Annotated in this window: 59 protein-coding genes and 2 tRNA genes (2 of these 61 cut by a window edge); 31 read left to right on the top strand and 30 right to left on the bottom strand. The window is 67.3% G+C overall.

The features are described from left to right. Nucleotides 1–7 carry the end of a metal-dependent hydrolase gene (locus tag SPHME3_RS0116285; RefSeq protein ID WP_017978295.1) on the top strand. 851 nt of this gene lie to the left of the window's left edge, so the window shows 7 of its 858 coding nt (coding positions 852–858); the start codon falls outside the window, past its left edge; it ends in the stop codon at nt 5–7. Nucleotides 8–13: 6 nt separating this feature from the next. Here SPHME3_RS0116285 and SPHME3_RS0116280 read toward each other — a convergent pair whose 3' ends face one another. From SPHME3_RS0116280 to SPHME3_RS0116245, 8 genes are all read right to left on the bottom strand, one after another. Next, nucleotides 14–697 (bottom strand): ATP12 family chaperone protein, encoded by a 684-nt coding sequence (locus SPHME3_RS0116280; RefSeq protein WP_020486444.1) that lies wholly within the window; start codon nt 695–697, stop codon nt 14–16. Further along, nucleotides 694–912, bottom strand: coding sequence for a hypothetical protein (locus tag SPHME3_RS0116275; protein WP_020486445.1), 219 nt, complete (start codon nt 910–912; stop codon nt 694–696). Before SPHME3_RS0116275 ends, SPHME3_RS0116280 begins: the two co-directional genes overlap by 4 nt. Further along, on the bottom strand, nt 909–1,562 hold the full coding sequence (locus SPHME3_RS0116270; protein WP_017978298.1) for an HAD-IA family hydrolase: 654 nt from the start codon (nt 1,560–1,562) through the stop codon (nt 909–911). The genes SPHME3_RS0116275 and SPHME3_RS0116270 overlap by 4 nt, the downstream gene beginning before the upstream one ends. A gap of 131 nt (nt 1,563–1,693) precedes the next feature. Then, complete coding sequence (locus SPHME3_RS0116265; protein ID WP_017978299.1) at nt 1,694–2,290, bottom strand: FMN-binding negative transcriptional regulator; 597 nt, start codon at nt 2,288–2,290, stop codon at nt 1,694–1,696. Then, on the bottom strand, nt 2,290–3,504 hold the full coding sequence (locus tag SPHME3_RS0116260; protein ID WP_017978300.1) for an RluA family pseudouridine synthase: 1,215 nt from the start codon (nt 3,502–3,504) through the stop codon (nt 2,290–2,292). Before SPHME3_RS0116260 ends, SPHME3_RS0116265 begins: the two co-directional genes overlap by 1 nt. After that, nucleotides 3,501–3,890 (bottom strand): fluoride efflux transporter CrcB, encoded by a 390-nt coding sequence (gene crcB / locus SPHME3_RS0116255; RefSeq protein WP_024310500.1) that lies wholly within the window; start codon nt 3,888–3,890, stop codon nt 3,501–3,503. The genes SPHME3_RS0116260 and crcB overlap by 4 nt, the downstream gene beginning before the upstream one ends. A 212-nt stretch (nt 3,891–4,102) precedes the next feature. Next, nucleotides 4,103–5,167: an extracellular catalytic domain type 1 short-chain-length polyhydroxyalkanoate depolymerase gene (locus SPHME3_RS0116250; RefSeq protein ID WP_017978302.1), complete on the bottom strand. Its 1,065-nt coding sequence runs from the start codon at nt 5,165–5,167 to the stop codon at nt 4,103–4,105. A 114-nt stretch (nt 5,168–5,281) separates the two neighbouring features. After that, a complete protein-coding gene (locus SPHME3_RS0116245; RefSeq protein ID WP_231291996.1) occupies nt 5,282–6,001 on the bottom strand; it encodes a hypothetical protein in 720 nt (239 codons plus the stop codon). A 117-nt stretch (nt 6,002–6,118) separates the two neighbouring features. On the opposite strand from SPHME3_RS0116245, the gene SPHME3_RS0116240 reads away from it, so the two are divergent. Beyond that, on the top strand, nt 6,119–6,340 hold the full coding sequence (locus tag SPHME3_RS0116240) for a hypothetical protein (RefSeq protein ID WP_017978304.1): 222 nt from the start codon (nt 6,119–6,121) through the stop codon (nt 6,338–6,340). Nucleotides 6,341–6,395: 55 nt separating this feature from the next. Here SPHME3_RS0116240 and SPHME3_RS0116235 read toward each other — a convergent pair whose 3' ends face one another. From SPHME3_RS0116235 to SPHME3_RS0116195, 9 genes are all read right to left on the bottom strand, one after another. Then, nucleotides 6,396–6,986, bottom strand: a complete 591-nt coding sequence (locus SPHME3_RS0116235) for a glycine zipper 2TM domain-containing protein (RefSeq protein ID WP_017978305.1) — start codon at nt 6,984–6,986, stop codon at nt 6,396–6,398. 116 nt (nt 6,987–7,102) lie between these two features. Next, nucleotides 7,103–7,528 carry an OsmC family protein gene (locus SPHME3_RS0116230; protein ID WP_017978306.1) on the bottom strand — a complete coding sequence of 142 codons (426 nt, stop codon included), beginning with the start codon at nt 7,526–7,528 and terminating at the stop codon, nt 7,103–7,105. Nucleotides 7,529–7,618: 90 nt separating this feature from the next. Continuing rightward, on the bottom strand, nt 7,619–7,927 hold the full coding sequence (locus SPHME3_RS0116225) for a glycine zipper 2TM domain-containing protein (protein ID WP_018251088.1): 309 nt from the start codon (nt 7,925–7,927) through the stop codon (nt 7,619–7,621). 96 nt (nt 7,928–8,023) lie between these two features. Continuing rightward, entirely contained in the window at nt 8,024–8,164 is a 141-nt protein-coding gene (locus SPHME3_RS21415; RefSeq protein WP_018251087.1) for a hypothetical protein, read from the bottom strand. 162 nt (nt 8,165–8,326) lie between these two features. Further along, nucleotides 8,327–8,653 carry a hypothetical protein gene (locus SPHME3_RS0116215; RefSeq protein ID WP_017978309.1) on the bottom strand — a complete coding sequence of 109 codons (327 nt, stop codon included), beginning with the start codon at nt 8,651–8,653 and terminating at the stop codon, nt 8,327–8,329. A gap of 63 nt (nt 8,654–8,716) precedes the next feature. Further along, complete coding sequence (locus SPHME3_RS0116210) at nt 8,717–9,319, bottom strand: TIGR02466 family protein (protein WP_018251086.1); 603 nt, start codon at nt 9,317–9,319, stop codon at nt 8,717–8,719. Further along, nucleotides 9,316–9,885, bottom strand: a complete 570-nt coding sequence (gene pth, locus SPHME3_RS0116205) for an aminoacyl-tRNA hydrolase (protein ID WP_017978311.1) — start codon at nt 9,883–9,885, stop codon at nt 9,316–9,318. Before pth ends, SPHME3_RS0116210 begins: the two co-directional genes overlap by 4 nt. 205 nt (nt 9,886–10,090) lie before the next feature. Further along, nucleotides 10,091–10,753 carry a 50S ribosomal protein L25/general stress protein Ctc gene (locus SPHME3_RS0116200; RefSeq protein ID WP_017978312.1) on the bottom strand — a complete coding sequence of 221 codons (663 nt, stop codon included), beginning with the start codon at nt 10,751–10,753 and terminating at the stop codon, nt 10,091–10,093. Nucleotides 10,754–11,035: 282 nt separating this feature from the next. After that, nucleotides 11,036–11,947: a TraB/GumN family protein gene (locus SPHME3_RS0116195; RefSeq protein WP_018251085.1), complete on the bottom strand. Its 912-nt coding sequence runs from the start codon at nt 11,945–11,947 to the stop codon at nt 11,036–11,038. A 96-nt stretch (nt 11,948–12,043) separates the two neighbouring features. Between SPHME3_RS0116195 and SPHME3_RS0116190 the strand changes: the two genes are divergently transcribed. The 13 genes from SPHME3_RS0116190 (at nt 12,044) to SPHME3_RS0116125 (ending at nt 25,787) form a co-directional block, all read left to right on the top strand. Then, on the top strand, nt 12,044–12,913 hold the full coding sequence (locus tag SPHME3_RS0116190; RefSeq protein WP_017978314.1) for a glycine--tRNA ligase subunit alpha: 870 nt from the start codon (nt 12,044–12,046) through the stop codon (nt 12,911–12,913). After that, entirely contained in the window at nt 12,901–13,164 is a 264-nt protein-coding gene (locus SPHME3_RS0116185) for a hypothetical protein (RefSeq protein ID WP_017978315.1), read from the top strand. Before SPHME3_RS0116190 ends, SPHME3_RS0116185 begins: the two co-directional genes overlap by 13 nt. Next, nucleotides 13,161–15,416, top strand: coding sequence for a glycine--tRNA ligase subunit beta (gene glyS, locus SPHME3_RS0116180; RefSeq protein WP_017978316.1), 2,256 nt, complete (start codon nt 13,161–13,163; stop codon nt 15,414–15,416). Before SPHME3_RS0116185 ends, glyS begins: the two co-directional genes overlap by 4 nt. Nucleotides 15,417–15,520: 104 nt before the next feature. Further along, complete coding sequence (ppdK, locus tag SPHME3_RS0116175) at nt 15,521–18,178, top strand: pyruvate, phosphate dikinase (RefSeq protein ID WP_017978317.1); 2,658 nt, start codon at nt 15,521–15,523, stop codon at nt 18,176–18,178. A 187-nt stretch (nt 18,179–18,365) separates the two neighbouring features. Continuing rightward, nucleotides 18,366–19,073, top strand: coding sequence for a CoA transferase subunit A (locus SPHME3_RS0116170; protein WP_018251084.1), 708 nt, complete (start codon nt 18,366–18,368; stop codon nt 19,071–19,073). Then, a complete protein-coding gene (locus SPHME3_RS0116165; protein ID WP_017978319.1) occupies nt 19,070–20,014 on the top strand; it encodes an HAD family acid phosphatase in 945 nt (314 codons plus the stop codon). The genes SPHME3_RS0116170 and SPHME3_RS0116165 overlap by 4 nt, the downstream gene beginning before the upstream one ends. Then, the gene (locus SPHME3_RS0116160) at nt 20,011–20,328 is read left to right on the top strand and encodes a DUF5076 domain-containing protein (protein ID WP_020486446.1); all 318 of its coding nucleotides are present in this window, start codon (nt 20,011–20,013) and stop codon (nt 20,326–20,328) included. Before SPHME3_RS0116165 ends, SPHME3_RS0116160 begins: the two co-directional genes overlap by 4 nt. Continuing rightward, nucleotides 20,328–20,969, top strand: coding sequence for a 3-oxoacid CoA-transferase subunit B (locus tag SPHME3_RS0116155; RefSeq protein WP_017978321.1), 642 nt, complete (start codon nt 20,328–20,330; stop codon nt 20,967–20,969). Before SPHME3_RS0116160 ends, SPHME3_RS0116155 begins: the two co-directional genes overlap by 1 nt. Before the next feature lie 38 nt (nt 20,970–21,007). Further along, the gene (locus tag SPHME3_RS0116150) at nt 21,008–21,895 is read left to right on the top strand and encodes an alpha/beta hydrolase (protein ID WP_017978322.1); all 888 of its coding nucleotides are present in this window, start codon (nt 21,008–21,010) and stop codon (nt 21,893–21,895) included. After that, nucleotides 21,892–22,575 (top strand): glutathione S-transferase family protein, encoded by a 684-nt coding sequence (locus SPHME3_RS0116145; protein ID WP_017978323.1) that lies wholly within the window; start codon nt 21,892–21,894, stop codon nt 22,573–22,575. Before SPHME3_RS0116150 ends, SPHME3_RS0116145 begins: the two co-directional genes overlap by 4 nt. A 72-nt stretch (nt 22,576–22,647) precedes the next feature. Then, entirely contained in the window at nt 22,648–24,084 is a 1,437-nt protein-coding gene (gene leuC, locus SPHME3_RS0116140; protein ID WP_017978324.1) for a 3-isopropylmalate dehydratase large subunit, read from the top strand. 112 nt (nt 24,085–24,196) lie between these two features. Next, nucleotides 24,197–24,826 (top strand): 3-isopropylmalate dehydratase small subunit, encoded by a 630-nt coding sequence (gene leuD / locus SPHME3_RS0116130; RefSeq protein WP_017978326.1) that lies wholly within the window; start codon nt 24,197–24,199, stop codon nt 24,824–24,826. Then, a complete protein-coding gene (locus SPHME3_RS0116125; protein WP_024310501.1) occupies nt 24,789–25,787 on the top strand; it encodes an NADPH:quinone oxidoreductase family protein in 999 nt (332 codons plus the stop codon). Before leuD ends, SPHME3_RS0116125 begins: the two co-directional genes overlap by 38 nt. A 22-nt stretch (nt 25,788–25,809) precedes the next feature. Here SPHME3_RS0116125 and SPHME3_RS21410 read toward each other — a convergent pair whose 3' ends face one another. Further along, on the bottom strand, nt 25,810–25,953 hold the full coding sequence (locus SPHME3_RS21410; protein ID WP_017978328.1) for a hypothetical protein: 144 nt from the start codon (nt 25,951–25,953) through the stop codon (nt 25,810–25,812). A gap of 213 nt (nt 25,954–26,166) precedes the next feature. On the opposite strand from SPHME3_RS21410, the gene SPHME3_RS0116115 reads away from it, so the two are divergent. The 8 genes from SPHME3_RS0116115 to nadA all read left to right on the top strand — a co-directional run bounded on the left by SPHME3_RS0116115 (nt 26,167) and on the right by nadA (nt 32,231). Beyond that, on the top strand, nt 26,167–26,490 hold the full coding sequence (locus SPHME3_RS0116115) for a DUF1476 domain-containing protein (protein ID WP_024310502.1): 324 nt from the start codon (nt 26,167–26,169) through the stop codon (nt 26,488–26,490). Nucleotides 26,491–26,498: 8 nt separating this feature from the next. Continuing rightward, nucleotides 26,499–26,729: a BolA family protein gene (locus tag SPHME3_RS0116110; protein WP_020486447.1), complete on the top strand. Its 231-nt coding sequence runs from the start codon at nt 26,499–26,501 to the stop codon at nt 26,727–26,729. 11 nt (nt 26,730–26,740) lie between these two features. Continuing rightward, nucleotides 26,741–27,067 (top strand): Grx4 family monothiol glutaredoxin, encoded by a 327-nt coding sequence (gene grxD / locus SPHME3_RS0116105; RefSeq protein WP_017978331.1) that lies wholly within the window; start codon nt 26,741–26,743, stop codon nt 27,065–27,067. A 438-nt stretch (nt 27,068–27,505) separates the two neighbouring features. Continuing rightward, nucleotides 27,506–27,874: a BlaI/MecI/CopY family transcriptional regulator gene (locus SPHME3_RS0116100; RefSeq protein ID WP_017978332.1), complete on the top strand. Its 369-nt coding sequence runs from the start codon at nt 27,506–27,508 to the stop codon at nt 27,872–27,874. Continuing rightward, nucleotides 27,871–29,499, top strand: coding sequence for a M56 family metallopeptidase (locus tag SPHME3_RS0116095; RefSeq protein ID WP_017978333.1), 1,629 nt, complete (start codon nt 27,871–27,873; stop codon nt 29,497–29,499). Before SPHME3_RS0116100 ends, SPHME3_RS0116095 begins: the two co-directional genes overlap by 4 nt. A gap of 99 nt (nt 29,500–29,598) precedes the next feature. Then, nucleotides 29,599–30,456 carry an MBL fold metallo-hydrolase gene (locus tag SPHME3_RS0116090; RefSeq protein ID WP_017978334.1) on the top strand — a complete coding sequence of 286 codons (858 nt, stop codon included), beginning with the start codon at nt 29,599–29,601 and terminating at the stop codon, nt 30,454–30,456. Further along, on the top strand, nt 30,438–31,172 hold the full coding sequence (locus SPHME3_RS0116085; RefSeq protein WP_018251083.1) for a DUF4230 domain-containing protein: 735 nt from the start codon (nt 30,438–30,440) through the stop codon (nt 31,170–31,172). The genes SPHME3_RS0116090 and SPHME3_RS0116085 overlap by 19 nt, the downstream gene beginning before the upstream one ends. Before the next feature lie 45 nt (nt 31,173–31,217). Continuing rightward, nucleotides 31,218–32,231, top strand: a complete 1,014-nt coding sequence (nadA, locus tag SPHME3_RS0116080) for a quinolinate synthase NadA (RefSeq protein ID WP_017978336.1) — start codon at nt 31,218–31,220, stop codon at nt 32,229–32,231. A 4-nt stretch (nt 32,232–32,235) separates the two neighbouring features. Here the strand turns inward: nadA and SPHME3_RS21405 are convergent, their stop codons facing one another. Further along, nucleotides 32,236–32,385 (bottom strand): hypothetical protein, encoded by a 150-nt coding sequence (locus SPHME3_RS21405; RefSeq protein WP_017978337.1) that lies wholly within the window; start codon nt 32,383–32,385, stop codon nt 32,236–32,238. Nucleotides 32,386–32,458: 73 nt separating this feature from the next. On the opposite strand from SPHME3_RS21405, the gene nadC reads away from it, so the two are divergent. The 3 genes from nadC to SPHME3_RS0116060 all read left to right on the top strand — a co-directional run bounded on the left by nadC (nt 32,459) and on the right by SPHME3_RS0116060 (nt 34,529). After that, entirely contained in the window at nt 32,459–33,304 is an 846-nt protein-coding gene (nadC, locus tag SPHME3_RS0116070) for a carboxylating nicotinate-nucleotide diphosphorylase (protein ID WP_017978338.1), read from the top strand. A 68-nt stretch (nt 33,305–33,372) separates the two neighbouring features. Next, a complete protein-coding gene (locus tag SPHME3_RS0116065; RefSeq protein WP_017978339.1) occupies nt 33,373–33,819 on the top strand; it encodes a hypothetical protein in 447 nt (148 codons plus the stop codon). After that, nucleotides 33,816–34,529, top strand: coding sequence for a ribonuclease T2 family protein (locus SPHME3_RS0116060; RefSeq protein WP_018251082.1), 714 nt, complete (start codon nt 33,816–33,818; stop codon nt 34,527–34,529). Before SPHME3_RS0116065 ends, SPHME3_RS0116060 begins: the two co-directional genes overlap by 4 nt. 39 nt (nt 34,530–34,568) lie before the next feature. Here SPHME3_RS0116060 and SPHME3_RS0116055 read toward each other — a convergent pair whose 3' ends face one another. From SPHME3_RS0116055 to rpsA, 5 genes are all read right to left on the bottom strand, one after another. Further along, nucleotides 34,569–34,973, bottom strand: coding sequence for a DUF4112 domain-containing protein (locus tag SPHME3_RS0116055; protein WP_017978341.1), 405 nt, complete (start codon nt 34,971–34,973; stop codon nt 34,569–34,571). 38 nt (nt 34,974–35,011) lie between these two features. Further along, complete coding sequence (locus tag SPHME3_RS0116050) at nt 35,012–36,457, bottom strand: ABC transporter substrate-binding protein (RefSeq protein ID WP_024310503.1); 1,446 nt, start codon at nt 36,455–36,457, stop codon at nt 35,012–35,014. Then, nucleotides 36,457–36,540, bottom strand: a tRNA-Leu gene (locus SPHME3_RS0116045). The genes SPHME3_RS0116050 and SPHME3_RS0116045 overlap by 1 nt, the downstream gene beginning before the upstream one ends. 109 nt (nt 36,541–36,649) lie before the next feature. Further along, complete coding sequence (locus tag SPHME3_RS0116040) at nt 36,650–36,928, bottom strand: integration host factor subunit beta (protein WP_024310504.1); 279 nt, start codon at nt 36,926–36,928, stop codon at nt 36,650–36,652. A gap of 145 nt (nt 36,929–37,073) precedes the next feature. Continuing rightward, nucleotides 37,074–38,792, bottom strand: a complete 1,719-nt coding sequence (gene rpsA / locus SPHME3_RS0116035) for a 30S ribosomal protein S1 (protein WP_020486448.1) — start codon at nt 38,790–38,792, stop codon at nt 37,074–37,076. A gap of 1,222 nt (nt 38,793–40,014) precedes the next feature. On the opposite strand from rpsA, the gene SPHME3_RS0116025 reads away from it, so the two are divergent. Beyond that, nucleotides 40,015–42,561 carry a TonB-dependent receptor gene (locus SPHME3_RS0116025; RefSeq protein ID WP_017978345.1) on the top strand — a complete coding sequence of 849 codons (2,547 nt, stop codon included), beginning with the start codon at nt 40,015–40,017 and terminating at the stop codon, nt 42,559–42,561. A gap of 27 nt (nt 42,562–42,588) precedes the next feature. On the opposite strand, the gene cmk is transcribed toward SPHME3_RS0116025, so the two are convergent. Both cmk and aroA read right to left on the bottom strand, forming a co-directional pair. Further along, nucleotides 42,589–43,218: a (d)CMP kinase gene (gene cmk, locus SPHME3_RS0116020; protein WP_017978346.1), complete on the bottom strand. Its 630-nt coding sequence runs from the start codon at nt 43,216–43,218 to the stop codon at nt 42,589–42,591. After that, nucleotides 43,215–44,570: a 3-phosphoshikimate 1-carboxyvinyltransferase gene (gene aroA / locus SPHME3_RS0116015; protein WP_018251081.1), complete on the bottom strand. Its 1,356-nt coding sequence runs from the start codon at nt 44,568–44,570 to the stop codon at nt 43,215–43,217. The genes cmk and aroA overlap by 4 nt, the downstream gene beginning before the upstream one ends. A 111-nt stretch (nt 44,571–44,681) precedes the next feature. On the opposite strand from aroA, the gene SPHME3_RS0116010 reads away from it, so the two are divergent. Further along, the gene (locus SPHME3_RS0116010) at nt 44,682–45,002 is read left to right on the top strand and encodes a TIGR02300 family protein (RefSeq protein WP_017978348.1); all 321 of its coding nucleotides are present in this window, start codon (nt 44,682–44,684) and stop codon (nt 45,000–45,002) included. 225 nt (nt 45,003–45,227) lie between these two features. Beyond that, nucleotides 45,228–45,303, top strand: a tRNA-Ala gene (locus SPHME3_RS0116005). A gap of 109 nt (nt 45,304–45,412) precedes the next feature. Here the strand turns inward: SPHME3_RS0116005 and SPHME3_RS21720 are convergent. Further along, nucleotides 45,413–46,039, bottom strand: a complete 627-nt coding sequence (locus SPHME3_RS21720; protein WP_017978349.1) for a methyl-accepting chemotaxis protein — start codon at nt 46,037–46,039, stop codon at nt 45,413–45,415. Between the two features lie 213 nt (nt 46,040–46,252). Between SPHME3_RS21720 and SPHME3_RS0115995 the strand changes: the two genes are divergently transcribed. Then, nucleotides 46,253–46,615, top strand: coding sequence for a heavy metal-binding domain-containing protein (locus SPHME3_RS0115995; RefSeq protein ID WP_231291997.1), 363 nt, complete (start codon nt 46,253–46,255; stop codon nt 46,613–46,615). A gap of 241 nt (nt 46,616–46,856) precedes the next feature. Here SPHME3_RS0115995 and SPHME3_RS0115990 read toward each other — a convergent pair whose 3' ends face one another. The 3 genes from SPHME3_RS0115990 to SPHME3_RS0115980 all read right to left on the bottom strand — a co-directional run bounded on the left by SPHME3_RS0115990 (nt 46,857) and on the right by SPHME3_RS0115980 (nt 51,640). Continuing rightward, a complete protein-coding gene (locus tag SPHME3_RS0115990) occupies nt 46,857–48,182 on the bottom strand; it encodes a PQQ-dependent sugar dehydrogenase (protein WP_017978351.1) in 1,326 nt (441 codons plus the stop codon). A 259-nt stretch (nt 48,183–48,441) separates the two neighbouring features. After that, the gene (katG, locus tag SPHME3_RS0115985) at nt 48,442–50,670 is read right to left on the bottom strand and encodes a catalase/peroxidase HPI (protein ID WP_017978352.1); all 2,229 of its coding nucleotides are present in this window, start codon (nt 50,668–50,670) and stop codon (nt 48,442–48,444) included. Nucleotides 50,671–50,938: 268 nt separating this feature from the next. Then, the gene (locus tag SPHME3_RS0115980) at nt 50,939–51,640 is read right to left on the bottom strand and encodes an aspartyl/asparaginyl beta-hydroxylase domain-containing protein (RefSeq protein WP_017978353.1); all 702 of its coding nucleotides are present in this window, start codon (nt 51,638–51,640) and stop codon (nt 50,939–50,941) included. A 182-nt stretch (nt 51,641–51,822) separates the two neighbouring features. Here SPHME3_RS0115980 and SPHME3_RS0115975 point away from each other — a divergent pair, with 182 nt between their 5' ends. Further along, nucleotides 51,823–53,853, top strand: partial view of a M16 family metallopeptidase gene (locus SPHME3_RS0115975; RefSeq protein ID WP_020486450.1) — the 5' portion only. Its footprint extends 843 nt past the window's final position; only the first 2,031 of its 2,874 coding nucleotides appear in the window; it begins with the start codon at nt 51,823–51,825; its stop codon lies beyond the right edge, outside the window.

Raw genomic sequence — 53,853 nt, 5'->3', positions numbered from 1 at the left:
CGCCTGACGCCGGTCAGTCGAGCGCGGCCAGAAACGCGACGGCGGCGTCATACTCGCGCCGCTTGTTCGCCCGCGCCTGTTCGGCCAGCAGATCGCTGCCCCACAATTCCGCCTGCCAATCCTCGTCGACATGGGCGGCGGCCCATAGCGTATCGGGATCGCCCGCCCGCTCGATCAGCGCGAGCGCCAGCACCAGCGACCCGGTGATCGTCACCACCGGCGACAGGCCCACGAGGTGGAAGGCGTCGAGCGTCGCCACCGCCTCGCCGAGGCGCGTGAGCGTCGCTGGCGGCTGGGCGCGGTGGATGATCCCCGCGGTCGGCTCGAAATGCACGTCGTAGCGGGTGCGAGCCCAGTCGAGCCACGGGTCCCACGCCGCCTGCTGCCGGGCGATCAGATCGTCGGGCGATTCGGCCCGATAATAAAGCAGGTCGGTCGCGCCATAGGCGGCCAGCCCCGCCGCGAAGGGCGCGGGGTCGGCCGCGATCCGGTCGATCGCCGCATTGGCAAGGCCGGTCAGCGGCATCGCGCGCGGATCTACTACCTCTGGCACCGCGCGCCATTCGCCCGCGACCGCCTCTGCCAGCGCGTCGGTCGGCAGCGCCAGCGGCACGCGGCCCGGCGTGCGCACCGGCCGCCCGTCGAGCGTCACCATCCGATCGGCGTCGACCGCCACCTCTGTCCAGAAACGCTTCATGGCCGGGGCGGCGTCCGCCAGCGGTGGGCGAGGGCGGCGGGCACCGTGGCGATGACGACGAGTGCCGACAGCGTGATCGCGACACCCAGCACCTTGGTGACCATATCGGGCGCGCGCACCGCCAGCATCAGGCCGAACACCGCGCCAAGGCTGCCGGCGATGCGGCTGCCGACCATCGCCAGCCAGCGGCGCCGGGCAAGGGCATCGCCGCTCACGCCAGCAGCCCGGGCAGCGCGGCCACGCGCTCCGCCACCACGTCCGCGCCCGCATCGGCGAGATCGCGGACGTCATGATAGCCCCAGGCGACGCCCACCGCCCGCGCGCCCGCGGCCTTAGCCATCGCCATGTCGAAACTCGTGTCGCCGATCATCGCGGTCTCCTGCGCTGTCGCGCCCGCTTCGTCCATCGCGGCGATCAGCATCGCGGGGTCGGGCTTGGAGGGGTGCCGGTCCGCGGTTTGCAGCGTGACGAAATGGTCGGTCAGGCCATGATGCGCCAGAATATGCGCAAGGCCCCGGTCCGACTTGCCCGTCGCCACGCCCAACAGCCAGCCATCATCCGCAAGGCCCTGCAAGACCGCGGCAATCCCGTCGAACAACGGCTCCTCCGCCATCGCGCCGGTCGTCCGCAGGTGGAAGAAGGCGGCCTTGTAATCCGCCGCCATCTGCCGGTGCAGCGCGTCCTCCGCTTGCGGTAGCAAGGTCGCGATCGCCTCGACCAGGCTCAGGCCCACGATCCGACGGATCGCGCTGCGCGGCGGCGCGGGCAGAGCGGCGATCCGGAACGCATCCTCCATCGCCTGGCAGATATTAGCCTGGCTATCGACGAGCGTGCCGTCGCAGTCGAACACGGCGAGTTTGGTCATCCCCCGACGCCTACCGGGCGAGGGCGGGCGCGCAAAGCGCAAATCGCTCGGCCCCCAATGCACCCATCGTCACCCCGGCCTTGAGCCGGGTCCCGCTTCGTCCCAAACCGCTCAGCCACCGAATCCCGACTTTAGTCCTTCGCGGCCGCCCACCGCATCAGCGCGGCGATGTCGTCCTTACCCTGCCGGTCAAAGCCCGCGATCACCCCCGCCCGGTCGGCGGCAGTCTTGTTCTGGCTGAGCTTGGTCGTGCCGCGCACCGCGCTGACGGTAATGGTGAACCCGCGAATCCCCGACAGTTGCTTCGCAAAGGCATCGGGCGCCACCTTGCCGCGATCCCAGGGATTGTCGCGCGGCTCGTGCAGCGCCGCCAGACGGTCCAGCTGTTCGGTCAGGCCCGCGGCATCCACCTCATGCGCCACGCCGTCGATCTCGATCGTCTGGTAATTCCACGTCGGCACCTGGTCGCCCGGCGCCGCATACCAGTTCGCGCTGACATAGCCGTGCGGCCCCGCCACGCTCGCCACCACCGCCGCACCCTCCAGATGGCGGACGATGCGATTCGCGCGTGAGACGTGAAAGCGCAAACCGTCGTCGTGCAGCGTCACCGGCGCATGCACCACCATCGGGCCATCGGCGGTCGCGGCAAAGATATGCGCGAAGCCGATCCGCTCGGCCTCCGCCAGCAATGCCGCCGCCTCCGGCCGGAAGAGCGGATTGGGGTGCATCAGCCCCGGCGGCCGCCCGGACCACCGCTTTTCGGGCCACCCGTCTTCGGCTTACCCGCCTTCGGACCGCTGCCTTTGCCGCCATCCTTGCCGGTCGGGGCCGCGCCACGCCGCCGCCGCTCACCGCGGTTTTCCTTGCGCACCGTCTTCGCATGCGCCTTCGCGCGCTGCTTCAGCACGTCCTTCGGCGGTGGGCCCTTTTTCGGCTCCTCCAGCGGCAGCGCATCGCCCTGCGCCTCTTCGAATCCCAGGCTCTTCAGGCTTTCGGCAAAGTGCGTCGGCAGGCTCGCCGTCTCGTCGATGCTGCCGCCATCGGGATGGTCGACGCGGATGCGCCGGGCGTGCAGGTGCATCTTGCGGCTGATCCCGCCGGTCAGGAACGCCGCCGCGCCGCCGTATTTGCCGTCGCCGACGATCGGGTGGCCGATCGCCGCCATGTGGACGCGCAGCTGGTGCGTGCGGCCCGTAAAGGGTTGCAGCTCCACCCAGGCGCAGCGGTTGCCCGCCCGTTCGATCACGCGATAGCGGCTGCGCGCAGCTTGGCCGTTCTCCTCGTCGACGTGCATCTTCTCGCCGCCGGTGCCCGGCTGCTTGGCGATCGGCAGGTCGACCATGCCGTCCTCGATCGACGGCACGCCGACGACCAGCGCCCAATAGACCTTTCGCGCGGTGCGCCCCGAAAACGCCTTGGCGAAGAAGGCGGCGGCACGGCTGGTGCGTGCGATCAGCAGCGCGCCCGACGTGTCCTTGTCGAGCCGGTGAACCAGCTTCGGCCGTCCCTCGGCATCATATTGCAACGCATCCAGCAGCCCGTCGACATGCTCGGCGGTCTTGGTGCCGCCCTGCGTCGCGAGGCCCGGCGGCTTGTTGAGGACCAGCGCCTGCAGATCCTTGTGGATCACCATCTCGCGCGCGAAGGCGATCTGGTCTTCGCTCAGCGGCGGCCGTTCGCGCTTCGGCTTGGCGACGACGGCGCCTGTCTCGTCCTTTACCTCGGGTTCGGGCGGCGGCACGCGCAGCGTCTGGCCCGCCTTGATCCGATCGCCCGGCGTCGCGCGCGCGCCATCGACGCGCAACTGGCCGGTCCGCGCCCATTTGGCGACGGTAGTGAAGCTCGTGTCGGGCAGATGCCGCTTGAACCAGCGATCCAGCCGGATGCCGTCGTCGTCATAGCCGACGTTGAACTGGCGAATGCCGCCCTCGTCGCCGCTCATGCCACCGCACTCCCGAACAGGCCGCGGGCCAGCATCAGCCCGGCAAACAGCGCGCCGATCGCGCCCGCGACCGACACGAAGACGTACAGTGCCGCCGTGGCCACCGCGCCACGCTCCACCAGCGTCACGACGTCGAGACTGAACGACGAAAAGGTCGTGAACCCGCCCAGCACGCCGATCCCTAAGAACAGGCGCCAGTTCTCGCTGCCCCCGATCCGCGCGAGCACACCCGCCAGCAAGCCCATCAGCAGCCCGCCGATCAGGTTCACGGCCAGCGTACCATAAGGAAAATTCGGGCCGAGCGCGGTGAGGGCGATCCGGCCGGTCAGATACCGCGCCGCCGAACCCAGCGCACCGCCGGCCATGACGAGAAGAAGAGGAGGCATGATCGCTGCCCTAGAGCAAGTTCGCGCAAAGAGGAAATGCGGGGGTGAGGGGGTGGCTTACGCGGCCCCCTCCACCCCGTCACCCCGGACTCGTTCCGGGGTCCACTCCGCGGCGAGGGGGACGGTTAGAGGCTCCAGCCATCCCCCCGCGGCCCGGTGGACCCCGGAACTAGTCCGGGGTGACGAAGGGATGACGGCGCTAGGCCTCAGTCCTACCGCAGCAACCCTGCCGCCCGCAGCGCATCGTTCACGATCCCCGCCACGCCGCCATCCCGCACGCCGCCAGCATCGGCCGCGCGCGCCTGCGCCGCGCCGACCGCCCGCGCGATGCCCCAGAATGCGGCGATCCGCCGGGTCGACGACAGGCCGACATCCAGCATGAACGGCCCCGCCTGACCGGCGGTTTCGGCACCCTGCGTCGCGATCGGCGTACCATGGCCCATGGCGAGGATGCGATGATCCTCGATCACCGCGCGGCCATGCCGGTCGCGCCACACGCGATGCGGATTGCCGCCGACCAGCGCCTCCTCGGCAGGCGTCTCGCCGATCCCGAACAGCCCGCGCCATTGGCTCAGCAGCGCTTCGGCATTGGCGGGGTGGACGGTGGCGTCGGTGCCGCCATGCCAGACCGACAGCGTCGGCCACGGCCCGTCGTGGCGGCTGGCACCCCGCACGGCGGCGGTCAGCGCCGCGGCATCGGGCAGGTCGCGTCCGCGCATTCGCTCCAGCGCCTGGCTGACGCCCTGGGCGGTGCCATAGGGCAGGCCGCCGATGACCGCGCCGCCGGCGAAGACCTCGGGGTAATTGGCCAGCATCGCCGCCGCCATCGCGCCGCCCGCCGACAGGCCGGTAACGAACACGCGCGACGGATCGATGCCATGCGCCACGGCCATCGCCGCGATCATCGCGCGGATCGACGCTACCTCGCCATGGCTGCCGGCCATGTCCTCGGGCGCGAACCAATTGAAGCACAGATTGGGGTTGTTGGCGCGCCGCTGCTCGGGGAACAGCAGCACGAACCCGGCTTCGTCGGCAATCTGCGACCAGCCGGCGCCACTGTCATAGCCCGCCGCGGTCTGCGTACAGCCGTGCAGCACGACCACCAGCGCGGGCCGGGGTTGTAGCTGTGCCGGCACATAGACGCGCGCCCGCAGATTGCCCGGATTGGGACCGAAATCGGTCAGGTCGCTCAGCCGGTCCTCGCCATGGGCGGTCGTTATGGCATCGGCCATGCGCTGGCCGACGAGGCGACCGATCGTGTCCGACAAGCGGGGCATGTTGGGGTCTCCGACCGGGCGGGATCATCGGCGAACCCGTCTTGCTGCATCGCACAATATGGGCGTGGGCGAGCCGAAGGCAAGCGCCGATCAGTCCCGCGATCGCGACGTGCACTACCGGACCAGCAGGTCCACCCGGCTGCCGCCGCCCGGCCCCGGCGTCACGTGCACCACATAGGCCGCATCGCCGCGAGTGCCGCCCAGCACATGCTCGTCACCCTCAGCCTGATGCTCCGCGCTATAGCCCGCCCGCGTCACCCGCGCATTGTACCAGTCGAGAATGCGCGCAGCCGGCGCACTGCTCGCGAAGCTGACGACGCGCAATCCGCACGCGTCATTGCCCGCCGCCTCCTGCACGCGCGCATCGGGGTAGAGCGGCACCGCGGTGGGCAGGCGCGCCGCCCAGGTCGCCGAATAGGAGACGCGCTGCGCACAGTCCGCATCCGCCGGCCGCTGCCGTGCCGCCAGCTCGGCCAGCGTCAGCGCCCCCGCCGCCGCCTTGCAAGACGGGCAGTCGCCCCTGGCGGGCGGCGTCGGCTTCAGATCGGCGGCGGTGACGCCATCCGGCCGGCCGGCGGTGGGGTCGGCGGGGATCGACAGCGGGTCCGGCCGGCTCGGGGGGCGCACGGCGTCGGTATTGGCGGTCCGGGTCAGCGCGGGATCGACCATGATCTGGTCGCGCAGCGCCGCAGTCAGCGCCGGGTCGCGCTCGTTCCCGGCCGCGCCCGCGGTCAGTTCCTTGTCCAGGCTGTCGAGGTCCTGCTGCGTCGCCGCCGGCTTGGCACATCCGGCAAGCAACAGCGCAGCAGCGGCAAGAAGGCGATTCGCATGCATCGCGGGCGACCATGGCGCATCGGCCGTTAAGTCGCCATCCGCGGGCTTGGTTAACACGCGCTTCGCCGATCGCCCCCGCATCTTGCCGCGCGATGGGGCAGGGGCCATGTTCGTGTCATGCTGAACATCTTTTCCGTTGCGATCGGCCTCGTCACCCTGGTGCTGGGTCTGGTCGCGTTCGTGCCGCTGCTCGGCTGGATGAACTGGCTGGTCATTCCGATCGGCATCGTCGGCGCCGCAGTGGGCGCGCTCTCGTCTTCGACCAGCGGGCGCAACCTCAATCTCGTGCTGATCGTCATCTTCGCGATCCGCCTCAGCCTCGGCGGCGGCATCTTCTAAACGACAACGGGCCCGGTCTTTCGACCGGGCCCGCATCGTCAGCGTCGCTGGACGATCAGCGGCAGGTTACCTGACCGCGATCGATCGACTGGCCTAGCAGCGCACCGCCGCCCGCACCGATCAGCGTGCCGAGCAGGCGCGATCCGCCGCCCGCGATCACATTGCCCAGCGCACCGCCGGCCAGGCCGCCGACCACCAAGCCGGTCGTTCCGTCGTTGCGACGGCAATAATAGCGCCCGTTGCCGCCGCGATAGATGCGGTCGTTCCGGGTCAGCCGGCGCGGCTGGTAATAGCGGCCGTCGCGGTAATAGTTTTCCGCATAATAGGCGCGCTGGCCGGGCGGCAGGCGGTTATAGTCGTAGTTGCGATAGCGGCGCCAATCGTCGCGGCGATCCTGGCGGATATCGCGCAGGTCCTCGCGGCGATCGCGGCGGGCGTCGCGCACCTGCTCGGCATATTCGCGGCGCGCGTCGCGCACGTCACGACGCGAATCGGCATCGCGCAGGTCGTTGCGATAGTCGCGGCGCGCATCGCGCACCTCGTTGCGATATTCGCGATCCGCTTCGCGGCGCGTGTCCTGCGCCTGCGCGGGGATCGCGCTCAGCGTGGTCGCCGCCAGCGCGGCGGTCAGAAGGGCAATACGCATCGTCTTGGCTCCTTTCGGATGATGTGGGCAAAGAACCGCCAGCGCGCGCAAGGAGTTGCGTGAACCGAAAACTACCGTCGGTTCATCCCCGCGACAGGCGCCGGCGGCGCAGTCGATCAGCCGAACGTGGTATCCAGCGTGATGTCGCAGTTGAGCACCTTGGACACCGGACAGCCCGCCTTCGCCTCATTGGCGATCCGCTCGAACTCGTCGCGCTCCATGCCGTCGACATGGCCCGTCAGCGTCAGGTCGGACCGCGTGATGGTGAACCCGTCGCCATCCTTTTCCAGTGTCACCTTCGCCTTGGTCTCCAGATTGCCCTGCGTCTTGCCGGCGCCGGCCAGTGCGAAGGCGAGCGCCATCGTGAAGCAGCCTGCGTGGGCCGCCGCGATCAGCTCTTCGGGATTGGTGCCGGGGCCGTCCTCGAACCGCGTGTTGAAGCCATATTGGGCGTCGGTCAGCAGGCCCGACTGGGTCGAGATATGGCCCTTGCCGTCCTTGCCCAGGCCCTCGTACCGGGCCGATGCGCTGCGGGTCGTCATATACGTCTCCTCGTGTTTCACGAGGCCATACGCAGAACGGGCGCCGCAGGTTGCCCCACAGCGCCCGTTCCGGTCTAATTTATCCGCAGCTTAGCGGCAGCGACGGTTGCCACCGCTGCGCTCGATCTCGCGACCCAGCAGGCCGCCGGCGACGGCGCCGCCCAGCGTGCCCAGCGTCCGGTCGCCGCGGGTGTCGATCGTGCGGCCCAGCAGCGCGCCACCGACCGCGCCGACGACGGCACCCGTCGTGCCATCGGGCTTGCGGCAGCGCAGGCGACCGCGGTTGTCGCGCCATTCGCGATACTTGTAGCGCTGTGCGCCCGCCTGCGAGACCGGAACGACCATCGTCGCCGGTACGACCATCGCGGCACACCCCATCGCCAGCATCAACTTACGCATCTGAATCTCCCGTCATCGTTTGACTGTGGTTTCGATAACGTCGGGCTATAATGACGGTTGCATGAACTGGGCACAACGTTCCGTTCAGGAAACCATTCAGGATTTCGGCGGGGTTTCCGCCTCCGCCTCGGCCGCGGGTTTGCGATAGCGGTTTGCGAGCAACGCCCCCAGGATGAACCCGCCGGGTGCGAGCAGGATGACGGCGGCCAGGCCGATCTGGCGTTTGGTGATGGACATGAGGCGCAGGATAGCAGCGACAGGTGAACGACGGCTTGTCGCGCTATACCCCTCCCAGCCCGTCACCCCGGCCTTGAGCCGGGGTCCCGCTTCTTCTTTCACCGCCCGAAAAGCGGGACTCCGGCTCAAGGCCGGGGTGACGGAAGGAGCGACGAGAGACCTCTAAAACGGCACCTTGAACTTCACCATCGCGCGCGGGCTGCTCATGCCGTTGGGCAGGCTGCCCTGTTCCGCCTCGCCCGATACCCCGACCTTGCCGATCGTCGTCCGCGCGCGGATCGGCTTTTCGGCGTAGCGCGTCTCATCGACCGGGCGCAGCCGGTTGGCATCGACGGGTCGTCCGCAGATCACGATCGTGCCGTCGGCGTCTGGCTCGCCGCACGTGGCCTTGGGCGCATCCGGGGCAGGGGCGGGCTTCACCGGCCGCATGTCCGCCGGCAGCGGTGGCCCCGCGACCGCCTGCATCGCCATCATCATCGCCAGCCGCATGGGGTCCGCTCTCCCGATTTCAGGGAAAGCTGACCGTCGATTACGGCAAAGCGATGGCCGGCGTTACCGATAGTTGAAGCTGATGCTGATCCGCTCGCCCTTGGCGGCATTGGGCACCACCTCGTGCCGCAGCCAGCTTTCCCACAGGAAGACGCTGCCCGGCTTCGGTTCGGCATAGACGAAGGTCGCGTGATCCTCGCCCGCATCGGCGCGCCGCGTTGGGGCCGCCATCATCATCGGCAGCCGCGGATCCTCCAGTTTCAGCGCGCCGGCGCCCGCCGGGGTGGCGATATAGATCGTGCCGCTGACCGCACTATGCGGATGGATATGCCCCGAATGCGTGCCGCCGGGCTTCAGGACGTTGACCCACAGGCTGTCGAGCTTCAGCTTGCGCCCGCCCAGATCGAACGCGCACGCCTCCGCAAAGCGCGCGACATGCTTGTTCAGCAGTTTGACCAGGTCGGTAAAGCGCGGATCGCGCGCGGGCAGGTCGTTCAGCGACGCATAGGAGGTATAGCCGCGATAGCCATGCGCCTTCGACCAGGCGACGCCCGCGCGATCCTCGCGCGCCAGATCGAGGCACGCCTCCTCGAGCTCCTCGATTAGCCCGGCATCGCCCAGCTCGCCTTCGTAGAAGCGCGTCGCGAACAGCGTCCTCACGGTCATTGTGCCAACCTCATCGCGATATCGTTCATGAATCGGACGTCGTCGCCATCCGCCAGCCACGGCGCCTCCGCCCCGATCGCGCCCAGCATGTCGGACAGCGGGTCCAGCTCCGCTTTGGCGTAATTGCCCAGCACATAGCCGGTGACGCGATCCTTGTGCCCCGGATGGCCGATGCCGATCCGCACCCGGCGGAACTCCGGCCCCAGATGCTGGTCGGTCGAGCGCAGCCCGTTATGCCCCGCGGTGCCGCCGCCGCGCTTCACCTTCACCTTGAACGGCGCGAGGTCCAACTCGTCGTGAAACACGGTCAGCGCGTCCGGCCCCAATTTGTAGAAGCGCAATGCCTCGCCGATCGCGCGGCCGCTTTCGTTCATAAAGGTCGCAGGCTTCAGCAGCAGCACCTTGTGGCTGCCGATCCGCCCTTCCTGCGTCCAGCCCTGGAACTGCTTCTTCACCGGCCCGAAGCCGTGCATGTCGGCGATCAGGTCGAGCGCCATGAACCCGACATTGTGCCGGTGCATCGCATATTGCGGCCCCGGATTGCCCAGGCCTGCCCAGATCTGCATGGCGCGGTGTCTTTCCTTGTTTCGTCATCCCGGCGAACGCCGGGATCCATGGACGCGATGCCCTTGCGGATCGAGTCCCATCGGCCGCCCGTATCCATGGATCCCGGCATGCGCCGGGATGACGAAGGTAGGGACGGCTTACAAACAAAAAGGGCAGGGGAGCTGCTCGCCACCCTGCCCCTTTCGCAAACCGGATCGATCCGGATCAGCCCTCGGCCGAATCCTCGTCGCTCTCGGCGTCCGACTCCGCGGCGGCTTCGGCAGCCTGGGTCTCGGCGACCTCGGCCTCGAGCGCCTCGTCCTCGGCGGTCGGGACGGTCGGCGGCACGATCGTCGCGATCGCGAAGTCGCGGTCTTCGATCGCCGGCGTCGCGCCCTTGGGCAGCTTGACGTCGCTGATGTGGATCGAATCGCCGATCTCGCGGCCCTTCAGCGAAATCGTGATCTCGCTGGGGATGTCGGCGGCGTCGACGACCAGCTCGACCTCGTGGCGGGTGATGTTGAGCACGCCGCCCTGCTTCAGGCCGCGGCACTCGTCCTCGTCCGCGAACACGACCGGCACCGCGACGGTGACGGTGGTGTGCTCACCGATGCGCAGGAAGTCGACATGGACCGGACGGTCGGTGACCGGGTGGAACGCCACGTCCTTCGCCAGCGTGCGCTGACCGCCGACCATGATGACCGAGTTCATGAAGTGACCCGTCATCAGCGCCTTGACCAGCGCCTTCTCCTCGAGATGAACCGAGGCCGGCTCCTTGTTCTGGCCGTAGATCACGGCGGGGACGCGGCCGTCACGACGCAGCGCCCGGGAGGCTCCCTTGCCAACCCGGTCGCGCGTCTCGGCTGCGAGCGTAATGGTGTCGCTCATGCAGAATACCTTCCGAAACGTGCTAAAGTGTCTTTCCGCAGCCTCGCCTCCAGGGATGACCAAGGCCGGAAGCGGGCGCGCATAGCGGGAAGGGCGGGAAAAAGCAACCGGTCGTCCCGATCCACCCTCACCCCGCGCCGGCTTCGCCGTCTTGTCCCCGCATCGGGTCGGTCAGGCCCCCGGCCTGACCTCAACCGTCCGGGGGACGGTTCGCCCGATGCGCCCGCCGGGAGAGGGGAGAGGCGCGTCAGCGCCGAAGGGGTGAGGGCGGGCGCGGGACGCTCAATACTTCACCCGCTCCGCCTTCAGCCCCAGCTTGGCGAGCTGTGCCTGCACCGAATCCGGTCCCGCCAGATGCCCCGCGCCCACCGCGATGAACACCGTTCCCGGCTTGGTCATCCGCTGCTTGATCCACTGCGCCCAGTTGCGGTTGCGATCCACCAGCAGCACCTTCGCGACCTCGGGCGAGCTCTTCAGCTCGTCGTTCATCTCGCGCGCTAGCGCCTCGGGGTCGCCGCGCGCCCATTCGTCGACCATCGATGCCATCTGCTTGTCCAGCGTCGGCAATTCGTCGACCGTGCTTTCCAGGAACTGGAGCTGCGCCTTTTCCGACAGGCTGCCGAAGAAGCCCAGTTGCTGCTGCGGCGTCTCCAGCCCCGACAGCGGCTTGTGCGCCTGTTTCGCCGCTTCGGTGATCACCTCTTCCGGCCCGTTGGCGCTGTCGTACCCCAGCTTCGACAGCGGCGCGACCGACAGCTGCGTCGCCGCCAGCCACGGCTTGAACCGGTCGAGCGCATTGGCCGGCAGTCCCAGATCGGTCACCGCCTTGGTGAAGGCCGCGCGCTTGTCCGCGGGCAGGCGCTGCGTCAGCGGCGGGGTGCCGGCGGGCGCGACGCCGGTCGCCTGCACCAGTCCTTGCATCGTGGCGGGATCGGGCATCACGATCTCCAGCTTCACCTCGTCGGCCTTGTCGAATGCGCTTTTGACCGCCTCGTCGAACCAGGTGAGGCCCGGCTTCAACACATGGATCGTCCCGAACAGATAGATGGTCGTCTGCTTGCCCTTCACCACCCACAGCGCCGGATCGGCATCGTTCGCGGCGCGCGCGGGCGCCTGGGCGGGTTGCTGCGCACAGGCCGGCAGCGACAGGCACAAAGCGACCGCGGACACGGCGGCGGCAAGGGTTCGTATCATGCGGGGACGTATCCGGGTGGTGGGGCCAGACCTTCACCTAATGCCGCGCCGCACCACTTGCTAGACGCGGCGCCATCGGCCAAAGCCGGGCGCGTCATGGCTGCCACACCGCTTTCCTTCCAGAAGATGATCCTGACGCTCCACGATTACTGGAGCGACAAGGGTTGCGTGATCCTCCAGCCCTACGACATGGAAATGGGCGCCGGCACCTTCCATCCCGCCACGACGCTGCGCGCGCTGGGGCCGGAGACGTGGAACGCCGCCTTCGTCCAGCCCTGCCGCCGGCCGACCGACGGCCGCTATGGCGAAAACCCCAATCGCCTGCAGCATTACTACCAGTATCAGGTCATCCTGAAGCCGTCGCCGCCCGATCTGCAGGACCTGTATCTGGGGTCGCTCGCCGCGATCGGCGTCGACATGACCAAACACGATATCCGCTTCGTCGAGGATGACTGGGAATCGCCCACGCTGGGCGCCTGGGGCCTCGGCTGGGAAGTGTGGTGCGACGGCATGGAGGTGACGCAGTTCACCTATTTCCAGCAGATGGGCGGCTTCGACATGAAGCCCGTCGCGGGCGAGCTGACCTACGGCCTCGAGCGCCTCGCGATGTACATCCAGGACGTCGACAACGTCTACGACCTCCGCTTCAACGACCATGGCGTCAGCTATGGCGACGTCTTCCTCGAAAACGAGCGTCAGATGTCGACGTGGAATTTCGAGGTCGCCGACACCGCCACCCTCTTCGACGCCTTCAAAAAGGCCGCGGCGGAATGCGAGAATAGCCTCGCCGCCGGCCTGCCGATCCCCGCCTACGAACAGGCGATCAAGGCCAGCCACACCTTCAACCTGCTCCAAGCGCGCGGCGTCATCTCGGTGGCCGAACGCCAGGCCTATATCGGCCGCGTCCGCGACCTCGCCAAAGGCGCCTGCGGCGCCTGGATGGAGAAGAACGGATGGGCGGCGTGAGCGCCTTGATGATCACGCTAAGCCGCGAAGACGCGAAGGGGTTTCGCGCAGAGGCGCAGAGGACGCAGAGCCGCCTGCGGCAATCCGGCCGCATGAGCGGCCAGCACATGTCGAGCGGCAGCGGTTGTGACGGGACGCTCCGCGTCGAGCGTAACACCTCTGCGCTCTCTGCGCCTCTGCGCGCACCCAATCCCCTTCGCGTCTTCGCGTCTTCGCGTGAATCAAACCTCTTCTTCGGCGCCGCCCAATGACCGACTTCCTCCTCGAACTCCGCTCCGAAGAAATCCCCGCGCGCATGCAGGACAAGGCGCGGGAGGATCTCGCCCGCCTGTTCGCTGCCGAACTTGCCAAGGCCGGCCTCGCCGCGACCGAAACCGTCACCTACGCCACCCCGCGCCGCCTCGCGCTGATCGCGCGCGGCCTGCCGACCGAAACGCAGGCGGTCAGCGAAGAGCTGAAGGGCCCCAAGGCCAACGCCCCCGAACAGGCGCTCGCCGGCTTCCTGCGCAAGACGGGCCTGACGCGCGACCAGCTGACCGAGCGTGACGGCGTCCTCTACGCCATCACCGAAAAGCCCGGCCGCGCCACCGCCGCCGTGCTCGCCGAAGCGATCCCCGCGATCGTCCGCGCCTTCCCCTGGCCGAAGTCGATGCGCTGGGGCGCTGCCTCCGCCTCGACCGAATCGCTGCGCTGGGTTCGCCCGCTGCACGGCATCGTCGCGCTGCTCGGCGAAACCCTCGTCGACGTCGAGATCGCCGGCATCCGCTCCGGCGTCGCCACCTACGGCCACCGCTTCCACCACCCGGGCCAGATCACCATCGGCTCGTCCGCGGATTACGTCGAGAAACTGCGCGCCTGTCACGTCATCCTCGATCAGGACGAGCGCCGCGCGCTGATCCGCGATCGGGCCACCGCACTCGCCGCCGATGCGGGCCTGACCCTCGTCGAGGACGAAGGCCTCGTCGCCGAAAACGCCGGCCTCACGGAATGGCCGGTGCCGCTGCTCGGCCGCTTCGACGCCGACTTCCTCAGCGTCCCGCCCGAGGTGATCCAGCTCACCGCGCGCGTGAACCAGAAGTATTTCGTCTGCCGCTCGGCCGATGGCGCGCTGGCGAATGCCTTCGTCTGCACCGCCAACATCGAAGCAATCGACGGTGGCGCCAAGATCGTCGAGGGCAACCGCAAGGTCCTCGCCGCCCGCCTGTCGGACGCGCGCTTCTTCTACGACACCGATCTGAAGACCCCGCTCGAGGAACAGGCCGCAAAGCTCTCGAACATCGTCTTCCACGAAAAGCTCGGCACCGTCGCGGACAAGGTCGACCGCGTCGCCAAACTCGCCCGCTGGCTGGTCGAAGAGGGCATTGTCCCTCCGGTTGATGGCGTCACCAAGGAGCACACGGCCTATTTGGCGGGGAGGGCGGCGGAATTGGCAAAGGCGGACCTCGTCACCGGCATGGTTGGCGAATTCCCCGAACTTCAGGGCCTGATGGGCGGCTATTACGCCGCCGCCCAGGGCGAACCCCGCGAAATCGCCGACGCCATCCGCGACCACTACAAGCCGGTCGGGCAGGGCGACGACGTGCCCACCGCGCCGGTGACGGTGGCGGTATCGCTGGCGGACAAGCTGGATACGATTGCCAGCTTCTTCTCGACTGGTGAAAAGCCAACGGGTTCGAAAGATCCGTTTGCGCTTCGTCGTGCCGCGTTGGGGATCATTAGTCTCCTCAGGCAAAATCAGAGCCGGATGAGTGTCGTGGGCGTGGCGCTCCATGCAATTGCACCCCGGTTGATTGCGGCGCAGCACGAGAGCGATCGCGCTCCGTTAATTGCGGCGCTGCCAAAGATCACGGAGCTTCTAAGCAAAGAGAGTGCTCCTCACTTCATGCTCGGCATCGTTCAGGCGGTGAAGGCAATGCCAGACCCGCGCAAATTCAACGAGAAAGTTTTCGTGGAGGCGCTCACCAGCGCTGCCGAGGTGCGAGACTTTCTACTGGATCGTCTTGAAGTCATGACGCGGCAAGAAGGCGGGCGGTTTGACATCATACGAGCCGCCCAGATTATCGACGGCGATCGAGGTAAGGAAGACGACCTCGTCCGCCTGCTCGCCCGCGTCCACGCGCTGCAAGCTTTCGTCACCACCGACGACGGCGCCAACCTCCTGGCTGGCTACAAGCGCGCCGCCAACATCCTCAAGAAGGAAGCGTACACCCCCGATACCGAGGGGAATCCGAAAACGCTGTCCTACACGCCCGAAAAGGCAGAGGCTGACCTCATCGCCGCGCTCGAATCGGCCGAACCCGCCGCCGCGGCTGCGGTGGCGGCCGAGGATTTCGAGCGCGCGATGGCGGCCCTCGCATCGTTGCGCGCGCCGATCGATGCGTTCTTTGACAGTGTGACCGTCAACGATGCCGATCCGGCGAAGCGCGCCGCGCGCCTTGCGCTGCTCGCCCGTGTTCGCGCGGCGGTCCACACCGTCGCCGACTTTTCGAAAATCGAGGGGTAAGAACCAAACCCCCACGCCTATTCCACATCGTCCACTTCCGAACGTTCGGTATGCTCTTTCCTCCCCGGGGATCAGGCCAACACGTCAGCTCTTAAGGACCAGCGATGACCCAATACGTGTACCGTTTCGGTGGCGGAGTTTCGGACGGCGGAAAGGGCGACAAGAACCTGCTCGGCGGCAAGGGCGCGAACCTTGCCGAAATGGCGTCGATCGGCCTGCCCGTGCCCCCCGGTTTCACGATCAGCACCGCCATGTGTACGCGCTACTACGAAGAGGGCGAGCAATTCCCCCAGTCGCTGCGGGACGAAGTGGCGCAAGGTATCGCGCATATCGAAGGGGTTACGGGCAAGAGCTTCGGCGACGCATCAAATCCGCTGCTCGTCTCGGTCCGCTCCGGTGCCCGCGTTTCGATGCCGGGCATGATGGACACCGTCCTCAACCTCGGCCTCAACGATACGACCGTGGAGGGCCTTGCGACCAAGTCCGGCGACGAACGCTTCGCCTGGGACAGCTACCGCCGCTTCATCCAGATGTACGCGGACGTCGTGCTCGAACTCGACCATGGCGCGTTCGAAGAAGCGCTGGAGATCGCCAAGGAAGACAACGGCTTCACGCTGGATACCGAACTGTCCGCCAGCGATCTCAAGGCGTTGGTTGCCGAATATAAGACCTTGGTCGAGAAGGAATGGGGCAAGCCCTTCCCGCAGGACGTGCACGACCAATTGTGGGGCGCGGTCGGCGCGGTGTTCGGATCGTGGCAGTCGGAACGCGCCAAGGTCTATCGCCGCCTCAACGACATCCCCGCCGACTGGGGCACCGCGGTCAACGTGCAGGCGATGGTCTTCGGCAACATGGGCGACACGTCCGCCACCGGCGTCGCCTTCACCCGCGATCCCTCGACCGGCGCGAACGCTTATTACGGCGAATTCCTGATCAACGCGCAGGGTGAGGACGTCGTCGCCGGCATCCGCACGCCGCAATATCTCACCAAGACCGCCCGCGAAGAGGCCGGCGCCAAGCCCGCCTCGATGGAAGAGGCGATGCCGGAGGTGTATGCCGAGCTGGCGGCGGTCTTCGACCGGCTCGAAAAGCATTACCGCGACATGCAGGACATCGAGTTCACGGTCGAACAGGCCAAGCTCTGGATGCTCCAGACCCGCTCGGGCAAGCGCACCGCCAAGGCCGCATTGAAGATCGCGGTCGATATGGCGAGCGAAGGGCTCATCACCCGCGAAGAGGCGATCCTGCGCGTCGATCCGATGGCGCTCGACCAACTGCTCCACCCGACGCTCGACCCCGACGCCCCGCGTGACGTGATCGCCAAGGGCCTGCCCGCCTCGCCGGGTGCGGCGTCCGGTGCGGTCGTGTTCGACGCCGACACTGCCGAAAAGCGCAAGGCAGCGGGCGACAAGGTCATCCTCGTCCGCGTCGAAACCAGCCCGGAGGATATCCACGGCATGCACGCCGCGGAGGGCATCCTCACCGCCCGCGGCGGCATGACCAGCCACGCCGCCGTCGTCGCGCGCGGCATGGGCCGTCCCTGCGTCTCGGGCGCCGGATCGCTGTCGATCTCCGCCAAGGACAAGGTGATGAAGGTGGCGGGCCGTGAGATCCGCGAGGGCGACGTCATCACCATCGACGGCGCGAGCGGCGAGGTGATGGCCGGCGCGGTCGCTACCGTGCAGCCCGAGCTTGCCGGCGACTTCGGCACGCTGATGGAATGGGCCGACGGGGTGCGTCGCCTGAAGGTCCGCGCCAACGCCGAAACCCCGCTCGACTGCCAGACCGCGCGCGATTTCGGCGCGGAAGGCGTCGGCCTATGCCGCACCGAACATATGTTCTTCGACGCCGATCGCATCACCGCGGTCCGCCAGATGATCCTCGCCGACAGCGAAGCCGGCCGTCGCGCCGCGCTCGCCAAGCTGCTCCCCGCGCAGCGCAGCGACTTCACCGCGATCTTCGAGGTGATGGCTGGCCTGCCGGTAACGGTGCGCCTGCTTGATCCGCCGCTGCACGAATTCCTGCCGCATGAGGAAAACGAGTTCGCCGAGGTCGCCGCGGCGGCCGACGTCGATGTGGAGGTGCTCAAGCGCCGCGCCGCCGAGCTGCACGAATTCAACCCGATGCTCGGCCACCGCGGCTGCCGCCTCGGCGTCACCTATCCCGAAATCTACGAAACGCAGGCCCGCGCGATCTTCGAAGCCGCGCTCGACGTCGCCGACAAATCGGGGGCGGCGCCGATCCCCGAGGTCATGATCCCGCTCGTCGCCACCAAGCGCGAGCTCGATCTGATGAAGGCGGTGGTCGATCAGGCGGCACAGGCCGTGTTCGCAGAACGTGGCAAGACCATCGATTATCTCGTTGGAACGATGATCGAATTGCCGCGCGCCGCGCTGAAGGCAGGCGAGATCGCCGAAACGGGCGAATTCTTCTCCTTCGGCACCAACGACCTGACGCAGACGACGCTGGGCGTTAGCCGCGACGACGCCGCCCGCTTCCTCGGCGCTTATGTCGAAAAGGGCATCTACGCCAAGGACCCGTTCGTCAGCCTCGACGTCGATGGCGTCGGCGAGCTGGTCGAACTGGCGGCCGAGCGCGGGCGCAAGACGCGCCCCGGCATCAAGCTCGGCATCTGCGGCGAGCACGGCGGCGACCCGGCAAGCATCGCCTTCTGCGAAAAGGTCGGCCTCGATTACGTCTCGGCCAGCCCCTATCGCGTGCCGATCGCCCGCCTCGCAGCGGCGCAGGCGGCGCTGAAGTAAAGCCCATTGCTCGTCACCCCGGCCGAAGAGCCGGGGTCCCGCTTTTGCCCTGGCTAAGAGAAAGAAGCGGGACCCCGGGGCAAGCCCGAGGTGACGGCCCCCACAACAAACCTGAAACCTCATTCAGGTTTGCTTGACCCCGCGCCGCCGGCCCCGCTATCGCCGCGGCAACGACAGGAGAGAGGCGTTGAAGAAGCTCTATCCCGATGCCGCCGCGGCCCTCGAAGGCCTGCTGCATGACGGCATGACGATCTGCGCGGGCGGCTTCGGCCTGTGCGGCATTCCCGAACGGCTGATCGACGCGATCCAGGCCTCGGGCGTCAAGGATCTGACGATCGCCAGCAACAATGCCGGCATCGATGGCGAAGGCCTCGGCAAGCTGCTGCGCAGCCGCCAGGTCAAGAAGATGATCTCGAGCTACGTCGGCGAGAACAAGGAGTTCGAACGCCAGTATCTCTCCGGCGAGCTGGAGGTGGAATTCTGTCCGCAGGGCACGCTCGCCGAACGCTGCCGGGCAGGGGGCGCGGGCATCCCGGGCTTCTACACCAAGACCGGCGTCGGCACGCTGGTGGCCGAGGGCAAGGAGGTGAAGACCTTCGACGGTCAGGATTATATCCTCGAACGCGGCATCCGCGCCGACCTCAGCATCATCAAGGGCTGGAAGGCGGACGAGAGCGGCAACCTGATCTTCCGCAAGACCGCGCGCAACTTCAACCAGCCGATGGCCACCGCCGGCAGGATCTGCGTCGCCGAGGTCGAAGAGGTCGTGCCGGTCGGCAGCCTCGACCCCGATCACATCCACCTGCCCGGCATCTACGTGAAGCGGATGATCGTCGGCAGTCCTTACGACAAGAAGATCGAATTCCGCACCGTCCGCGAGCGGGAGAACGCATGATGCGCCGCCTCGTCCTCGCGCTGGCCACCACGGCGCTGCTGACGGCCTGTGGCGGGCGCGGCGAACGGGTGGCGACGCTGCCCGCGCCGGGGCAGGCCTACACCGCCGACGGCAAGGTCGTGCAGATCACCCGGCTGAAGGCTTTACCTGCGCCCGGCGGTGCCGCCAGCGCCGATGCGGCGGCCGTCCCGCCGCAGTTCCAGTTCCTCTACGGCTCGGGCGAAGCGCTGGCGCTCAGCCGGCAGGCGTTCCGCGCGCTCGTTTCCTACGCCACCTATCGGAAGGCGGCGGGCGACAGCGTCGTGCTCGCACCCAATGCCACGCTCGCCGCGCCGAGCTGGACCGCCTGCGCCGGCAAGCCGCGCGCGGCCGTGTTCGACGCCGACGAAACCGTGATTCTCAATCTCGGCGTCGAGGCATTGGCGGCGCGCGATCCCGCCGCCCCCTTCGATGCCGCACAATGGGCACGCTGGGAGCGGACCGGCGCCAAGGCCGTCGTGGCGGCTCCCGGCGCGATTGAGGCGTTCGCCGCGCTGCGCGCCGCCAACATCGCGATCATCATCAACACCAATCGCGATGCCTCCACCGCGCCGGGCACGGTCGCCACGCTGAAGGCTGCCGGTCTCGGCGACTTCACGCCGGGGGACAATCTGTTCCTGCGCCAGGGCATCAACGGCAAGGACGCGCGCCGCGCCGCCATTGCCCAGCGGTATTGCGTCGTCGCGATGGCGGGCGATCAGCTCGGTGATTTCAGCGACCTGTTCGGTGCGATCGCCTCGCCGGCGGACCGGCGTCGCGCCACCGATGCGGGCGCGATCGGCGAGATGTGGGGCAATGGCTGGTTCGTCCTGCCCAATCCCGTCTACGGCACCGGGCTGAAGGGTGGCTTCGACGACGTCTTCCCGGCCGACAAGCGCTGGGTCGACGGAGGCGCGCGATGAGCGACAAGCCCGTCCCGATGAACCTCGATCGCTACGCCGACATGATCGGCGGCAGCGCCGAATTCCTGCGCGTCTGGGCCAAGCAGGACGGCCCCGTCACCTGCTTCGTCAATCCGGTGCCGATCGGGCCGGATCCCTTCGCCTTTGGCCTCGCCATGGTCGATTGCGTCCGCCACGCCGCCAGGGCCTATGCCCGTGCGGTGAACATCGACGAGGAGGCAGCGCTCGCGCGCATCTGGGAAGGGCTGGATGCCGAGCGCGCTGCGCCCACGACCGATCCGATCTCCATCACCGCCAACAGGGATGTGCATTAATGGCTTGGGACCGCAATCAGATGGCGGCGCGCGCCGCGCAGGAACTGCGTGACGGCTATTACGTCAACCTCGGCATCGGCATCCCGACGCTGGTCGCGAATAATATCCCCGCGGGCATGACCGTCACGCTGCAGAGCGAGAACGGCATGCTCGGCATCGGGCCGTTCCCCTATGACGACGAGGTCGATCCCGATCTGATCAACGCCGGCAAGCAGACGATCAGCGAGCTGCCGCAAAGCGCCTATTTCGGCAGCGAACAGAGCTTCGCGATGATCCGCGGCGGGCATATCGACCTGACCGTATTGGGTGCGATGGAGGTCAGCGAGGGTGGCGACATCGCCAACTGGATGATCCCCGGCAAGATGATCAAGGGCATGGGCGGCGCGATGGACCTCGTCGCCGGCGTCAAGCAGATCATCGTCGTGATGGACCACAACGCCAAGGATGGCAGCCCGAAGTTCATCCCCGCCTGCACGCTGCCGCTGACGGGCAAAAACGTCGTCGACATGATCGTCACCGATCTCGCCATCTTCCGGCGGCCCGATCACGATTCGCGTTTCCAGCTGGTCGAACTCGCACCCGGCGTGACTGCCGACGAGGTCGCGGCCAAGACGACGGCCGCCTATCAGGTGGCGCTGTAACGATCGCCCGACAGCGCCCGGACGCCTGAGGAGGGACGATGCGCTGGCTGATCGGGATCGGGTTGATCGGGCTGATCGTCGGCATCCTCTACGCGACCGTGTCCGGGCCGCGATGGCTGAGTATAGCCGATGGCGTGATGGGCGGTGGCCGCGGAGTCGAGCGAGTCGCGAACGGCGTGCCGTTCGGATCGCACGGGCAAACGCTCGACGTGTGGCGCCCCACCGGGGCAGCGAGCCGGCGGCCCGTCGTGATCTTCATCTATGGCGGCGGCTGGGTGAATGGCGACCGCGCCGCCTATGCCTTCGCCGCACGCGCCTTCGCCAGGGCGGGGTTCGTCGTGGTGGTGCCCGATTATCGCAAGGTCCCGGGCGTGCGATTCCCGGCCTTCGTCCAGGACGGCGCCGACGCGCTGCGCTGGGTGCATGATCACGTCGCGGAATATGGCGGCGATGCGGGGCGGATCGCGGTCGCGGGCCATTCGGCCGGCGCCTATAATGCGGTGATGCTGGCGATCGATCCGCGGTGGCTGCGCGACGTCGGGCTGGCGCCCGATACGATCAAGGCGGTGATGGGGCTGTGCGGCCCGTACGACTTCTTCCCGTTCGATTCGAAACGATCGATCGACGCCTTCGCCGGCGTAGTTGACGGTCCCGCGACGCAGCCAATCCACTATGCCCGCCCCGGATTGCCGCCGATGCTGCTGGTGACGGGCAGCGCCGACACGCAAGTGAAGCCGCGCAACGCCATCGCGTTGGCGCAGCGGTTGCGCGCAGCGGGTTCGCCGGTGGAGCTGCGCGACTATAGCGGCCTCAGCCACGAGGATGTCGTGATGGCGCTCTCGGTGCCGTTCCGCGGCAAGGCGCCGGTGCTGCACGACAGCGTCGCGTTCCTGAAAGGGGCATTGGGGAAGGGGAGGGTGCCATGAGCTACACGTTGATCACCGCCAACCGCAATTATTCCAGCTGGTCGCTGCGGCCCTGGCTGTTGATGACGGCGCTCGGCATTCCGTTCGAGGATCGGATCGAATCCTTCGCGCAGGCCGACAACTGGCAGGCGTTCCGCGCCTTCTCGCCGACGGGTCAGGTGCCGGTCCTGATCGACGGCAACCGCACGATCTGGGACTCGCTCGGCATCGTGATGTATCTCGCCGATCGACATGACGGCATCTGGCCTACGAGCGTGGATGCGCGCGCCTGGGCGCAGAGCGCGGTCGCGGAGATGCACGGCGGGTTCGCGGCGTTGCGCAACGAACGGACGATGAACGTCGGGGTGCGTGCCGACCCCAACCCGGGCTCTGCCGCTCTGGCGCGCGATGTCGCGCGGATTGCCGAGCTCTGGGGCGAGGGGCTTGCTCGCTTCGGCGGACCATGGCTGGCTGGCGGCGCCTTCACCGCGGTTGATGCCTTTTACGCTCCTGTCGCCTTTCGCGTGCGCACTTATGGGATCGACGTGGGGGAGGCGGGGCGGCGCTGGGTCGATACGATCCTGGCGCATCCCGATGTCCTTCGCTGGGAGGCGGTGGCGCTGACCGAGACCTGGCGTGAGCAGGCGCATGAGGCGGATATTCGTGCCTGCGGGACGATAACGGCAGACCATCGCAAATAGGCGATCCTCCCGGCAATAATCTGTCGCACAGCCTTTCGCCGACGCATCGTTTCGGTTAACGCGAGCGCCATCATGGCATCCCGACCACAGACCCTGTACGAAAAGATCTGGAACGCGCACGTCGTCGAAACGCGCGACGATGGCACGTGCCTGATCTACATCGACCGCCACCTCGTCCACGAAGTCACCAGCCCGCAGGCGTTCGAGGGGCTGCGCGCCGCCGGGCGCCGCGTCCGTCGCCCCGAGCTGACGTTGGCGGTGCCCGACCACAATCTGCCGACGACGCCGCGCGTCGATGCCAGCGGGCGCCTGATCCCGATCGCAGACCCCGAAAGCGCGCAGCAGCTCGACGCGCTCCGCCGCAACACCGCGGAGTTCGGCGTCGACTATATCGATGCGACCGCGGCGGAGCAGGGCATCGTCCATGTCGTTGGGCCGGAGCTGGGCTTCACGCTGCCCGGCACGACGCTGGTCTGCGGCGACAGCCACACGTCGACGCACGGGGCGCTCGGCGCCCTCGCCTTCGGGATCGGAACCAGCGAGGTCGAGCATGTGCTCGCCACGCAGACGCTGCTGCTCAGCCCGTCCAAGACGATGGAGGTGCGCGTCGACGGCACGCTCGGCTATGGCGTCAGCCCCAAGGACGTGATCCTCGCGATCATGGGCCGCGTCGGCGCGGCGGGCGGCACCGGCCATGTCTTCGAATATACGGGTGACGTCGTGCGTGCGATGTCGATCGAGGGGCGGATGACGCTCGCCAATATGTCGATCGAGGGCGGTGCGCGCGCCGGCCTCGTCGCGCCGGACGACACGACCTTCGCCTATCTGAAGGGTCGGCCGATGGCGCCCAAGGGTGACGAATGGGATCGGGCGGTGGCTTGGTGGCGCAGCCTCGCGACCGATACCGGCGCGCGCTACGACAAGAGCGTGACCCTCCACGCCAGTGAGATCGCGCCGTCGCTCACCTGGGGCACGAGCCCCGAAGACGTCGTGCCGATCACCGGCGTCGTCCCCGAACCCGACAGCTTCGCCGATCCCGCCAAGCGCGAGGCGGCGCGACGCAGCCTGGACTATATGGGCCTGACGCCGGGCACGGCGATGCAGGACGTCGCGATCCAGCACGTCTTCATCGGCAGCTGCACCAACAGCCGGATCGAGGATCTGCGCGCCGCCGCGGCGGTGGCGGACGGACGCCGCGTCGCGGATGGCGTGCGCGCGATGGTCGTGCCCGGATCGGGGCTGGTTAAGCGGCAGGCGGAGGCGGAGGGCCTCGACCGCGTGTTCGTCTCGGCGGGCTTCGAATGGCGCGAGCCGGGCTGTTCGATGTGCCTCGCGATGAACCCGGACAAGGTGCCGGCGGGCGAGCGCTGTGCCTCCACCTCCAATAGAAATTTCGTGGGACGTCAAGGACCTGGCGCGCGGACTCATTTGTTGTCGCCGGCAATGGCGGCTGCTGCCGCGGTGACGGGACGGCTCGCCGATGTGCGCGATGTGATGGGAGGACGATGATGAAGAAGGTTCTGATAGTGCTGGTCGCGGGCGCGATGATGAGCGGCGTCGCCGCCTATGTCGCCGGTGCGCGTGTGCTCACCCATCCGGCCGCGACCCAGCGCTGACGCCGATGCAGCCCGTCACGACCGTCAGTGGCACCGCCTATCCCTGGGGTGCCAAGAATATCGACACCGACATCATCATCCCGGCGCATTGGCTGAAAACCATCACGCGCTCAGGACTGGGTCGCGGCGCGTTCGAAACGGTGCGCGCGCAGCCGGGTAACGTCTTCGACGATCCCCGCTATGCCGGCGCGCCGATCCTGATCGCGGGCGACAATTTCGGCTGCGGATCCAGCCGCGAACACGCCGCCTGGGCGCTCGCCGACATGGGCGTAAAAGCCGTCATCGCGCCCAGTTTCTCCGACATCTTCTCCGGCAACGCCTTCAAGAACGGCATCGTCCCGGTGGTGCTGCCGCAGGAAGCGGTCGACCGGCTGGTCGAGGTGGCGAAAGAGCAGCCGATTACCGTCGATCTCGAAACGATGACGGTCACGACCCCCTATCAGGATCGCTTCACCTTCGAACTCGACTCGTTTCGTCGCCGTTGCCTGATGGAGGGGCTGGACGAAGTCGGTCTGACACTGGCAAGAGATACCGCGATTTCGAAATTCGAAGGTGCGGTCGAGCAGAGCCGCCCCTGGATCGGGAGTAGGAGCGGATATGCGAGCATTGCTGTCGACGGCGCCGGGCGGACCTGAAACTCTAGAGCTGACGGAATCGCCCGATCCCGTACCTGCCAAGGGGCAGGTCCTGGTCGCGGTGAAGGCCTGCGCGATCAACTATCCCGATGTCCTGATCATCGAGGACAAGTACCAGTTCAAGCCGCAGCGTCCCTTCGCACCTGGTGGTGAGATCGCCGGTGTCATCGAGGCGCTGGGCGAGGGCATCACCGACTGGCAGGTCGGCGATCGCGTAATGGGCGTGATCGGCCACGGCGGTCTGGCGAGCAAGATCGCCACCGAGCCGCAGCGCCTCTACCGTTTGCCCGAAGACCGCAGCTTCGCCGAGGGCGCGGCGCTGATCCTCACCTACGCCACCACCATCCATGCACTGCTTGACCGCGGACGCCTGGCGGAAGGGCAGTCGCTGCTCGTGCTCGGTGCGGCCGGCGGTGTCGGTCTGGCGGCGATCGAACTCGGCAAGGCCTATGGCGCGCGCGTCGTCGCGGCGGTGTCGTCGGAGGAAAAGGCGGCGGCCGCCAAGGCTGCGGGCGCGGACGAGACGATCATTTATGGCCGCGCGCCGTTCGACAAGGATCAGTCCAAGGCGCTCGCCGAACAGTTCAAGGCGGCCGGCGGGCGCGGCGGCTTCGACGTGATCTACGATCCGGTGGGCGGTGACTATGCCGAGCCGGCGCTGCGTTCGATCGCCTGGGAGGGGCGCTATCTGGTCGTCGGTTTCCCGGCGGGTATTCCGAAGCTGCCGCTCAATCTTACGCTGCTGAAGAGCTGCGATGTCTGCGGCGTGTTCTGGGGCGCGTTCGCCGCACGCGATCCGCAGGCGAATGCTGCGCATGTCGACACTTTGTTCCGTTTGTGGCGGGAGGGGCGCATCGCGCCGCGCGTCACGGAAACCTTTGCGTTCGAACGGGGTGGCGATGCGATCGCCAAGATGGCCGCACGCGGGGCCATCGGTAAATTGGTGGTCGAGGTCGGTTGACCTCGGCCACCGGGCGGGGCGGTTAGCGTACCGCGAATACGACAGCCAGGATCATCGCCCACAAAAACAGCGAGATCCCCGTGCCGATCATCACGCCGGTCAGCGGCGTGGCGCGGTGGTCGTGAGTGCCGGAATGTGTGCCGGCGGTGAGAGGCGCGTTGGTCATTGTCCTTCTCCAGCGGGCCGATCTTTGCGTCGTACCCTATATTCAATATCTCATAACCCGCTTAACGGTTCCATAACGTAGGCGTTACGTTTTACTTATTTTGCACGTCCCGTCGTGAGAGCTGATCGTGCGGCACAGCAGCGTGCGTTGCGCGGGCGGTCCCCCGCTCCTATGTGGAGACCGAAACAGACCGACCCGGGGGAAATGGCCGCGATGACAATGTTCGACGATCGGGAAAAGGCATTGGAAGGGCAGTTCGCCCGCGCCGAGGAAATGGCGTTTCGCATCACCGCGCGCCGCAACCGTCTGCTGGGCCAGTGGGCCGCGGAACTGATGGGTTTGACGCCGGAGGAAACGGATTCCTACGCGAAGTCGGTCGTCCAGGCGGATTTCGAGGAAGCGGGCGATGAAGACGTCGTTCGCAAGCTGCTGGGCGACCTCACCGCCGCGCGTGTCGAAACCGACGATGCCACCGTGCGCCGCGCACTCGCCGACAAGGCGATCGAAGCGCGTCGCCAATTGATGCAGCCGGAGTAAGCAGCGCGATGCCGATGGCCGCTGACGATATCGCCGCGCTGATCCGCGCCGCCATTCCCGATGCCGAGGTCGAGATCACCGATCTTGCCGGCGACGGAGACCATTATGCCGCACGCGTCGTGTCGGCGAGCTTCGCGGGCCTGCCGCTGCGCCAGCAGCATCAGGCGGTGTACGCGGCGCTCGGCGGCCGGATGGGCGGCGAACTCCATGCGCTGCAACTCAAAACCGCAGCAGCCTGAGGATACAGACCATGACCGACGATACCCACGCCCGCATCGACGCCGTCGTAAAGAACAACGCGGTGGTGCTGTTCATGAAGGGCAGCCCGCTGTTCCCGCAGTGCGGCTTTTCCAGCCGCGCGGTGGCGATCCTCGACCATCTCGGCGTCAGCTACGAAAGCGTCGACGTGCTGCAGGACCAGGCGATCCGTCAGGGCATCAAGGCCTATTCCGATTGGCCGACGATCCCGCAGCTCTATGCCGGCGGCGAATTCATCGGCGGGTCGGACATCATGATGGAAATGTACGAAAGCGGCGAACTGGCGACGCTGCTGAAGGGCGAAGCCGCCGCGCAGTAAGCGCGGGCTTCGATACCTGCCCGACGAGATCGGGCATCGGGCGGGCGTCGTATGGCGTCCGCCCTTTTGTATTTGTGGCTGTTGCGCGCTTGGCTGGCTCGCGGTCTAGCGGTCCGGTAAGCGAGGATCGGCCTCGCATGGCCATGTCGGCCGGGTGCGGGTGGGCCGGTGCGTGATACGATCCCGCGTCTGGCCCACCCTGCTGAAGCGTCGAACGCTCGGCTGTCCTGGCATAAGCATCCGGCGTGCCAATTGCGCCAACCGACGAAAATGGCTGCCCCCGGTTGGTTAACGCCACGACGCTTACGGGTGCAGCTGTAAAATTCTTCGACAACGGCCACACGCCGTCGCCGCTCGCCGTTTGGAACCTCCACATCCCCTATTGACTACGTTCGTAATCGGAGCGATCACAGCTGTAGTCGATAGAGGAGCGTAACCGTGGCCGAACGAATCAGCGATGCCGAGCATGCGGTGATGGAGGTTCTGTGGGACGAATCGCCGCTCACCGCGCAGGACGTGGCGGAGCGGGTCGATCCGGCGCGGGGCTGGAGCGCCAATACGGTCAAGACATTGCTCGGCCGGCTGCTCGCCAAATCCGCGATTGCGCATCAGGAGGATGGCCGCCGGTATCTCTACCGCCCGATCGTTGCGCGCGACGATTACGTGTCCGGCGAATCGAAGCGGCTGATCGACCGTCTCTTCGGCGGCAAGCTGACCCCGCTCGTCGCCCACCTCGCCGAGCGTGACGAGTTGAGCGCGCAGGATATCGCCGAGATCGAGGCGCTGCTGAAGGACCTGAAACAATGAGCGCGCTGCTGCCCGGCGCGCCGTTCCTCGGCTGGCTGATCGAGGCGCTGGTCGCCTCCACGCTATTGATGGGTCTGGCGCTGCTGATCCGCTGTCCGGTCCGCGAGGCATTCGGGCCGCAGATCGCCTATGCGCTGTGGGCCTTGCCACTGCTACGCCTGCTGCTGCCGCCTTTGCCGGCCGGCCTGCGGCAGGCCGCAGCCACCCCGCTCAGCCAAGCGAGCGAGACGATCACGATCATGGTCGTGGGGCAGGGCGCCACCGCGGTCGCGCCCGCCGTCGCACCACTGGCCGACGGTGCGCCGATCGCCTGGGGCCCGATCGTCGGTGGATCGCTGGCGCTGCTATGGGGCGTGGGCGCGCTCGGCTTCCTGCTGTGGCATCTCACCAGCCATACGCGCTTCTGCCGTCGTCTGCTCGGCACCGCCGCGCACGTGGAGGAGATGCGCGGCGTGCGCGTGATCGCCAGTGATGCGGCGCCCGGGCCGCTCGCCTTCGGCGTGCTCCGCCGCTACGTCGCCTTCCCGCTCGACTTCGCCGATCGTTACGATGCCGACGAGCGCGAACTCGCGCTGGAGCACGAAATCGGCCACCACCAGCGTGGCGATCTGATCGCCAATTGGATCGCCCTGGCGGTGCTCGCGCTCCACTGGTTCAATCCCGTCGCCTGGCGCGCCTTCCGCGCCTTCCGCGCCGATCAGGAGCTGGCCAACGACGCCCGCGTGCTCGCGGGTCGGTCCGCCATCGACCGTCACGCCTATGCCTGCGCCATCGTGAAGGCGGCGCACGGCGGGGCCGTGTCCGCCGCCTGCCACCTGCACACCATCGACGATCTGAAAGGGAGAATCCGTATGCTGACCACCATGCCGCGTTCGCGTCGGCGTCTCGCGACCGGGGGCGTACTGATGTCCGCCGTCGTCCTTACCGGCCTTGGTCTCACCGCCTCGGGCACCAGCGCTGCCAAGGCGATCAGCGGCAAGGTGGGCGATACGATCGGCGTCGATCTGCAAGCGCAGCCGCCGGCGCCGCCGGCCCCTCCCGTCGCTCCCGCGCACCCGGCACCCGCTACCGCGCCCGACGTGGCGGCGATCGCGGCCGTGCCTGCGCCTCCTCAGGCTCTCGAGGCGCCCGACGCGCCTGCCGCACCGCCGGTCCCCGCCGCGCCTGCAAAGGCTCGTCGCATCGTCATCAACACGATGCAGGATGGCAAGGTCGCCACGTTCACGTCGAACGCCGATGGCCATTTCGACGATGCCGCGATCGAGCGCATGGCCGCGGATGCCCGCAGCCGCGCGCCCGAGGTCAGCTCGCGCAATTGCGCCGATGGCCGCGACGGCGGCCCGCGCCAGCTGGTGGTCCACACGACGCGCGCCGGCAAGCGGGCGATGATCGTCTGCACCAACCGGATCGAGGCGGCGGCCACAGCGGGTGCGATGGCATCCGCCCATGCCGCGGTCGTGAAGCGCGACGCGCTGCAAACGGCGCTGTCGAGCGTCATGGTGACGCGCGCCAGCATCGCCAATAACGCCAGCATCCCGCCCGCCGATCGCGCCTCCGCCCTGAAGGATATCGACGACGCGCTGGTCGAGCTGCGCAACGAGATGGCGGGTATCGGTAAGGACTGACGTCCCGATCCGATACCGGCCTCGAACCTCCCCGCGCACGGTCCCGCGTGGGGAGGTTTTGCTTGCGCCCAGGGCCACCGCACGCCACATCCATGGACAATGCCCGCGCATCCGACCGGAATCCCGATCCAGCTCGAGCCGCTCGTCACGCGCGTGCTCGCGCCCAACGCCTCGCCCTACACGTATAGCGGCACGCAGACGCACGTCGTCGGCACCACCGATCTTGCGATCATCGATCCGGGCCCCGACGATCCCGCGCATATCGCCGCCCTGCTGGACGTCATCGCCGGCCGGCCCGTGACGGCGATCGTCATCACGCATCACCATCGCGATCACAGCCCCGCCAGCCGACCGCTCGCCGCCACCACCGGCGCGCCGATTGTCGGCCCGCGCGCGCACCACGTCGCGGACGATGCCCTGCCTTTGGATGCCGCCTTCGACGCCGATTACGCGCCGGATCGCGTGCTGGAGGAGGGCGATACCGTCAGCGGCGATGGCTGGACATTGCGCGCCATCGCGACGCCCGGCCACACCTCCAACCATCTGGCCTATGCGCTGCCCGAAAGCGGCGCGTTGTTTTCGGGCGACCATGTAATGGGCTGGGCGACTAGCGTCGTCTCGCCGCCCGATGGCGACATGGGCGACTATATGGCGAGCCTCGACAAGCTGATGGGCCGCGACGATCGCGTCTATTATCCGGGCCATGGCGAGGCGGTGGACAATCCACAGCGGCTGGTGCGCGGCATGCTCGGCCATCGCAAGCAGCGCGAGGGGCAGATCCTGCGCCTGCTCCGCGAAGCCCCGATGGCCATCCCGGCGATGACTGCGCGCATGTACGTCGGGCTCGACCCGCGGCTGCTCGGCGCGGCGGAGCGATCGGTGCTCGCGCATCTGTACGACCTGCGCCATCGCGCACTGGTGGAGGAGGAAGGAGACACATGGCGGATCCGCGCGTGATCGATCCCGCAACGCCGCCGGCCCGCGGATCGATCGGATCGTTCCTGGGCAAGGCCGCGGGCGTCATCGTCCTGCTGGCGCTCGCGGTGCTGCTCGGCCTGTGGGCGATCCAGCGCTATGTCGAACGGCGGCTCGCGCCCGATCCCACCACGGTCGCCAGCGCCAGCCTGCAGGGATTGCGCGAACAGAACCGGCTGTCGGCCTTTGCGGCGCGCTTCGTCGCCGTCTCTACCTCGCGCCAGTCGCAGCTTGGCCTGTCGACCGAGAAGACGCTGATCATGCCAGGCACCGTCCGCTACGAAGTGGACCTCGCCAAGCTGACGCCCTCCGACGTCATTTGGGACGCTGGCACCAAGACACTGTCGGTACGCCTGCCGCCGGTGGAGATTGACGGGCCGCAGATCGATCTGGCGCAGCTGCGCGAATATGGCAGCGGCGGCATCCTGTCGCACGTCACCGATGCCGAGGCGCGGCTCGATACGGCCAACCGGCGGGCCGGGCAGGCCGAACTGGTGCGGCAGGCGCGCGACGCCGCACCGATGAAGCTCGCTCGCGATGCGACGCGCCGGGCGGTGGAGACCAGCTTCGCCATGCCGTTGCGCGCTGCCGGGATCGACGCGCAGGTGAAGGTGCGCTTTGCCGATGACCCGACGCCATCGGGCGAGCGTTGGGATACCAGCCGTTCGTTGCAGGAAGTTCTTGGCAACGCAGAGTGAGGCCCGGCGTTGAGCCCGGCGTGGGTATCGCCTAACGGGGGTGTCATGGAACTGACGACCAATCTGGCAGGGCTGGACCTGCGCGCCGAGATCGACCGCCTCCGCAAGGAGCGCAACGCCGTCATCCTCGCGCATTACTATCAAAAGCCCGAATTGCAGGACCTGGCCGATTTCGTCGGTGACAGCCTGGATCTGAGCCGCAAGGCGCAGGCCACCGATGCCGACGTCATCGCCTTTTGCGGCGTGCGCTTCATGGCCGAAACCGCGAAGATCCTCAGCCCCGACAAGACGGTCGTGCTGCCCGACATGGATGCCGGGTGCAGCCTGGAAGACAGCTGCCCGCCCGAGCAATTCGCCGCCTTCCGCGCCGCGCATCCCGATCACATCGCGCTGACGTACATCAACTGCTCGACCGAGGTGAAGGCGCTCAGCGACATCATCGTCACCTCCTCGTCCGCGGAGACGATCCTCGCGCAATTGCCGCGCGATCAGAAGATCATCTTCGGCCCCGACCGCAATCTCGGCGGCTACCTCCAGCGCAAGACCGGGCGCGAGCTATTGCTCTGGCCCGGCGTGTGCATCGTGCATGAGGCATTCAGCGAAACCGAGCTGCTGAAGCTCAAGGCGCAATACCCCGGCGCCCCCGTCGCGGCACACCCCGAATGCCCCGCGGTGATCCTGGATCACGCCGATTATGTCGGTTCGACGCGCGGCATCCTGGAATATGCCAATGCGATGCCCGGCGACACGCTGATCGTCGCGACCGAGCCGCACATCATTCACCAGATGGAAAAGGCGATGCCGACCAAGCGCTTCATCGGTGCGCCGGGTGCGGACGGCAATTGCAACTGCAACATCTGCCCGTACATGGCGCTCAACACGCTGGAAAAGCTGTACATCGCCCTGCGCGACCTCACGCCGCGCATCGAAATCGAGGAAGGGCTCCGGATCAAGGCGAAGAAGAGCCTGGATGCCATGCTGGCGCTCGCCTCGACCAGCGTGGGCAAGGGCGATCTGGGGCCGGCACCGGTGGCGCCGGTTCCCGTCACGGGGGACTGACGCGTCAGCGCGAGGATGTCGGGGTCGACGCGCCCAGAAGATCGTGCGCGGCACCGAGGTGGATCGCCACCATCGTCAGCTCTAGCGTATCGGCCAAGGCCAAAGCAGCCGCGAGCAACCGGCGCAATTCGGCCTCGTCAGCACCGTCGGTCATATATCCCCTCCCGTTCCCGTGACACTTGATAGCCGCTTTTTCCCTTCCGGCGTCTCAATAGGATGATCCAGCCATGCGCTTCCGTCTGGACGGCTTCGATACCGACGCCTTTATCGCCGCCACCCTGGCGGAGGACCTGGGGGAAGCGGGCGATATCACCTCTGCAGCGGTGATCCCGGCAGAGGCGCGCTTCGCCGGCGTGATGGACACGCGCGAGGCGATCGTGGTCGCGGGGCTGGGCCTGGCGGAGGGCTTTTTTCAAGCGCTCGATCCGCAGGCGGTGATCACGCCGCTCGCGGCTGATGGTGATTATGTGCCGGCCGGCACAGACCTGATGCGGATCGAGGGGTCGGCGCGTGCGATGCTGACCGCCGAACGTTCGGCGCTCAACACCGTGCAGCATCTGTCCGGCATCGCCACGCTGACCCGTCAGTACGTCGATGCGATCGCGGGTACGGGCGCGACCCTGCTCGATACGCGCAAGACGATCCCGGGGCTGCGCCGGCTCGAAAAATACGCCACGCGCGTCGGCGGGGCGCAGAACCATCGCATGGGTCTATGGGATGCGGCGATGATCAAGGACAATCACGTTGCGGTCGCGGGCGGCATCGCCGCGGCGGTCCAGCGCGCGGTTGGCGCGGGGATCGAGCGGATCATCGTCGAGGTCGATTCGCTCGACCAGATCGCGCCTGCGCTGGACGGGGGTGCGACGCATCTGCTGCTCGACAATATGGGGCCCGATACGCTGCGACAGGCGGTGGCGATGATCGGCGGCCGCGTACCGACCGAGGCGTCGGGCGGCGTCCGTCTCGACACGATCCGCGCCATCGCCGAAACGGGCGTGACCTATATTTCGGTGGGGCGGCTGACCCAGTCGGCGCCGGCGGCGGATATCGGGCTGGATTTCGCGCTGCTGTGATCGTGGCGGCTTGCACGACGCCGCTGCGCGGCTAGGCTGCCGCGCATCTGTTCTGCTTGGGGGCACCCATGATCAAACCACCGTCGATCGCGCGTTTCGAACAATTCTACTGGGCCTCGGTCATCCTCGGCCTGATCAACACCGCCCTCAACTGGAAGACCTCGCAGGCGTTGATTGCTGCCAATCCGGTCCTCGCCGGCGCCAGCTGGATCGTGCCGGTAACGCAAGTGATCGGCCTGATTATCGCCGTGCTGCTCTGGTTCTTCATCGTCCGCCGGCCCAGCGTCGTCGCCAAGTGGATCCAGGTCGTCTTCGCTGCTCTCGGCGCGTTCGGCATAGCCTCGGCGCTGTTCATGCTGGCGATGGGGCGTGTGCCGGTCACCATCCAGGTCGTGCTCGGGCTCGTGGCCAACATCCTCTACATCGCCGCCGCAGTGATGCTGTTCAAGCCGGACGCCAAGGAATGGCTGGGCGAGGGGCGCGACCCCGACGATATCGAGGCGCCGCGCGTATGATCGGCCGACTTCTGCTCGCCGCCACGGCGATCGCGGTGCCGGCCGCGGCGCAGGCGCAAAGCTATCGCTGCTCGGCCCCGACCCAGATCGATCGGCCACGCCCCGATCTGGCCGACGCCCGCCAGCCGCAGCGGCTGCTGCCGATCGGCGGCTATACGCTGGCGATCACCTGGGCCCCGCAATTCTGCCACGAGCATGCGCGCGACGCCTCGGCCCGCTTCCAGTGCGGCAGCGGCAATCGCTTCGGCTTCACGCTGCACGGCCTGTGGCCGGATGGCGTGGGCAAGGACTGGCCGCAATATTGCCAGGCGACGCCGCTGCTGTCGCGAGAGGTGATCCAGCAGAACATCTGCTCGACGCCGTCGGCGCAGCTGTTGCAGCACGAATGGTCGAAGCACGGCACCTGCATGTCGGGCTATACGCCGGAGCGCTATTTCGCGCAGTCCACCGGCCTGTACGCGAAGCTGCGCTATCCCGACATGAACGCGCTGTCGCGCCGTCCGATGACTGCGGGCAAGCTGGCGCAGGCGGTGGCGGATGCCAATCCGGGCCTCACCGCCGACATGATGCGGATCACCGCGAACCGCCGCGGCTGGCTGGACGAAATCTGGCTCTGCCTCGACAAGACGTTCCGTTACCAGCGCTGTCCGGCGCATCAGGGCGGACTAGCACCCAACGCCAGCGTGAAGATCTGGCGCGGCATGCGATGATCCCGTTGCCGTCCGGGCCGGTATGCACCGGCCCGGCGGTCAGCCGATGATCGTCGCCGTCGCCGGGTGATGACGGTCCAGATGCTTGCGGATGATCCGCAGGTTGCGCGTGTTCGATCGGAAGAAGAAGTCGGGCACCGCGCCGACGAAGGGGATGAGGCCCAGCGCCCAGTCGATCCCGACATTGCCGAACATCCGCGCCATCTGCAGCTTCGACATGCCGAGGTTGCGCGCTTCCCAGACCAGCCACGACCCGATCAGCGCCGCGATCGTCGTCCCGACGACGGGCACGAGGTCGAGCAACACGTCCATGCCCACCTTGCGATTGGTGCCGGGCAGCGTGAACAGCCCCTCCATCACGCGTTCCATCGCCTCTAGACGGATGCGGACCGAGGCGGCGTCGCGCCCGGTCGGCAAGGTTGCGATCAGCGGACGCATGTCCATGGGACGGGGCCGGCGGGGCGTGGTCTGTGCCATGTCGCTTAATTGGTGTCGTCGCGCAGCCGGTTCAACGGGTGCCAGGCGCGCGTGTTCGGGCGCCACTGCCTCAGCCGCAGCGCGACCAGCGACCAGCGCAGCGGCCGCGCGATCGGGATGAAGGCGGTGTCGACCGCCAGCGCGGCATCGGCCAGCCCGATCAGCCGGGCGCGATCGGCCATCGTCGGTGCATCGCGGGCGGCGATCAGTGCCGCACGGGCCTCGTCCCCGCACGGCGCGCACGCGGTGGCGAGATACCAGCGCGCGCTGTCATAGGGCGCGACCTGATCGACGAGGCGCAATTCGGCGGGGGCGGTCATCGCGACACGTTCCGGCGTGATCCCGATCGCATAGAGCGCCGCGGCCATCTGACCATAAAGTAGCGTCGCGCCGGGCCCCGGCGGCAGGGCAATCCGCATCCGCACAGGCGCACCAAACGCGGCGACCCGCGCCTGAGCGTCCGCGATCCGCTGCTCGGGCGACAGCAGCGCCCAGCCGGGGATGGCGGGTGGCGCACCGGAGTCGAGCGACTCTGGCAGGATGCGCTCGGCCGTCTCCCAGCCCGGCATCACTGCCGCGGTCACTGCGGCGCGATCGATCGCGCCGTTCAGCGCGGCGCGATTGCCCGGATCGGCGAGGAAGCCCTCGCGTGAGGCGATCGCGAAGCCGAACAGGCCGACGGCGGGATCGAGGCGGAGATTGGCGGGCGCGACCTGTGCGAGGCTCAGCAGCGGCCAGTCGGCGAAGGTGCCGCCGGTGACGTAATCCGAATCGCGGGCGACGAAGCGGACGATGGCGCGTGCCGCCCGTTCGCCGATCAGCCGCACGTCGTCTTCGGGGCGGGTCGTGCGGTGATCCTCGGGATCGGCACGCGTCCGGTCGAATGCCGGGCGGAGCAGCAGGCTGCGATGGGCGGCGCTGACGATCCGCATCGGTCCCGCGCCGCCCGCATTGCCGATCCCGCCGCTGCGCCACAGCGCGAGTTCGGGCTGGGCGAACAGTTTGAGCAGATCGGGGCGGGGGCGCAGCAGCCGCACTTCGATGACCTGCGGCGTCATCGTGACGATCTCGTCGATCGCCGTCAGGAACGGGGCGAGGGGGTTGCGCGAGCCGGGGGCGATCTGGCGCCGCAGCTGCGCGACGACTTGGTCGGCGGTGACCGCGCTGCCATCGGGCCACTGGGCGTCGCGGAGGCGGAAGATGTAGCTTGTGCCCTGATCGATGACGATCCAGCGTTCGGCGAGCCCCGGTTCGATCTGGCCGCTGGCGTCGAACCGCACCAGCCCCTCTGCCGTCGCGTCGAGCAGCAGCCGGGTCGGCGTATTGGGCAACGTGCGGCTGGGATCGGCAAGCCGCGGTGCGGTGCCGATCGCACTGGCGACGACCGGCCCCGAATCAGGGCGCCGGTCGCAACCGCCGAGCGTCGCGGTCAACGCCAGCGCAAAAGCCATGGTGCGGACGGCGGGACTCGAACCCGCACTCCATAGGAAGCCGATTTTAAGTCGGCTGCGTCTACCGGTTTCGCCACGTCCGCACACAGGGGCACGACAAGCGCACGTGGGTGCGGGCGTCAAGTCACGACCGGCATTTCATCGCCGTGCTGGGCAAAGATAGTCCGCCGGGCGACGACGCGGTGCGTCACGTCACACGTTCAGACGGGCGCGCATTTCCTTGCCGGGCTTGAAATAGGGGACGCGCTTGGCGTCGACATCGACGGTTTCGCCGGTGCGCGGGTTGCGACCGACGCGGGCATCGCGGGCGCGGGTCGAAAAGGCGCCGAAGCCGCGCAGTTCGACGCGGCCGTTCGCGGCAAGACGCAGCGTGATCTCATCGAAGAAAGTGCTCACGATCGCCTCGACGTCGTGGCTCGTCAGCTCGGGGTTGAGATCGCAGAGTTTTTGAACGAGTTCAGATCGGATCACGGTACGGGCTCCCCCCGGCGCCAGGTTGCGGAGATTGATGAAGATCAATGCCCACGACGTATAGGGCCGCAACGAAGCCGATCCAAGGAAAAATATGTCAGGTCAGGACATTTCTGCCCCGACCTGACACATGGGTAAGTGTTGCTTACTTCTTTTCGGCGTCCGAGCGGGCCTTCAGCGCCTCGCCCAGAATGTTGCCGAGCGTCGCGCCCGAGTCGGACGAGCCGTACTGAGCAACCGCCTGCTTCTCTTCGGCGATCTGCATCGCCTTGATCGAGAAGGTCGGCTTCTTCGAACGATCGAAGCCGGTGACCATCGCGTCGAACTTCTGGCCGACCTGGAAACGCTCCGGACGCTGTTCGTCACGGTCGCGGCCGAGATCGGTGCGCTTGATGAAGCCGGTCGCGCCATCGTCGCCCTGCTGCACTTCGAGGCCCGCATCGCGGACTTCGAGGACGGTGACGGTGACGATCGCGTTCTTGTTCAGACGGTCGCCCGCTGCCGCGATGCCGCCGGCCGCCGGGCCGCCGCGCTCGAGCTGCTTCATGCCGAGGCTGATGCGCTCCTTCTCGGCGTCGATGTCCAGAACGATCGCCTGAACGGTCTCGCCCTTGCGGTGCAGGTTGAGGGCATCCTCACCCGACACGCCCCAGGCGATGTCCGACATGTGAACCATGCCGTCGACGTCGTTGTCCAGGCCGATGAACAGGCCGAACTCGGTGGCGTTCTTGACTTCGCCCTCGACGGTCGAACCGATCGGATGGGCGGCGGCGAACGCTTCCCACGGATTGTTCTGCGCCTGCTTGAGGCCGAGGCTGATGCGACGCTTGTCCTCGTCGACCTCGAGCACCACGACATCGACTTCCTGCGAGGTCGAGACGATCTTGCCCGGATGGACGTTCTTCTTGGTCCAGGACATTTCCGAAACGTGGACCAAGCCTTCGATGCCCGGCTCCAGCTCGACGAACGCACCATATTCGGTGATGTTCGTGACGCGGCCCGACAGCTTGGCGCCGACCGGATACTTCGCGCTCGCGCCATCCCACGGATCGGACTCGAGCTGCTTCATGCCGAGGCTGATGCGCTGCGTGTCCTTGTTGATGCGGATGATCTGCACCTTCACGGTGTCGCCGATCGCGATCATTTCCGACGGGTGGTTGACGCGCTTGTAGCTGAGGTCGGTGACGTGCAGCAGGCCGTCGATGCCGCCCAGGTCGACGAACGCACCGTAATCGGTGATGTTTTTGACGACGCCGTCGATGATCTGGCCTTCCGCCAGGCTCTGGATCAGGCCCGAACGCTGCTCGGCGCGGGTTTCTTCCAGAACGGCGCGACGCGACACGACGATGTTGCCGCGCTTGCGGTCCATCTTCAGGATCTGGAACGGCTGCGGGATGTCCATCAGCGGCGTGACGTCACGCACCGGACGGATATCGACCTGCGAACCCGGCAGGAACGCGACGGCGCCCGACAGGTCGACGGTGAAGCCGCCCTTGACGCGGCCGAAGATCACGCCCTCGACACGAGCGGTCTTGCTGAATTCCAGCTCCAGCTTGTCCCAGGCGGCTTCGCGGCGCGCGCGGTCGCGGCTGAGCATCGCTTCGCCATGCATGTTCTCGACGCGGTCGACATAGACTTCGACTTCGTCACCGACCTTCAGATCGGCCTTCTGGCCGGGTGCGGCGAATTCGCGCAGCGGCACGCGGCCTTCCGACTTCAGACCGACGTCGATGACGGCCATGTCGTTTTCGATCGCGGTGACGGTGCCGTGAACGACACGGCCCTCGAAGCTGTCGGCACCGCCGAACATGTCATCGAGCATCGCGGCGAAATCGTCGCGGGTGGGTTGGGGCTGGGTAGCCATAGGGTTAGAGTGTCCTCGAGTTATTCTGTTTCCGGCCAAGCGGTTGGGTCCGCTGGTCTTGGCTGAAAACGCCGCGGCGACCCCATGCCGGTCGCGGCATCCATCGGGCGGGCGTGCAGCGGGAGGAATGCGATGCGCTGAATGCGAAAAGGGCGCGGTCCGCCAAGCGGTCGCGCCGTCCCCCGCCGAACACCTGCTCGCCGGACCGGCGCGCCATAGGGGAAATGCGGGCTTTTGGCAAGGCGCGGCGGGGTGGCCGCGAATCGCCGTTCGGGGGCGCGAGGGGCTGCGGAAGTGGACGAAGTGGACGGTACGTAATCGTCGGAAACCAGGGGGCCGTAGCGCCCGGCCGGGAGCGGCGGGGCGAGGGGCGGGCGGGTCATGGGGAGGTTGTAGCAGAAACGGGGTGTGTAGGACAGAGTGAGGATGGTTGGAACGAATATCCAGGCTTTTAAAATGATTGCCGGATTGACCCAGTAATCTGATCCATTGCGAATTATCAGGTGTGCTAAACTTCTTGATCAAATGACTATAAAGGAAGATGCTGCCTCCGTCCGACTCGGACGGTGTCGTGACAAATAAACGTCAAACGAGGATTGCAACATGCGTCGTATCCTACTGCTTGGCATGCCACTGGCGCTTCTGATGGGCTCAAGCGCAAATGCGCAGAGCGAGAACGAGCCATCGCCTCCTTACCCTACCACAACTCAGTGCTACAATGAGGCTCTGCGCTGGGCTCGATTGCACGCACAGCCAGGGACTCAGGAGTATTACGACGAATTCTACGAATATTTTTATACTAACTGTCCGAACACCCAAGATTGAATGGAGCGCACAGGCTGATTGCTATGGTATGTAAGCGTCGGCTTGTGCCCCTGTCTGAATCGCGGCACGCGTGAAGCTGCTATGCGTTGACTCGATACTGATTATCAGTGGTTCGTCTGTTCCTTAGCAAGGCTGCTTTAAGACTTCGGGCTTTCTTGACTAATTTTGCCGCAACCCGCGTCTCGACCATGTGATCGCCTTCGCCACGCTCGCCTCGACGGTAGGCGTGCTCGTATCCAGCAAGGTAGCGTCGGCGGCCATCGTCAGCCGGGCGGTGTCGCGGGCGTCGCGGTCGCGGATGTCGTATGATCGCCGCCAATTTGCGCCTGTGTAACTGTCCCGTCGCAAACAGTCCATAATGGACCCAGCAGGCCAATAAGGTCGTCTGGGGAACATCATGACATCCAAATTCATCCGCGTCGCCGGGGTCGGTGGCGCGTGCCTGATGCTTGTCGCACCGCAACTGGTGCTGGCGCAAACGGCCGGAACGATCGCCGCCGAGGACAAGGCGGGCGAGGACATCATCGTGTCGGGCAAGAAGCTGCCGACCACGGGGATCGAGATCGTCGATGCGCCCAAGGCGCGCGCGATCGTGACGCGGGACTATATCGAACATACCGTTCCGGGGCAGTCGATCTTCAATGCGATCAACATGGTGCCGGGCGTCAATTACGTCGCGGGCGATCCCTATGGCGGCAACGGCGGCAGCATCCGTATCCGGGGGTTCGATGCGTCGCGCATCGCCTTCAGCTTCGACGGTCTGCCGCTGAACGATGCCGGCAATTACGCCATCTATTCGAGCCAGCAGATCGATCCCGAACTGGTGCAGACGGTCAACGTCAGCTTCGGGTCGACCGACGTCGATACGCCCACCGCCAGCGCCTCCGGCGGTACGGTCAACTATCGCACGATCATGCCGACCGAACAGATGAGCGCAACCGCGGTCTATTCGCACGGCCGCGGCAACATGAACCGCCTGTTCGGCCTGATCAATACCGGCGACCTTAACGCCAGCGGTACGCGGGCCTGGGTTTCGGCAAGCCACCAGAGCTACGCGCTCTATCCCTATTCGATCGTGCGCAAGAGCCAGTACAATGCGCGCCTCTATCAGCCGCTGGGGTCGGGAAAGGATTTCCTGTCGCTGGCCGGCTTCTTCTACCAGCATCGCAACATGGGCTTTGGCGGGCCGTCGGTCGCCACGGTCAACACGATCCTGGGCGGCGTGCTGCCGATCTCCACCGCGACCACCGCGACGCCATTGCGCGTCGACCTGACCCGCGCGCAATATGACCGCGTGCTGGGCGCGGCGACGACGTTTACCAACACGCCGGACTGCACGCTCGCCTCCGCGACGCCCGGCAAGGGCACGGTGCAGGACGACCGGTCGCTGTGCACGAACACGCGTCAGGTCGGGATCAACCCGGTCGATACCGGCAATGCGCGCTTCAACAGCCTGTTCACGCTGTCCGACCGGCTGACCTTCACGCTGGACGGCGGCTATAGCTACACGATGGCCAATGGCGGCGGCTCGACCGTGTTCGCCGAGAGCGACGCCAACGCCGGCGCGCGCGGGGTGTCGCGCAACCAGATCGGCCGCATCGGTGCAGGGATCGCGGCCGGGCGCGACCTGAACGGCGATGGCGACATGCTCGACTATGTCCGCGTCTTCTACCCCTCCAACACGCAGACGCACCGGCTGATCGCGATCGCGGGCCTGCGGTACGATATCGATCCCGCCAACCTGCTGCGGCTCGCCTATACCTGGGATCGCGCACGGACCGCGCAGACGGGCGAGGCGGCGTATCTGGGCGTTAACGGCTATCCGACCGCCGATTTCGGCGGACGCGACGGGTCGGTCGCGGTGCGCGATGCGGCGGGCAACGTGCTGAACAAGCGTAACCGGCTGACCTATTCGATCCTGCACCAGCTGTCGGGCGAATATCGCGGCCGCCCCTTCTCGGACGATCTGTCGATCACGCTGGGCCTGCGCGCGGCCTTCTTCCGCCGCAACATGAGCAACGCCTGCTACACGATTCCGGGCAGCAGCAACGAGGCCTATTGCACCTCGCAGAGCGCGCAGCAGGTCGCGGCGGACAGCCGCGGCGCGACGTTCGGCGCGCCGTACGTGGGGCGCATCCGCGAATATCACGCCGTCCTGCCCAATGCCGGCCTAGTCTGGCAGATGACGCCGACGACGAGCCTGTACGCAAGCTACAACCGCGGCTTCTCGGCGCCGACCACGGACATTTACGCCTATGACGACAAGGTCATCTCGCTGAAGGATCAGGAGGCGGTGCCCGAGCGCACGGACTCCTACGATGCGGGCCTGCGTTATTCGCGCGGTATCGTGCAGGCGCAGCTGGGCGGCTGGTACATCCGCTACGACAACCGAATCGTCAGCACGACGGTGCCGCTGGACGGTGGCGGCACGATCAGTGCCAGTCGCAACGTCGGCCGGGTCGACAGCAAGGGGATCGATGCGACGGTGATCGTCAACCCGACGCGCTGGCTGTCGCTGTACGGCTTCGGATCGTATCTGAAGGCCGAGCTGAAGGAGAATATCCTGAACGCCGCGACGGGCGCGGTGCTGATCGCCACCAAGGGCAAGTCGCTGGTCGATACGCCGAACTGGCAATATGGCGGCCGCGCGCAGGTGACGCTGCCGTACGTCGTGATGGGGGCGTCGGCCAAGCACGTCGGCGATCGCTTCATCACCGACGAGAATGACGCCATTTCGGCGGGGTACACGCTGGTCGACCTGGATGCGCAGGCGAAGCTGGATTGGGCCGGCCTGCCCAAGACCTACTTGCAGATCAACGTCACCAACCTGCTCGACACGCGCTATTACAGCAATGTCGGGACGGCGGCGCGAATCCGGGATGGCGGCTGGGTCAATTTCGGCAACGGGCGCACGGTCGTCGCCAGCCTGCACTTCGAGTTCTGAGCGGGCGTGCGGCGGATCGGCGGGGCGTTATGCCCGGCCGGCCCGCCGCGCCTCCACCAGTGCGATTGCCTTGGCCACGCTCGCCTCGATGGTGAGCGCGCTCGTATCCAGCAAGGCAGCGTCGGCGGCCATCGTCAGCGGGGCGGTGGAGCGGGCGCTGTCGCGGGCGTCGCGGGCGCGGATGTCGGCGAGGACCTTGTCGAAGGACACGTCGCTGCCGTGGCTCTGCAGTTCGCGGTGGCGGCGTTGGGCGCGGACTTGGGGGGTTGCCTTCACGAACAGCTTCGCGTCGGCGTCGGGGGCGATGACGGTGCCGATGTCGCGGCCGTCGAGCACCGCGCCACCGGCCTGGCGGGCGAAGCGCTTCTGGCGCTGGAGCAGCGCCGCGCGGACCAAGGGGTGGGCCGACACGATCGAGGCGAGCTGGCCGATCGCGTCCTGCCGCAGCGCGGGGTCGTCGAGCAGGGCCTCATCGAAGTTGCAGGCGGCGACGGCATCGGCCTCGATCGCCGGGTCCAGCTCCATCCGCTGCACGGTCAGCGCGACCGCGCGGTAGAGCAGGCCGGTATCGAGATGGGGCAGGCCGTAATGGCGGGCGAGCGCCTTGGCGATCGTGCCCTTGCCGCTCGCAGCGGGTCCGTCGACGGCGATGATCATGCGTTGAGCCATTGCGGGGCGGCACCGAGGCGCTTGGCGGTGTCGACGAAAGCCGGGTAGCTGGTCGCGATCGGCGCGGCGTCGTCGATGCGGACGGGGCGGGTGCTGTGCATGCCGGCGACCGCCATGCTCATCGCGATGCGGTGGTCGAGCAGCGAGGCGACGCGGTCGGCGCCGGTGCCGGGCAGGGGCTCGCCGTCGCGGCCCTCGATCGACAGGCCATCCTCGTGCTCGGTGACGCTAACGCCGGCGAGGCCGAGCGCGGCGGCCATGGCGGCGATGCGATCCGATTCCTTGACGCGCAATTCGTGCGCGCCGCGGGCGACCGTCGTGCCGCGCGCGAAGGCGGCGGCGACGAACAGGATGGGATATTCGTCGATCATGCTGGGGGCGAGATCGGCGGGGACTTCGATCGCCGACAGGCTTGCGTGGCGGACGCGCAGGTCGGCGACGCGCTCGCCGCCGATCTCGCGGCCGTCGACCTCGTCGATCGACGCGCCCATCAGCCGCAGTGCGGTGAGCAGGCCGGTACGCGTCGGGTTCATCAGCACGTTGCGGATCGTCACGTCCGATCCCGGCACGATCGACGCGGCGACCATCCAGAAGCCGGCGGATGAGGGATCGCCGGGGACGGTGATGTCCTGCGGCTTTAGTTCTGCCTCGCCATGGATCGCGATCAGCCTGCCCTCGGGCGTGTCCTCGACCGTCAGCTCCGCGCCGAAGCCGCGCAGCATGCGCTCGCTATGGTCGCGCGTCGGCACGGGTTCGATGACGCGGGTGATGCCGGGGGTGTTGAGCCCGGCGAGCAGCACCGCCGACTTCACCTGCGCCGAGGCGACGGGCAGCGTATAGGTGATCGGCACCGCGGGGCAGGCGCCCCGCATCGTCAGTGGCAGGCGATCCCCCGGGCTGGTCGTGAAGCTCGCCCCCATCTGCGCTAGCGGTTCGGTGACGCGCCCCATCGGTCGCTTCGACAGGCTGGCGTCGCCGACGAAGGTCGCGGTGATCGGATGGCTGGCGACCAGGCCCATCAGCAGCCGGGTCGACGTGCCCGAATTGCCCATGTCGAGCGCGGTCTGCGGCTGGAGCAGCCCGCCGACGCCGACGCCATGGACGGTCCAGATGCCGTCGTCGCTGCGATCGATCCGCGCGCCCATCGCGCGCATCGCGGCGGCGGTGGCGAGCACATCCTCGCCCTCCAGCAGGCCCCGGATGCGGCTTTCGCCGACCGCGAGGCTGGAGAACATCAGCGAGCGGTGGCTGATCGACTTGTCGCCGGGCACGGTGACGGTGCCGCGCAGGGGCCCTGCGGCGGCGATGGAGAGCGGGCGGGGAGGGGAGGCGTTCGACATGGCTGGCCGCGGGCTTTGACAGTCCCCTTGCGCTATGGCAAGGCGCGCTCCACCTCGGGCCAAGGGCGACCTTTGGCTCGCGAAACCCATTTCCGAAAGGTATCAGACGGCATGGTCAAGCCGGAGTGGGGCACGAAGCGTACGTGCCCGAAATGCGCGACGCGCTTCTACGACCTCGAAAAGGACGATCCCGTCACCTGCATCAACTGCGGCACGACGTGGAACCCGGAGCCGATCCTGAAGTCCAAGCAGCCGCTGCCGTTCGAGCAGATCAAGCCCGATTCGAAGGAAGCGGACAGCGATCTCGAGGGTGAGGACGAGGATCTGGAAGCGCTGGGCGAGGAGGAAGAACCCTCGGCCGACGACGAGGTGGACCTCGGCGGCGACGACGATCTGGGCGTGGAAGCGCCGACCGAAGACGACGATCACTAAGTTTTGAAACGCGCGGAGGCGCGTTTCGCGGTTCCGGCCCGCTAACCTTCCCGGCCACCCACAAAGTATCCTTGATGGGTGGCCGGGAGGGGGAGCGGGCCGGAACCGCCGCAAATTCGCCCTTCAGCGAATTTCAAACATAATTGTGGATAAGTGCATGGCAGGCGCAAATCGGCGCTTGCCATGCCAGGGCGCCCCGGTTAGTGGGGCGCCTCCCGGAACGATGGGGCCGTAGCTCAGCTGGGAGAGCGCTGCAATGGCATTGCAGAGGTCAGGGGTTCGATCCCCCTCGGCTCCACCATCCGTTCCGAAGAGGCTGACAAGCCTAATCAAATTGTCCCGATAGTCTTGCGCCCCGAGCGACTGTTACGATCGTAGCAGGACGTGGGCTGTCGCGTCCTTGCCTGAGCCTAAGCGAGGTTGAGCGAGGCTTCGTTGATCTGGGCGATTTCGAGCAGGACGGCGGACGTCTGGCGCGACAATTCGCGCACTTCATCGGCCAGGACGGCAAAGCCGCGGCCATGGTCGCCGAGACGGGCGGCTTCGATCCGGGCATTGAAGGCGAGGACGCGGGTGTCGGCGGCGATCTTCGTCACCGTGGCCAGCATGGCGTGTGCGCGGCGCGTCAGGGCTGCGCGCTCGTCGACGACGCGTTGCATCGAGCGTTCGTAGGTGACGTCGACGTAGGTCAGCACCGCGCCGCCCCCACATCCGGGCGTGAAGATGATTTCGAAAACCTGCCCATCGTCGAAATGGTGGTCCAGCGTCTGGCGCTCGCCCTGCGCGAGCCAGATACGGTGGTTGTCGAGGACGCGGGCGACGCGATCGGTCGACCAGCCGACGGCCCGGCCGATCTGCGCAAGATAGTCGCCCAGCATCGTGCCGACGGGCAGATTGGCCGGCTCCAGACCGAAGATCGCGCTGACCTGAGGGTTGATGAGGCGGATACGCTCGTCAGCGCCGTACACGACCATGCCATGGCGCATATGCGCCATTACGGTGGCGAGCTGCTTCGCGGCATCGCCGGTGGGCGTCACGCTGGAGGCCGGTTGAGACGGATGGGCAGGGACGGAATCGAGCGAAGCCATATCGTCCGATCTGTAGGCCGTTGGGAGCGGTATCGCGAGGACGATCTTCGGCGGCGGCGACGCGCATCGGGGCGATTCGGTGGCGCTGGATTCGCGGCGCGACCTTGAGCACATTCGGGTGGCCGCGCGGATCAGGCGTGCGGTGAAGCAGGAGGGGTTTCCATGACGTTTGTCCGTATGGCGCTGTGCGCTGCGCTGTTGGGGTGTGCCGGGGGCGCCGCTGCGCAGGAGGCGAAGGCGCCGCTCGTCAATCCGGAGGCGGGGGTGCCCGTCTTTGCCGGCGACATCACGGATCGGCCCTATCAGGTGATCGGCGAGGTGAAGGCCGGGGTGCGCAAGGCGACGGTATTCAGCAAGGCGTCGTCCGAAGCGAAAATCTATCGCGAGCTGTGGGAGCGGGCGAAGAAGATGGGCGCTGATGCAGTCATCAACGCCAAATATGGCGAGGCGCACGTGACGGCGATCAGCTGGGGCAAGACGAATGCCACGGGTACGGCGGTGAAGTTTACCGACGTGGCGAAATAGGGGCGCGCGCGGTTCGACGCGGTGTTTGTCCGGCAGGGATACTCGCGGGTTGAACCGGTCTCGTCATTGCGAGCGTAGCGAAGCCATCCAGGGCCGGGCCAGGCCGCCCTGGATTGGTTCGCTGCGTGCGTAAGGGCGGATGAGGCTGGCATGGTGCGGCTGGAGCCTCTGGCCGTCCCCGTGCTGACGAGTGGACCCCGGAACGAGTCCGGGGTGACGGGGGATTTGGGGTGAGCGAGCCTTACTTCGCCGCGACGCGCCAGATCGTGTTGCCAACGTCGTCGGCGACCAGCAGCGCGCCGGTGCGATCCGATTCCAGGCCGACCGGGCGGCCGCGGGCCTTGCCGTCGGCGTTGAGGAAGCCGGTCAGCACGTCCTGTGGCTTGACGCCATCGGCGGGGAAGCCGCGCGCTGCGAAGGGCACGAAGACGACCTTATAGCCCGACACCGGCTTGCGGTTCCACGAGCCATGCTCGCCGATCAGCGCGCCCTGCGCATAGCGGTCGCCGAGCTTCATGCCGTTGGCGAAGGCGAGGCCGAGCGCGGCGACGTGCGGCCCGAGCGCGTAATCGGGGCGCTTCGAATATTGCTGCAGGTCCGGGCGCTGCGGCTCGACGCGATTGTCGGGATAGCCGCCCCAATAGAACCACGGCCAGCCGAACTGGTCGCCGAGCTCGACCTGCGTCAAATAATCGGGCGCGAGGTCGGAGCCGAGCATGTCGCGTTCGTTGACGACGGTCCACAGCTGCTGATTGTAGGGGCTGATCGCCATGCCCTGCGGGTTGCGCAGGCCGCTGGCGTAGATGCGGAACGTCTTCTGGTCGGGATAGACCTGAAGGATGTTGGCGCGGAATTTCTCCGCCTCCAGCCCCTTTTCGGCGATGTTCGAGGCCGAACCGACGCCAACGAACAGCGTCTTGCCGTCCGGCGCCGCGATCAGCGTACGCGCCCAATGGTTGCCGCCGCCGTTCAGCTTGACGACCAGCTCGGGCTTGGCGGTGATCTGCGTCGCGCCGTCGGTATAAGGCACACGGACGAGCGCGTCGGTGTTGGCGATGTAGAGCTGGCCATTGAGCAGGGCCATGCCGGTCGGCGAGTTCAACCCGGTCATGAAGACATGGCGTTCCTCGGCAACGCCATCGCCGTTCGCATCGCGCAGCAGCGTGATGCGATTGGCAGAGGGCACGCCCGCGCCCGCCTTGTTGAGCAGGCGGCCCATGACCCAGGCTTCGACCCCGCCGCCTTCGCGGGGCGGCGAATTGGTTTCGGCGACCAGCACGTCGCCGTTGGGCAGGCGATACAGCCAGCGCGGATGATCGAGGCCGCGCGCGAACGCCTTCACCGTCAGGCCCGCGGCGGGGGTGGGCGTTTCGTTGCCCTGCCAGCCGACGACATCGGCGACCTTGACGGTGGGCAGCGTCTGGTCGCGCGGTTCGGTGATGGCGGGGCGCTTGCCGGCGACCTGATCGACCGACAGCTTCGCCGTATCCGGCCAGGCGAGATAGACGACGACCGCCACGGCGATGACGGCGATGAGCGCGGCGACGCGCAGGACGTGCTTCAGCATGGCACTACGATAAGAGGAGTGGGGCTGGCGGGGAAGGGGGCTGCGGCGCGTTGCCTGTCGAAGGGCGTGTTCCTGCACGCGCGGCGGTCGCCCGCGGCCACCGTGCTTCGACAGGCTCAGCACGAACGGGGCGAGGACGTGCCTAAATCTCAGACACCTACGAAAAAAGACCGCCGGTGCGAGAGGGGATCGCACCGGCGGTCCGTCATCCCGGCCGGAAGGGTCGCTCCTTCCTGGTGGCCGGGACGAACCGTATGTCTCAGGCCGGCGAACCGACCAGCAGGTCGTAGCGGTCGGCGTTCATCACCTTGGTCCACGCCTTCACGAAGTGATCGGCGAACATCGGGGCCGCATCGGCGCAGGCATAGACTTCGGCGATCGCGCGCAGCTGCGAATTGGAGCCGAACACCAGGTCGGTGCGCGAGGCGGTCCACTTCTGTTCGTGCGTGTGGCGATCGGTGCCGACGAACTCCTCGTCGCTGTCATCGCTGACCTGCTTCCACGCGGTGCCCATGTCGAGCAGGTTCACGAAGAAGTCGTTGGTCAGCTGACCCGGCCGGTCGGTGAAGACGCCGTGCTGGCCCGCCTTGGGATGGTTGGTGCCGAGGACGCGGAGGCCCGCAACCAGAACCGCCATCTCGGGCGCCGACAGGCCGAGCAATTGCGCCCGATCGATCATCAGCTCCTCGGTAGGCACATTATACTTGACCTGCAGATAGTTGCGGAAGGCGTCGGCCTTCGGCTCCAGCACGTCGAAGCTTTCCGCGTCGGTCTGTTCGGCGCTGGCGTCGGTGCGGCCGGGCGCGAAGGGCACCGCGATCGCGTGGCCCGCGGCCTTGGCCGCCGCCTCGATCCCCACCGAACCGCCGAGCACGATCAGGTCGGCGATCGACACCTTCTTGTCGCCCTTGCCGTCGAAGTCGCCCTTGATGCCCTTATAGACGCCGAGCACCTTGGAGAGCTGTTCGGGGTTGTTGACCTCCCAGTCCTTCTGGGGCGCCAAGCGGATGCGGCCACCATTGGCGCCGCCGCGATGATCCGACCCGCGCCACGTCGATGCCGACGCCCAGGCGGTTGTGACCAGCTCGGCAATCGACAGGCCGGAATTGGCGATCGCGGTCTTGAGGTCGGCGACGTCGCCGTCGTCGATCTGCGGATAGTCCGCGACCGGGATCGGATCCTGCCAGATCAGCTCTTCCTGCGGCACTTCCGGGCCGATCAGACGGATCTTCGGGCCCATGTCGCGGTGCGTCAGCTTGTACCAGGCGCGCGCCCACACGTCGGCGAAATAGGCCGGGTCCGCACGGAATTTCTGGCAGATCGCATTGTAGGACGGGTCGACCTTCAACGCCATATCGGCGGTGGTCATCATCGTCGGCACGCGCTTGCCCGCGGTGTGCGCGGCCGGCGCCAGCGTCTCGTCAGGATCGCCGACGGGGTGCCACTGGTGCGCACCGGCGGGGCTTTTGGTCAGCTCGTACTCATGGTCGAAGAGCATGTCGAAATAGCTCATGTCCCACGTCGTCGGTGTCGGCGTCCACGCGCCTTCGATGCCACTGGTGATCGTGTGATCGCCCATGCCGCTTTCGTGCGTCGACGCCCAGCCGAGGCCCTGCGATGCGATGTCGGCGCCTTCCGGCTCGACGCCGACGAGCTTAGGATCGCCCGCGCCATGGGCCTTGCCGAACGTGTGGCCGCCGGCGGTGAGCGCGACGGTCTCTTCGTCGTTCATGCCCATGCGGGCGAACGTTTCACGCATGTCGCGTGCCGAACCCTGGGGCATCGGGCAACCGCCGGGGCCTTCCGGATTGACGTAGATGAGGCCCATCTGGATCGCGGCGAGCGGATTTTCGAGCGCGCGGCCCTCCTGTTCCTCGATGCGGGTCTGGCCGAGCCATTCCTCCTCGGTGCCCCAGTAGACGTCCTTCTCGGGCTCGAAGACGTCCTCGCGGCCGCCGGAGAAGCCGAAGGTCGGGCCACCCATCGATTCGATCGCGACATTGCCCGCCAGGATGAACAGGTCCGCCCAGCTGAGCTTGCGGCCGTACTTTTGCTTGATCGGCCACAGCAGGCGGCGCGCCTTGTCGAGGTTGCCGTTATCGGGCCAGGAGTTGAGCGGGGCGAAGCGCTGTTGGCCTGCCGACGAGCCGCCGCGGCCGTCGCCGGTGCGATAGGTGCCGGCGGAATGCCAGGCCATGCGGATGAAGAAGGGACCGTAGTGACCGTAATCGGCCGGCCACCAGGGCTGGCTGTCGGTCATCAGCGCGGTGAGATCGCGCTTCAGCTGGTCGTAATCGAGCGTCAGGAATTCGGAGCGATAGTCGAAGTCGTCGCCCATCGGATTGCCGCTGACGCCCTTCTGGTGAAGGATGTCGACCGACAGCGCCTCGGGCCACCAGTCGCGCGAGGTGCGGCCCAGCAGGCTGCGCAGCGCTGCGGGCTTCTTGTTCGGGTCGCTAAGTGGGCTGCCTTCGGTGATCGCGTCCATGTCCTGCTCTCCCTCAAAACGCTACGTCCGCTGCGGGCATGAACGCCGCCGCAGCGATGCTGTTGCCAAGGGATATCGCAGTCCGTCTGATCGGGATAACGCTTAATCGCGAAGGCTGTGATCGGGTGGGGCGATCAGTGGGGCCCTCGTCCATCGTCACCCCGTCACCCCGGCCTCGAGCCGGGGTCCCGCTTCTTCTTCTTGCGGGATAAAGCAGGACCCCGGATCAGGTCCGGGGTGACGGGAGTAGGGGCGGCAGTATCGACCGTTACGCCTCGTCCGGCACCCGCAGACCCGGCAGGCGCCGCACGCGGTCGGCGACCCATTTGCCGGGGTTGCGCAGTGGGCGGTCGAAGCGGATGCGGAGGACGATGCGGGTGCCGCTCGCCTCGTTCCAGACCTCATGGTCGTAGGTGTCGTCGAACACCAGCGTCTCGCCCTCCGACCAGCGGACGACGCGGTCGCCGACGCGCATGCGGACGTCGCCGTCGCGCGGCACGACGAGGCCGAGGTGGCAGGTGATCAGCCCCTTGGTGGCGCCGCGCCGGATCGCGTGATGCGCGCCCGGCGGCAGGATGGCGAGCGCGGCGCTGTCGAGGCCGGGGATGGTCGAGACGATGCGGTGGGTCTGCGGGCAGGGGGCGGGGGTGTCGCCGTCGCGGCTCCACAGCGTCACAGTGCGGTCGGCGGGGGCGGTGTCGGCGGAAAGCGCGCTCATCGCTTCGTCGCGGATCGTGCGCCAGTGATCGCGCAGCAGGGCGGTCCAGGCGAACTGGCGCATGTCGAGCACCGGATCGGTGGCGACCAGCGACGAGGCGGCGATCACGCGATCGATCCGGCGGCGCAGGCCCGCAGGCAGGTCGAGCCCACGCAGCAGGCCCTGCGGCTGTGGCTGCGTCGGGGCAGTCGGGGCGAGGGCGCCCGAATCCCGCCACATTGCCGATGCCGTCCTGGTCGTCGCGATCGTCATGCCCCTGCCGTCGTCATCCTGGCGTTCGCCGCGGCCAAGAGGCGCGGGCGTCGCTTATCCTGATTGTTCTGTAGGACTTGGGTATCGGCATACCGGGGCCAAATCATGACCGAAACATGGAGCGTCGGCACAGATGGTGTCCTCGCTGGCGGCGTCCGTCGTGCCACGCTACAGCAGGGGCCATGGCGTATCTTTCCCGCGCATTCGCGCCCGTACTCGTCCTCGCTCTGGCCACCGGCGGCATCGCCCAGGTTAAGGCGCCCCGCTCCGCAGTGGCGGCCCAGGCGGCTCCTGCGGTCAAAGTCGATCCGACCGCCTGGCTCTACAAGGGCAGCGACCTGCCGCACGATCCGGCCTGGGTGTTCGGCACCCTGCCCAACGGGCTGCGCTATGCGGTGCGCAAGAACGGCGTGCCGCCGGGCCAGGTGTCGATCCGCGTGCGCATCGACGCCGGGTCGCTCAACGAAAAGGACAGCGAGCGCGGCTACGCCCATTTCATCGAGCACCTCTCGTTTCGCGGGTCGGAATATGTCCCCGATGGCGAGGCGAAGCGCGTATGGCAGCGGTTCGGCGCGACCTTCGGGTCGGACAGCAATGCCTCGACCACGCCGACGCAGACGCTCTACAAGCTCGACCTGCCATCCGCGACCGAGCAGACGGTCGATGAAAGCCTGAAGATCCTGTCGGGCATGATGGAGCAGCCGACGCTGACCGATGCGGCGGTCTCCGCCGAACGGCCGATCGTCCTGGCCGAGCGCCGCGAACAGCCGGGGCCGCAGGTGAAGTTGCAGGAGGCGATGAGCAAATTGTTCTTCGCCGGCCAGCCGCTCGCCGAACGTTCGCCGATCGGGACGCTCCAGACTTTGGAGGCGGCGAATGGCGCGAGCGTGAAGGCGTTCCACGATCGCTGGTATCGGCCCGAAAACGCGGTCGTGATCATCTCGGGCGACATGGACCCGGCGACGCTCGGTCGGATGGTGACGCAGCATTTCGCCGGCTGGACGGGCAATGGCCCGGCGACGCCCGCACCCGATTTCGGCAAGCCGTCGCCCAACGAGCCGACCTCTGCCGTGATGGTCGAACCGGGCCTGCCGCCGCTCGTCATGATGGGCGTGGTGCGGCCGTGGCAGTACAATGACGACACCAAGATCTTCAATCAGAAGCGGATGGTCGACACGATCGCCGCACGCGTCATCAGCCGCCGGCTGGAGCGGCGTGCGCGCGCGGGCGCCAGCTTCGTGCAGGCGGGCGTCGACCTCGACGACCGGTCGCGCTCGGCGAACATGACGACCGTCATGATCCTGCCCGTCGGCGATCAGTGGGAACAGGCGCTGAAGGACGTGCGCGCGGTGATCGCCGATGCGCAGAAGACGCCGCCGACGCAGGCTGAGATCGACCGCGAATATGCCGATTATGAAGTCGCGATCCGCAACGGCGTGGAGACCGCGCAGGTCGAGGCGAGCGCCAAGCAGGCCGACGACATGGCCGGCGCGCTCGACATCCGCGAAACCGTGACCGCACCTGCCAACAGCTATGCGATCCTGACCGACGCCAAGGCGAAGGGCATGTTCAACCCCGCCGATGTGCTTGCCTCGACGAAGAAGATCTTCGCCGGCGTCGCGACGCGCGCGCTGGTCAACACGCGCACCGCCGAAAAGGGCGCGGCGGAAAAGCTGGCGGCGGCGCTGAAGGCCGATGTGTCGACGCTGACGATCAAGCGCGCGGCGCAGGCGGCGGTCGATTTCAGCAAGCTGCCCGCGCTGGGCAAGCCCGGTACGGTCGTGTCACGGACGCAGATCGCCGGGCTGCCATCGGAAAAGGTGGTGTTTTCGAACGGCGTGCGGCTGCTGACCTTCGCCAATCCCGACGATACCGGCCGCGTCTTCGTGCGCGTGCGCTTCGGGCGCGGCTATAATGCCTTGCCCGCGAGCAAGCCGAGCCCCGCCTGGGCGGGCGACCTTGCGCTGATGGAAAGCGGCATCGGCACCCTCAGCCAGGACGATCTCGACCAGCTGACCGCGGGGCGGCAATTGGGCCTCGACTTCGGGATCGACGACGATGCCTTTTCGATCGCGACGCTGAGCAGCCCCAAGGATTACGCCGACGAACTGACGCTGGCGGCGGCGAAGCTCGCCTATCCGCGCTGGGATGCGGCACCGGTCGCGCGGGCTAAGTCGTCGGCGCTGACCGCGATCCCCGGCTATGATTCGTCG

This window comes from Sphingomonas melonis DAPP-PG 224 (assembly GCF_000379045.1).
GTDB classification, from domain to species: domain Bacteria; phylum Pseudomonadota; class Alphaproteobacteria; order Sphingomonadales; family Sphingomonadaceae; genus Sphingomonas; species Sphingomonas aquatilis.
This window is presented reverse-complemented; position numbering and strand designations above follow the sequence as displayed.

Excerpts from the sequence above, each read along its gene's own strand:
- SPHME3_RS0116280 (WP_020486444.1), bottom strand. The coding sequence starts at position 697 with ATGAAGCGTTTCTGGACAGAGGTGGCGGTCGACGCCGATCGGATGGTG.
- SPHME3_RS0116270 (WP_017978298.1), bottom strand. The coding sequence starts at position 1,562 with ATGACCAAACTCGCCGTGTTCGACTGCGACGGCACGCTCGTCGATAGC.
- SPHME3_RS0116265 (WP_017978299.1), bottom strand. The coding sequence starts at position 2,290 with ATGCACCCCAATCCGCTCTTCCGGCCGGAGGCGGCGGCATTGCTGGCG.
- SPHME3_RS0116260 (WP_017978300.1), bottom strand. The coding sequence starts at position 3,504 with ATGAGCGGCGACGAGGGCGGCATTCGCCAGTTCAACGTCGGCTATGAC.
- crcB (WP_024310500.1), bottom strand. The coding sequence starts at position 3,890 with ATGCCTCCTCTTCTTCTCGTCATGGCCGGCGGTGCGCTGGGTTCGGCG.
- SPHME3_RS0116250 (WP_017978302.1), bottom strand. The coding sequence starts at position 5,167 with ATGCCCCGCTTGTCGGACACGATCGGTCGCCTCGTCGGCCAGCGCATG.
- SPHME3_RS0116245 (WP_231291996.1), bottom strand. The coding sequence starts at position 6,001 with ATGCATGCGAATCGCCTTCTTGCCGCTGCTGCGCTGTTGCTTGCCGGA.
- SPHME3_RS0116240 (WP_017978304.1), top strand. The coding sequence starts at position 6,119 with ATGCTGAACATCTTTTCCGTTGCGATCGGCCTCGTCACCCTGGTGCTG.
- SPHME3_RS0116235 (WP_017978305.1), bottom strand. The coding sequence starts at position 6,986 with ATGCGTATTGCCCTTCTGACCGCCGCGCTGGCGGCGACCACGCTGAGC.
- SPHME3_RS0116230 (WP_017978306.1), bottom strand. The coding sequence starts at position 7,528 with ATGACGACCCGCAGCGCATCGGCCCGGTACGAGGGCCTGGGCAAGGAC.
- SPHME3_RS0116225 (WP_018251088.1), bottom strand. The coding sequence starts at position 7,927 with ATGCGTAAGTTGATGCTGGCGATGGGGTGTGCCGCGATGGTCGTACCG.
- SPHME3_RS21415 (WP_018251087.1), bottom strand. The coding sequence starts at position 8,164 with ATGTCCATCACCAAACGCCAGATCGGCCTGGCCGCCGTCATCCTGCTC.
- SPHME3_RS0116215 (WP_017978309.1), bottom strand. The coding sequence starts at position 8,653 with ATGCGGCTGGCGATGATGATGGCGATGCAGGCGGTCGCGGGGCCACCG.
- SPHME3_RS0116210 (WP_018251086.1), bottom strand. The coding sequence starts at position 9,319 with ATGACCGTGAGGACGCTGTTCGCGACGCGCTTCTACGAAGGCGAGCTG.
- pth (WP_017978311.1), bottom strand. The coding sequence starts at position 9,885 with ATGCAGATCTGGGCAGGCCTGGGCAATCCGGGGCCGCAATATGCGATG.
- SPHME3_RS0116200 (WP_017978312.1), bottom strand. The coding sequence starts at position 10,753 with ATGAGCGACACCATTACGCTCGCAGCCGAGACGCGCGACCGGGTTGGC.
- SPHME3_RS0116195 (WP_018251085.1), bottom strand. The coding sequence starts at position 11,947 with ATGATACGAACCCTTGCCGCCGCCGTGTCCGCGGTCGCTTTGTGCCTG.
- SPHME3_RS0116190 (WP_017978314.1), top strand. The coding sequence starts at position 12,044 with ATGGCTGCCACACCGCTTTCCTTCCAGAAGATGATCCTGACGCTCCAC.
- SPHME3_RS0116185 (WP_017978315.1), top strand. The coding sequence starts at position 12,901 with ATGGGCGGCGTGAGCGCCTTGATGATCACGCTAAGCCGCGAAGACGCG.
- glyS (WP_017978316.1), top strand. The coding sequence starts at position 13,161 with ATGACCGACTTCCTCCTCGAACTCCGCTCCGAAGAAATCCCCGCGCGC.
- ppdK (WP_017978317.1), top strand. The coding sequence starts at position 15,521 with ATGACCCAATACGTGTACCGTTTCGGTGGCGGAGTTTCGGACGGCGGA.
- SPHME3_RS0116165 (WP_017978319.1), top strand. The coding sequence starts at position 19,070 with ATGATGCGCCGCCTCGTCCTCGCGCTGGCCACCACGGCGCTGCTGACG.
- SPHME3_RS0116160 (WP_020486446.1), top strand. The coding sequence starts at position 20,011 with ATGAGCGACAAGCCCGTCCCGATGAACCTCGATCGCTACGCCGACATG.
- SPHME3_RS0116155 (WP_017978321.1), top strand. The coding sequence starts at position 20,328 with ATGGCTTGGGACCGCAATCAGATGGCGGCGCGCGCCGCGCAGGAACTG.
- SPHME3_RS0116150 (WP_017978322.1), top strand. The coding sequence starts at position 21,008 with ATGCGCTGGCTGATCGGGATCGGGTTGATCGGGCTGATCGTCGGCATC.
- SPHME3_RS0116145 (WP_017978323.1), top strand. The coding sequence starts at position 21,892 with ATGAGCTACACGTTGATCACCGCCAACCGCAATTATTCCAGCTGGTCG.
- leuC (WP_017978324.1), top strand. The coding sequence starts at position 22,648 with ATGGCATCCCGACCACAGACCCTGTACGAAAAGATCTGGAACGCGCAC.
- leuD (WP_017978326.1), top strand. The coding sequence starts at position 24,197 with ATGCAGCCCGTCACGACCGTCAGTGGCACCGCCTATCCCTGGGGTGCC.
- SPHME3_RS0116125 (WP_024310501.1), top strand. The coding sequence starts at position 24,789 with ATGCGAGCATTGCTGTCGACGGCGCCGGGCGGACCTGAAACTCTAGAG.
- SPHME3_RS21410 (WP_017978328.1), bottom strand. The coding sequence starts at position 25,953 with ATGACCAACGCGCCTCTCACCGCCGGCACACATTCCGGCACTCACGAC.
- SPHME3_RS0116115 (WP_024310502.1), top strand. The coding sequence starts at position 26,167 with ATGACAATGTTCGACGATCGGGAAAAGGCATTGGAAGGGCAGTTCGCC.
- SPHME3_RS0116110 (WP_020486447.1), top strand. The coding sequence starts at position 26,499 with ATGCCGATGGCCGCTGACGATATCGCCGCGCTGATCCGCGCCGCCATT.
- grxD (WP_017978331.1), top strand. The coding sequence starts at position 26,741 with ATGACCGACGATACCCACGCCCGCATCGACGCCGTCGTAAAGAACAAC.
- SPHME3_RS0116095 (WP_017978333.1), top strand. The coding sequence starts at position 27,871 with ATGAGCGCGCTGCTGCCCGGCGCGCCGTTCCTCGGCTGGCTGATCGAG.
- SPHME3_RS0116090 (WP_017978334.1), top strand. The coding sequence starts at position 29,599 with ATGCCCGCGCATCCGACCGGAATCCCGATCCAGCTCGAGCCGCTCGTC.
- SPHME3_RS0116085 (WP_018251083.1), top strand. The coding sequence starts at position 30,438 with ATGGCGGATCCGCGCGTGATCGATCCCGCAACGCCGCCGGCCCGCGGA.
- nadA (WP_017978336.1), top strand. The coding sequence starts at position 31,218 with ATGGAACTGACGACCAATCTGGCAGGGCTGGACCTGCGCGCCGAGATC.
- SPHME3_RS21405 (WP_017978337.1), bottom strand. The coding sequence starts at position 32,385 with ATGACCGACGGTGCTGACGAGGCCGAATTGCGCCGGTTGCTCGCGGCT.
- nadC (WP_017978338.1), top strand. The coding sequence starts at position 32,459 with ATGCGCTTCCGTCTGGACGGCTTCGATACCGACGCCTTTATCGCCGCC.
- SPHME3_RS0116065 (WP_017978339.1), top strand. The coding sequence starts at position 33,373 with ATGATCAAACCACCGTCGATCGCGCGTTTCGAACAATTCTACTGGGCC.
- SPHME3_RS0116060 (WP_018251082.1), top strand. The coding sequence starts at position 33,816 with ATGATCGGCCGACTTCTGCTCGCCGCCACGGCGATCGCGGTGCCGGCC.
- SPHME3_RS0116055 (WP_017978341.1), bottom strand. The coding sequence starts at position 34,973 with ATGGACATGCGTCCGCTGATCGCAACCTTGCCGACCGGGCGCGACGCC.
- SPHME3_RS0116050 (WP_024310503.1), bottom strand. The coding sequence starts at position 36,457 with ATGGCTTTTGCGCTGGCGTTGACCGCGACGCTCGGCGGTTGCGACCGG.
- rpsA (WP_020486448.1), bottom strand. The coding sequence starts at position 38,792 with ATGGCTACCCAGCCCCAACCCACCCGCGACGATTTCGCCGCGATGCTC.
- SPHME3_RS0116025 (WP_017978345.1), top strand. The coding sequence starts at position 40,015 with ATGACATCCAAATTCATCCGCGTCGCCGGGGTCGGTGGCGCGTGCCTG.
- cmk (WP_017978346.1), bottom strand. The coding sequence starts at position 43,218 with ATGATCATCGCCGTCGACGGACCCGCTGCGAGCGGCAAGGGCACGATC.
- aroA (WP_018251081.1), bottom strand. The coding sequence starts at position 44,570 with ATGTCGAACGCCTCCCCTCCCCGCCCGCTCTCCATCGCCGCCGCAGGG.
- SPHME3_RS0116010 (WP_017978348.1), top strand. The coding sequence starts at position 44,682 with ATGGTCAAGCCGGAGTGGGGCACGAAGCGTACGTGCCCGAAATGCGCG.
- SPHME3_RS0115995 (WP_231291997.1), top strand. The coding sequence starts at position 46,253 with ATGACGTTTGTCCGTATGGCGCTGTGCGCTGCGCTGTTGGGGTGTGCC.
- SPHME3_RS0115990 (WP_017978351.1), bottom strand. The coding sequence starts at position 48,182 with ATGCTGAAGCACGTCCTGCGCGTCGCCGCGCTCATCGCCGTCATCGCC.
- katG (WP_017978352.1), bottom strand. The coding sequence starts at position 50,670 with ATGGACGCGATCACCGAAGGCAGCCCACTTAGCGACCCGAACAAGAAG.
- SPHME3_RS0115980 (WP_017978353.1), bottom strand. The coding sequence starts at position 51,640 with ATGACGATCGCGACGACCAGGACGGCATCGGCAATGTGGCGGGATTCG.